56 protein-coding genes and 3 pseudogenes (1 of these 59 only partly in view) are annotated in these 54600 nt (G+C 71.2%); 19 read left to right on the top strand and 40 right to left on the bottom strand.

What is annotated here, in order from left to right; genetic code table 11:
• Window positions 1-132 carry the 5' end (the start) of a TauD/TfdA family dioxygenase gene (locus tag AB0D59_RS45060; protein WP_362577424.1) on the bottom strand. It extends 828 nt beyond the left edge of the window, so the window shows 132 of its 960 coding nt (coding positions 1-132); the start codon lies at window positions 130-132; its stop codon lies beyond the left edge, outside the window.
• Between the two features lie 274 nt (window positions 133-406).
• On the opposite strand from AB0D59_RS45060, the gene AB0D59_RS45055 reads away from it, so the two are divergent.
• Window positions 407-1693, top strand: a complete 1287-nt coding sequence (locus AB0D59_RS45055; protein ID WP_362577422.1) for a hypothetical protein — start codon at window positions 407-409, stop codon at window positions 1691-1693.
• Here AB0D59_RS45055 and AB0D59_RS45050 read toward each other — a convergent pair.
• Window positions 1677-3497: an asparagine synthase-related protein gene (locus tag AB0D59_RS45050; protein WP_362577420.1), complete on the bottom strand. Its 1821-nt coding sequence runs from the start codon at window positions 3495-3497 to the stop codon at window positions 1677-1679. The genes AB0D59_RS45055 and AB0D59_RS45050 overlap by 17 nt on opposite strands.
• 1 nt (window position 3498) lies before the next feature.
• A complete protein-coding gene (locus AB0D59_RS45045; RefSeq protein ID WP_362577418.1) occupies window positions 3499-4122 on the bottom strand; it encodes a lasso peptide biosynthesis B2 protein in 624 nt (207 codons plus the stop codon).
• Between the two features lie 309 nt (window positions 4123-4431).
• On the opposite strand from AB0D59_RS45045, the gene AB0D59_RS45040 reads away from it, so the two are divergent.
• The 3 genes from AB0D59_RS45040 to AB0D59_RS45030 all read left to right on the top strand — a co-directional run bounded on the left by AB0D59_RS45040 (window position 4432) and on the right by AB0D59_RS45030 (window position 6750).
• On the top strand, window positions 4432-5262 hold the full coding sequence (locus AB0D59_RS45040; protein WP_362577416.1) for an aldo/keto reductase: 831 nt from the start codon (window positions 4432-4434) through the stop codon (window positions 5260-5262).
• A gap of 219 nt (window positions 5263-5481) precedes the next feature.
• Entirely contained in the window at window positions 5482-6090 is a 609-nt protein-coding gene (locus AB0D59_RS45035; RefSeq protein WP_362577414.1) for a DNA polymerase ligase N-terminal domain-containing protein, read from the top strand.
• Window positions 6091-6315: 225 nt separating this feature from the next.
• On the top strand, window positions 6316-6750 hold the full coding sequence (locus AB0D59_RS45030) for a cupin domain-containing protein (RefSeq protein WP_362577412.1): 435 nt from the start codon (window positions 6316-6318) through the stop codon (window positions 6748-6750).
• A gap of 5 nt (window positions 6751-6755) precedes the next feature.
• Here AB0D59_RS45030 and AB0D59_RS45025 read toward each other — a convergent pair whose 3' ends face one another.
• From AB0D59_RS45025 to AB0D59_RS45010, 4 genes are all read right to left on the bottom strand, one after another.
• Window positions 6756-9116, bottom strand: coding sequence for a SpoIIE family protein phosphatase (locus AB0D59_RS45025; protein ID WP_362577411.1), 2361 nt, complete (start codon window positions 9114-9116; stop codon window positions 6756-6758).
• Between the two features lie 54 nt (window positions 9117-9170).
• Entirely contained in the window at window positions 9171-9638 is a 468-nt protein-coding gene (locus AB0D59_RS45020; RefSeq protein WP_362577410.1) for a peroxiredoxin, read from the bottom strand.
• Entirely contained in the window at window positions 9639-10028 is a 390-nt protein-coding gene (locus AB0D59_RS45015) for a DoxX family protein (protein ID WP_362577408.1), read from the bottom strand.
• An 83-nt stretch (window positions 10029-10111) separates the two neighbouring features.
• The gene (locus AB0D59_RS45010; protein ID WP_362577406.1) at window positions 10112-10633 is read right to left on the bottom strand and encodes a MarR family transcriptional regulator; all 522 of its coding nucleotides are present in this window, start codon (window positions 10631-10633) and stop codon (window positions 10112-10114) included.
• Between the two features lie 106 nt (window positions 10634-10739).
• Here AB0D59_RS45010 and AB0D59_RS45005 point away from each other — a divergent pair, with 106 nt between their 5' ends.
• On the top strand, window positions 10740-11699 hold the full coding sequence (locus AB0D59_RS45005) for an alpha/beta hydrolase fold domain-containing protein (protein WP_362577405.1): 960 nt from the start codon (window positions 10740-10742) through the stop codon (window positions 11697-11699).
• Between the two features lie 44 nt (window positions 11700-11743).
• Here AB0D59_RS45005 and AB0D59_RS45000 read toward each other — a convergent pair whose 3' ends face one another.
• The 5 genes from AB0D59_RS45000 to AB0D59_RS44980 all read right to left on the bottom strand — a co-directional run bounded on the left by AB0D59_RS45000 (window position 11744) and on the right by AB0D59_RS44980 (window position 18337).
• The gene (locus AB0D59_RS45000) at window positions 11744-12787 is read right to left on the bottom strand and encodes an Ldh family oxidoreductase (RefSeq protein WP_362577403.1); all 1044 of its coding nucleotides are present in this window, start codon (window positions 12785-12787) and stop codon (window positions 11744-11746) included.
• A 132-nt stretch (window positions 12788-12919) separates the two neighbouring features.
• Window positions 12920-14620 carry a thiamine pyrophosphate-dependent enzyme gene (locus tag AB0D59_RS44995; RefSeq protein WP_362577401.1) on the bottom strand — a complete coding sequence of 567 codons (1701 nt, stop codon included), beginning with the start codon at window positions 14618-14620 and terminating at the stop codon, window positions 12920-12922.
• 13 nt (window positions 14621-14633) lie between these two features.
• Window positions 14634-15494 (bottom strand): amidohydrolase family protein, encoded by an 861-nt coding sequence (locus AB0D59_RS44990; protein ID WP_351736941.1) that lies wholly within the window; start codon window positions 15492-15494, stop codon window positions 14634-14636.
• 152 nt (window positions 15495-15646) lie between these two features.
• Window positions 15647-16846, bottom strand: a complete 1200-nt coding sequence (lhgO, locus tag AB0D59_RS44985; RefSeq protein ID WP_362577399.1) for an L-2-hydroxyglutarate oxidase — start codon at window positions 16844-16846, stop codon at window positions 15647-15649.
• Between the two features lie 48 nt (window positions 16847-16894).
• Complete coding sequence (locus AB0D59_RS44980) at window positions 16895-18337, bottom strand: aldehyde dehydrogenase family protein (protein ID WP_362577397.1); 1443 nt, start codon at window positions 18335-18337, stop codon at window positions 16895-16897.
• A 181-nt stretch (window positions 18338-18518) separates the two neighbouring features.
• Between AB0D59_RS44980 and AB0D59_RS44975 the strand changes: the two genes are divergently transcribed.
• A complete protein-coding gene (locus AB0D59_RS44975; RefSeq protein ID WP_362577395.1) occupies window positions 18519-18806 on the top strand; it encodes a putative quinol monooxygenase in 288 nt (95 codons plus the stop codon).
• Between the two features lie 283 nt (window positions 18807-19089).
• Here the strand turns inward: AB0D59_RS44975 and AB0D59_RS44970 are convergent, their stop codons facing one another.
• From AB0D59_RS44970 to AB0D59_RS44930, 9 genes are all read right to left on the bottom strand, one after another.
• Window positions 19090-20094, bottom strand: coding sequence for a methionine synthase II (cobalamin-independent)-like protein (locus tag AB0D59_RS44970; RefSeq protein WP_362577393.1), 1005 nt, complete (start codon window positions 20092-20094; stop codon window positions 19090-19092).
• Window positions 20095-20098: 4 nt separating this feature from the next.
• A complete protein-coding gene (locus AB0D59_RS44965; protein ID WP_362577391.1) occupies window positions 20099-20557 on the bottom strand; it encodes a heme-binding protein in 459 nt (152 codons plus the stop codon).
• Complete coding sequence (locus AB0D59_RS44960; protein ID WP_362577389.1) at window positions 20554-21339, bottom strand: alpha/beta hydrolase; 786 nt, start codon at window positions 21337-21339, stop codon at window positions 20554-20556. The genes AB0D59_RS44965 and AB0D59_RS44960 overlap by 4 nt, the downstream gene beginning before the upstream one ends.
• 25 nt (window positions 21340-21364) lie before the next feature.
• Window positions 21365-21736: a VOC family protein gene (locus tag AB0D59_RS44955; RefSeq protein WP_362577387.1), complete on the bottom strand. Its 372-nt coding sequence runs from the start codon at window positions 21734-21736 to the stop codon at window positions 21365-21367.
• Window positions 21733-22503, bottom strand: coding sequence for a fumarylacetoacetate hydrolase family protein (locus tag AB0D59_RS44950; protein ID WP_362577385.1), 771 nt, complete (start codon window positions 22501-22503; stop codon window positions 21733-21735). The genes AB0D59_RS44955 and AB0D59_RS44950 overlap by 4 nt, the downstream gene beginning before the upstream one ends.
• Window positions 22500-23948, bottom strand: coding sequence for an NAD-dependent succinate-semialdehyde dehydrogenase (locus AB0D59_RS44945; RefSeq protein WP_362577384.1), 1449 nt, complete (start codon window positions 23946-23948; stop codon window positions 22500-22502). The genes AB0D59_RS44950 and AB0D59_RS44945 overlap by 4 nt, the downstream gene beginning before the upstream one ends.
• Before the next feature lie 20 nt (window positions 23949-23968).
• A complete protein-coding gene (locus tag AB0D59_RS44940) occupies window positions 23969-24889 on the bottom strand; it encodes a VOC family protein (protein WP_362577382.1) in 921 nt (306 codons plus the stop codon).
• A 103-nt stretch (window positions 24890-24992) separates the two neighbouring features.
• Window positions 24993-25904, bottom strand: coding sequence for a LysR family transcriptional regulator (locus AB0D59_RS44935; RefSeq protein WP_362577381.1), 912 nt, complete (start codon window positions 25902-25904; stop codon window positions 24993-24995).
• Between the two features lie 121 nt (window positions 25905-26025).
• Window positions 26026-26577 (bottom strand): carboxymuconolactone decarboxylase family protein, encoded by a 552-nt coding sequence (locus AB0D59_RS44930; RefSeq protein WP_362577379.1) that lies wholly within the window; start codon window positions 26575-26577, stop codon window positions 26026-26028.
• 213 nt (window positions 26578-26790) lie between these two features.
• Here AB0D59_RS44930 and AB0D59_RS44925 point away from each other — a divergent pair, with 213 nt between their 5' ends.
• The 3 genes from AB0D59_RS44925 (at window position 26791) to AB0D59_RS44915 (ending at window position 28700) form a co-directional block, all read left to right on the top strand.
• On the top strand, window positions 26791-27195 hold the full coding sequence (locus AB0D59_RS44925) for a cupin domain-containing protein (protein ID WP_362577377.1): 405 nt from the start codon (window positions 26791-26793) through the stop codon (window positions 27193-27195).
• A 128-nt stretch (window positions 27196-27323) separates the two neighbouring features.
• Entirely contained in the window at window positions 27324-27743 is a 420-nt protein-coding gene (locus AB0D59_RS44920) for an SH3 domain-containing protein (RefSeq protein ID WP_362577375.1), read from the top strand.
• A gap of 195 nt (window positions 27744-27938) precedes the next feature.
• Entirely contained in the window at window positions 27939-28700 is a 762-nt protein-coding gene (locus AB0D59_RS44915; RefSeq protein WP_362577373.1) for a DUF2690 domain-containing protein, read from the top strand.
• A 56-nt stretch (window positions 28701-28756) separates the two neighbouring features.
• On the opposite strand, the gene AB0D59_RS44910 is transcribed toward AB0D59_RS44915, so the two are convergent.
• From AB0D59_RS44910 to AB0D59_RS44860, 11 genes and pseudogenes are all read right to left on the bottom strand, one after another.
• Entirely contained in the window at window positions 28757-30082 is a 1326-nt protein-coding gene (locus AB0D59_RS44910) for an aromatic acid/H+ symport family MFS transporter (RefSeq protein WP_362577372.1), read from the bottom strand.
• Window positions 30083-30339: 257 nt separating this feature from the next.
• The gene (locus tag AB0D59_RS44905) at window positions 30340-31290 is read right to left on the bottom strand and encodes a catechol 2,3-dioxygenase (RefSeq protein ID WP_362577370.1); all 951 of its coding nucleotides are present in this window, start codon (window positions 31288-31290) and stop codon (window positions 30340-30342) included.
• On the bottom strand, window positions 31271-32389 hold the full coding sequence (locus AB0D59_RS44900) for a 4-oxalomesaconate tautomerase (RefSeq protein ID WP_362577369.1): 1119 nt from the start codon (window positions 32387-32389) through the stop codon (window positions 31271-31273). The genes AB0D59_RS44905 and AB0D59_RS44900 overlap by 20 nt, the downstream gene beginning before the upstream one ends.
• Window positions 32386-33090 (bottom strand): 4-carboxy-4-hydroxy-2-oxoadipate aldolase/oxaloacetate decarboxylase, encoded by a 705-nt coding sequence (locus AB0D59_RS44895; RefSeq protein ID WP_362577367.1) that lies wholly within the window; start codon window positions 33088-33090, stop codon window positions 32386-32388. Before AB0D59_RS44895 ends, AB0D59_RS44900 begins: the two co-directional genes overlap by 4 nt.
• Window positions 33087-33839 (bottom strand): PIG-L deacetylase family protein, encoded by a 753-nt coding sequence (locus AB0D59_RS44890; RefSeq protein ID WP_362577365.1) that lies wholly within the window; start codon window positions 33837-33839, stop codon window positions 33087-33089. Before AB0D59_RS44890 ends, AB0D59_RS44895 begins: the two co-directional genes overlap by 4 nt.
• Before the next feature lie 52 nt (window positions 33840-33891).
• A complete protein-coding gene (locus AB0D59_RS44885; protein WP_362577363.1) occupies window positions 33892-34542 on the bottom strand; it encodes a GntR family transcriptional regulator in 651 nt (216 codons plus the stop codon).
• 393 nt (window positions 34543-34935) lie between these two features.
• A complete protein-coding gene (locus AB0D59_RS44880; RefSeq protein ID WP_362577361.1) occupies window positions 34936-35550 on the bottom strand; it encodes a TetR/AcrR family transcriptional regulator in 615 nt (204 codons plus the stop codon).
• Window positions 35550-36050, bottom strand: a pseudogene (locus tag AB0D59_RS44875) (SDR family NAD(P)-dependent oxidoreductase); the annotation flags it as partial. The gene AB0D59_RS44880 and the pseudogene AB0D59_RS44875, both read right to left, overlap by 1 nt.
• A gap of 1 nt (window position 36051) precedes the next feature.
• Window positions 36052-36666, bottom strand: a pseudogene (locus AB0D59_RS44870) (NAD(P)/FAD-dependent oxidoreductase); the annotation flags it as partial.
• Complete coding sequence (locus AB0D59_RS44865) at window positions 36663-36860, bottom strand: ferredoxin (RefSeq protein WP_362577359.1); 198 nt, start codon at window positions 36858-36860, stop codon at window positions 36663-36665. The pseudogene AB0D59_RS44870 and the gene AB0D59_RS44865, both read right to left, overlap by 4 nt.
• A 44-nt stretch (window positions 36861-36904) precedes the next feature.
• Window positions 36905-38134, bottom strand: a complete 1230-nt coding sequence (locus AB0D59_RS44860) for a cytochrome P450 (protein ID WP_362577358.1) — start codon at window positions 38132-38134, stop codon at window positions 36905-36907.
• 354 nt (window positions 38135-38488) lie between these two features.
• Between AB0D59_RS44860 and AB0D59_RS44855 the strand changes: the two genes are divergently transcribed.
• Entirely contained in the window at window positions 38489-39529 is a 1041-nt protein-coding gene (locus AB0D59_RS44855) for a zinc-binding dehydrogenase (RefSeq protein ID WP_362577357.1), read from the top strand.
• Here AB0D59_RS44855 and AB0D59_RS44850 read toward each other — a convergent pair.
• A complete protein-coding gene (locus AB0D59_RS44850) occupies window positions 39513-40169 on the bottom strand; it encodes a TetR family transcriptional regulator (RefSeq protein WP_362577355.1) in 657 nt (218 codons plus the stop codon). The genes AB0D59_RS44855 and AB0D59_RS44850 overlap by 17 nt on opposite strands.
• A 229-nt stretch (window positions 40170-40398) precedes the next feature.
• Here AB0D59_RS44850 and AB0D59_RS44845 point away from each other — a divergent pair, with 229 nt between their 5' ends.
• From AB0D59_RS44845 to hemC, 5 genes and pseudogenes are all read left to right on the top strand, one after another.
• Complete coding sequence (locus tag AB0D59_RS44845; RefSeq protein ID WP_362577353.1) at window positions 40399-41871, top strand: MFS transporter; 1473 nt, start codon at window positions 40399-40401, stop codon at window positions 41869-41871.
• Between the two features lie 165 nt (window positions 41872-42036).
• Window positions 42037-42273: pseudogene (locus AB0D59_RS44840) on the top strand (helix-turn-helix transcriptional regulator); the annotation flags it as partial.
• Between the two features lie 108 nt (window positions 42274-42381).
• Entirely contained in the window at window positions 42382-43341 is a 960-nt protein-coding gene (locus AB0D59_RS44835) for an ATP-dependent DNA ligase (protein ID WP_362577486.1), read from the top strand.
• Between the two features lie 140 nt (window positions 43342-43481).
• On the top strand, window positions 43482-44258 hold the full coding sequence (locus AB0D59_RS44830; protein WP_362577351.1) for an NPP1 family protein: 777 nt from the start codon (window positions 43482-43484) through the stop codon (window positions 44256-44258).
• A 142-nt stretch (window positions 44259-44400) separates the two neighbouring features.
• Window positions 44401-45336 carry a hydroxymethylbilane synthase gene (gene hemC, locus AB0D59_RS44825; RefSeq protein ID WP_362577349.1) on the top strand — a complete coding sequence of 312 codons (936 nt, stop codon included), beginning with the start codon at window positions 44401-44403 and terminating at the stop codon, window positions 45334-45336.
• Window positions 45337-45472: 136 nt separating this feature from the next.
• On the opposite strand, the gene AB0D59_RS44820 is transcribed toward hemC, so the two are convergent.
• The 4 genes from AB0D59_RS44820 to AB0D59_RS44805 form a co-directional block, all read right to left on the bottom strand.
• Window positions 45473-46003 (bottom strand): hypothetical protein, encoded by a 531-nt coding sequence (locus AB0D59_RS44820; protein WP_362577347.1) that lies wholly within the window; start codon window positions 46001-46003, stop codon window positions 45473-45475.
• A gap of 195 nt (window positions 46004-46198) precedes the next feature.
• The gene (locus AB0D59_RS44815) at window positions 46199-47050 is read right to left on the bottom strand and encodes an ABC transporter permease (RefSeq protein WP_362577345.1); all 852 of its coding nucleotides are present in this window, start codon (window positions 47048-47050) and stop codon (window positions 46199-46201) included.
• On the bottom strand, window positions 47010-47837 hold the full coding sequence (locus AB0D59_RS44810) for an ATP-binding cassette domain-containing protein (RefSeq protein ID WP_362577343.1): 828 nt from the start codon (window positions 47835-47837) through the stop codon (window positions 47010-47012). Before AB0D59_RS44810 ends, AB0D59_RS44815 begins: the two co-directional genes overlap by 41 nt.
• Window positions 47834-48289 (bottom strand): MarR family transcriptional regulator, encoded by a 456-nt coding sequence (locus AB0D59_RS44805; RefSeq protein WP_362577341.1) that lies wholly within the window; start codon window positions 48287-48289, stop codon window positions 47834-47836. Before AB0D59_RS44805 ends, AB0D59_RS44810 begins: the two co-directional genes overlap by 4 nt.
• Before the next feature lie 234 nt (window positions 48290-48523).
• Between AB0D59_RS44805 and AB0D59_RS44800 the strand changes: the two genes are divergently transcribed.
• A complete protein-coding gene (locus AB0D59_RS44800) occupies window positions 48524-49327 on the top strand; it encodes a SigB/SigF/SigG family RNA polymerase sigma factor (RefSeq protein ID WP_362577339.1) in 804 nt (267 codons plus the stop codon).
• 3 nt (window positions 49328-49330) lie between these two features.
• Here AB0D59_RS44800 and AB0D59_RS44795 read toward each other — a convergent pair whose 3' ends face one another.
• On the bottom strand, window positions 49331-49645 hold the full coding sequence (locus AB0D59_RS44795) for an ANTAR domain-containing protein (RefSeq protein ID WP_362577337.1): 315 nt from the start codon (window positions 49643-49645) through the stop codon (window positions 49331-49333).
• Between the two features lie 128 nt (window positions 49646-49773).
• On the opposite strand from AB0D59_RS44795, the gene AB0D59_RS44790 reads away from it, so the two are divergent.
• A complete protein-coding gene (locus tag AB0D59_RS44790; RefSeq protein ID WP_362577335.1) occupies window positions 49774-50589 on the top strand; it encodes a VOC family protein in 816 nt (271 codons plus the stop codon).
• Window positions 50590-50629: 40 nt separating this feature from the next.
• On the opposite strand, the gene glgX is transcribed toward AB0D59_RS44790, so the two are convergent.
• Window positions 50630-52774 (bottom strand): glycogen debranching protein GlgX, encoded by a 2145-nt coding sequence (gene glgX / locus AB0D59_RS44785; RefSeq protein ID WP_362577333.1) that lies wholly within the window; start codon window positions 52772-52774, stop codon window positions 50630-50632.
• Entirely contained in the window at window positions 52771-53274 is a 504-nt protein-coding gene (locus AB0D59_RS44780; RefSeq protein ID WP_362577331.1) for a pep a2, read from the bottom strand. Before AB0D59_RS44780 ends, glgX begins: the two co-directional genes overlap by 4 nt.
• 306 nt (window positions 53275-53580) lie before the next feature.
• Between AB0D59_RS44780 and AB0D59_RS44775 the strand changes: the two genes are divergently transcribed.
• On the top strand, window positions 53581-53874 hold the full coding sequence (locus AB0D59_RS44775; RefSeq protein ID WP_360494053.1) for a DUF5133 domain-containing protein: 294 nt from the start codon (window positions 53581-53583) through the stop codon (window positions 53872-53874).
• Between the two features lie 103 nt (window positions 53875-53977).
• Window positions 53978-54600 (top strand): maltotransferase domain-containing protein (locus tag AB0D59_RS44770; protein WP_362577329.1); only part of this gene is annotated, 623 nt, incomplete at its 3' end.

Raw genomic sequence — 54600 nt, 5'->3', positions numbered from 1 at the left:
CTCCCGAATCAGCGCGACCACGGCGTCGTCGAGGTGTTCGGTGAGGTCGACCCCGGTGATCTCGGCGCCGATGTGCCCGGCGACGGGTTTCACCTCGGCCGCCTGGTTCCCCGTGCTGCTTCCCGTCGTCATGCGCGCTCCGCTGGTCGTCGGTACCGGCCTCTACAGAAGTACCCCAGCGGGAGACGCGGTGACGCATGGGGCTCCCATCCGGAGGCACGCGAATGGCGATCGAACGGATCACCGGAGACGATGATCACGAAATCCCTGGCGGCAGACCCCTCGGTCGGCTGTGGCCCGCGAAGGAGAAGCCCGTGAAAACCGTTGACGCAGGCCGACGCCGACCGGCGAGGCCGCTTGCCGTCGGCATGGGGCTGCACAGCCTGCCGCGTCAGCGGGTGGCCACGTGAGCCTTCGCAACAACTCGCGGGACTCCTCGCGTGTGCGGGCGCAACGGGCTCTGGCGCACAACAAACAGTCGCGTGTGTGCTTGGTACCGACCCTGCTGGTCCTCGTCCTGACGGCCGCGATGCTGGGCTCTTTCGGTATCAGGGATCTGGCAGGCGCCTTTACCTTTCCCGGTCGCCTCGCCGGTGCGGTGCTCGTCGCCGTCGCCTTCACCTCGTTCCTGGGCGCCACCGCGCTCGTGGACCACTGGCTGTGGCGCACTTTCCCCAGCTCCGGCCTGGTGGCCCTGCTCGGTGCGTTCGCGGCTTTCGTGGCCAACATGCTGTTCTTCTTCGAGTTGCTGAGCGATGCCGATTCGATCGGTTACAAGGCGTTGTTCGGCGCCCTCACGGTGGGTTCGGCATGGGCCTTCTTCGCCGTGTGGCGGACGTTGGCCGTGATTCCCGCTCCGAAGCGGGTGGCCACGGCGCTGCTCGCCACCACCGTCGTCGCGCTGGGAAATTTCGGGTATCAGAGTCTCTACCTGCCGTCCCAGCGGGAGGTCCGGCCCGTCATCAAGCTGACCGCGAGGGACCCGGTGATGAGTCCGGATCGAAAGGCATTCTCCGTGCCGGTCGAAATCACCCTTGAGAACCACGGCGATCTGAGTTTCGACGTGCTCGGCACCGAATTCCATGCCATGGGGCAACGGGTGCCGCTGAGCCCGAAGGACCAGCTCCGCCACAAGTGGCGAGCCGATGCCCAGCAGTGGTCCACACTCGAGCGGTCGAATCCGGTGTCGCGCAGAGAGATGCACCAGCCGGGTGATCTGGTGGACGCCCAACCATGGATGCGCTACGGAGAACCGATCAGCGCGAACGACACCGTCACCACCCAAGTCGTCGTGCAACTGCCCAAGGACACGCCGTACGACCAGGTAGTGTTCTACGCCAGCGCACACATGACGCGCAAGGACCGCGTGTCCATTGAACGGCTCCACGCCGACGGTTACAGCTGGAGCAGCAGCCAGGCACCCCCATGGCTGAAGCAGCAGAAGGAGTCCGACTCCCTCATCTACAAGAGCAGGCTTCACGAAAACAACGCGATCGACGAGAGGACGAGGGACCCCCGGTACGTCACTGTCTATTGGCAGTTCGGCCTGCACGGCGCAAACATCACGGAAATCATCAGTAAGGAAGGCGGCAAGGACGAAACCCAGAAAGCGACGGAGGACCGGTACGGCCTCCGCATTGTGGATTCGGGCCCGGTAGCACGGACCCTGTGGGACATCAAGGGTCGGCAATGACCGGCACGGCCGCACCGGGTGCCGGTGAACGCTGATCCAGCAGTCGCTCCAGCCACACCACCAAGGCCAGCGAGCCGTTCATACGGTCCCAGGAGTACGAGTCGCCCATCCCCAGCTGAGCCTCCCTCACCGCCCGGCACAGGGTGTCGACGTCGAACATCTCCGCGATCAGCGGATGCCGTGCGGAGCGGCAGAGGTCGATGAGTTCGTCGCCGTGTGCCCGTAGACCACGGACGTAGAGGTCGTTGAAGGGGATCTTGGCCGTTCGGCCGTGTATCCCGGGCGGGAGCAGATCCGCCATGGCCGCGCGCAGCACCGCCTTCGAACGGCCTCCTTGCGACGTGGTGTCGGCGGGGAGGTGCCGCATCGTCGCGATCACCTCCGGGTCGAGGAAGGGGTGCGAGAGGAAGAACCCGTGCTGCTGTGCGTAGCGCCAGGACAACGGGTCGGGAGCGGCAAGGTAGTTGGCCGCGTCGTAGAGCGACTGTTCCGGCCTGCTCCCGAACACGAAGCGGCTCTCGGCGATGCTGGCCGCGCGGTAGCCGTGAGCCCGCGCGAATCCGGGTCGCAGCCAGGGCGGGCGGGTGAAGTTGCCAAGCCCTCCGAGTACCGTTCCACGATGGACCAGCCTGGTGACCCGTTCGGCCACCAGCGGAAGCGTCGGCTGCACCACATGGGTACGGACGATCTCCCGCACCCCTCGTTCACCGGCCGCGGCACGGGCACGTGCCTGCCTCGTCAGCTCCCGGAGCCGTCCGGAGCGGGCCAGCCGGTGCAGGTGAAGCGGGTTGGTGTCCACGACCGGATCGGCTCCGCAGCCTGTCAGCAGGATGTCGCAGCCGAGCTCCGCCGCGTCGGCATGCAGCCTGCTCCAGAACGGGGCGCGGAAGGCGTGGGCATGAGGCTCGTCCGGGTCTCCCGCATGGCGCTGGAAGTCATCGAAGTCGGCCACGTCGTCGGCCTCGACGATCACCGGATGGGCCGCTGGTGCGTGCCGGCGGACCGCCTCGATCGCCTCGTCGAGGTACGGCCGCTCGCCGGCCAGTTCTCCCATGCCGAAGCGCCCGGCGAGCAGGACCAGGTCGGCGGACGTGCCCGCTGTCTCCGCGAGCAGGCGCGCCGCGAGCAATGCGACGCTGGTGGAGTCGGTGCCTCCGGAGACGTGACATGCGGTCGTCCTGCCCAGGCGGCGCCCGACGGCATGCTCCAGGGCGCGGCGCAGGTCCTGCCCGGCCACGCTGAGGCCGAGTCCGTCCGGGGCCGGAGCCGTTGGGCCGTCGACCCGACAGGCGCGAAGCGCGGCCCGGCCCCGCATCCGCCCGGCGGCCGACAGCTCCACCACCTCGCCGCCGAGAACACGGTGTACCCCCGTGAACGGGCTCAACTCCGAGTGCTGTTGGGCCAGGTTCCCGGTCAGGTAACGGCAGAAGTAACGGCGTTCCAGCTCCGCGGCGTCGCCCAGGCTGCGCGCCGAGGTGCTCGCAGCGCTCACGCGGCCATCGGACTCTCTGAAGAACAGCGGGATGCGTGCCTGCTCGTCCCGGATCAGCAACACACGGTCGCGGTACACCAGAACAGCCGCGAAGTCACCGGTCGGCAGTGGCGGTTCGGCTCCGGAGCGGTCGAAGGCGTCGAGGAGAGCGCGTGCGCCTGTCCGGCGGTCATGGACCGAGCCGGCCCACCCGACGACCGCCGCGGTGCCGGCCTGAGAGGTGGCCGTCGTCACGAGTCCCTGTCGGACCATGGCCTCGGTGGTCCAGAGCTTCGCCATGCCCCCGGACCAGTCGAGCCGGAGCGCTTCCATGTCACTCGCTTCCGCTGCCGATCGACAGAACCGGCGTGAAGGCGTGCCCTCGCGGATCGGCGGCCGGAATGCACAGTCCGCCCGCCGCCGTCCACGCGTGCAGGGCGAACGGGTGCTCACGCACACCGACATGCAGCGTGGCCTTGAAGCCGCGCCGTCGCAGAAGGACGAATGCCGTCACGGCCTCGGACTTGCAGTCGTCGTCGACGAACCAGCTTCTGCGGCCGTGTACTTGGACCGCTCGTTTCAATCGCGCGACGTCCTGCCCAGAAGGCGTGTCCGCGCGGGCGTAGCCGGGGGCGGCCAGCGGCAGCAGCCGAAGGACGCGTCCGAAACCCAGAGTACGGATCAGCAGGTGCACGCTGCGGAGCCAGAGCCCGATCTCGGCGTCCAAGTACGCTTTTCGGCGGGCCGTCGCGCATCCGGCTCGGACGAGACCGGTGACGAGTTCCGCACGTTCCTCAGACGTCGCGCCGGCGAACTTCTGGACGTCAGCCGTCGTCATTCCCAGAAAACGCGTCCGCTTCCAATCCGCGATGAGCGCCCCGCCGGACAATCTGGTGACACGGCAGTGCGGTGAAAGGATTCGCGTCATGGCCACGAGGGCATCGGTGTCCTGAGCCACCGCGCCTCCTCCCATTTCACGGGTGCAGGCGCGTCAGGACTGGTATCCGTGACCGTCGTAGTCGCCGCCGCTGAACCCTCGGATCAGACGGCCGTTCCCGAGAAGAACAAGTCCGTGCGGCATACGGCGTCGCAGGAATCGGATCAACATCGCCTACCTCCAGAGCTGGGTGGCAACGATCATGTCCAGGCTACTCCGCCCCCTACCTCACGCAACCGTGGAGCCGGCCGGCGCCCCGCCGTGCGCTTGATCACCGCGCACTCCGTCCCTGAGGGTGGAGGGACGACACAGCCGAGGGAAGGTCCCATCGTGACAAGCATTCCGGCGTACTCGCTCAACGACGGTACGACGATCCCCGCCGTCGGCCTGGGCACCTGGCCGATGGACGACACGCAGGCCGAGCAGGCCGTTCACCATGCGCTCCAGGCCGGTTACCGGCTCGTGGACACGGCCGTGAACTACGGCAACGAGACCGGGGTCGGCCGGGGTCTCGCGAGCAGCGGTGTCCCCCGCGAGGAGGTGGTGGTGACGACGAAGCTGCCGGGCCGCCACCACGGGTACGAGGAGACGCTCGCCTCCTTCGAGGAGTCCCGGCAGCGGCTGGGCGTGGAGTCAGTGGACCTGTATCTGATCCACTGGCCAAACCCCCGGGTCGGCAAGTACGTCGACTCATGGAAGGCGATGACCAAGCTGCGCGAGGAGGGTCTCGTCCGCTCGATCGGCGTCTCCAACTTCACCGAGGAGCACCTCACGCGGCTGGAGAAGGAGACCGGGGTGCTGCCGTCGGTGAACCAGGTGGAGCTGCATCCGCTGTTCCCGCAGGAGGAGCTGCGTGCCTTCCACGCCGAGAAGGGCATCGTCACCGAGAGCTGGAGCCCGCTCGGCCAGGACGGCCGGCTGCTCCGGGACCCGGCCGTCGTCGGCGTGGCGGAGGCGCTGGGGGTGACGCCCGCGCAGGTGATCCTGCGCTGGCACGTCCAGCTCGGTGCCGTGGCCATCCCGAAGTCGTCGGACACCGAGCGGCAGCGGGCGAATCTGGACGTCTTCGGCTTCCGGCTGAGTGCCGCGCAGATGGCGGCGGTCTCCCAGCGACCCCACCAGCGTCTCGGCGGCGACCCGGACAGCCACGAGGAGTTCTAGCCGCGAGCCCGTGGTCCCCCTCCAGGCTGTCCGGGTCGCCGAACGGGTCCCGCGGCCTCGGGTCGTCGGCGTCCGCTCCGGCGCGGGCCAAAGGGTGCGACAGTGAGGTCGGCCAGGAGGGCGCACGCACCGGGTGGACGGGTTCAAAGGCCACACCGCAGGCTGATCGGAGGGACGGGGCCGGGTACTCGGGGCGCACCTGTGACGAAGGGAGCCGCGGTGGGTGCCGACGAGCGACTGCGCACGTACCGGGACAGGCGTGACTTCGGGCGGACCCGGGAGCCGTCGGGGCAGGCGGGGCCGGGCGGCGGGCGCCCCCGGTTCGTGGTCCAGATCCATGACGCGCGCCGGATGCACTTCGACTTCCGGTTGCAGGTCGACGAGGTCCTGAAGTCCTGGTCGGTCCCGAAGGGCCCGTCGGCCGACCCGGGGGACAAGCGGCTGGCCGTGCCCACCGAGGACCATCCGCTGGAGTATGCGGACTTCGAGGGAGTGATCCCGAAGGGCGAGTACGGCGGAGGCACCGTGATCGTCTGGGACCACGGCTGGTACGAGCCGCTCAGCCACGACCGCAGGGGCCGGCCGGTCGGCTTCGTGGAGTCGCTGGAGCGCGGGCACGCGACCTTCCGGCTGCACGGCGCCAAGCTGCGCGGCGACTACGCCCTGACCCGCTTCCGGGGCAGCGCCGGCGAGGACGCCTGGCTGCTGGTGCGGAAGGGGACCGCGCGATCGGGCGGGCACGGTACGCCCGATCCCCGGCGGGCCCGTTCGGTGCGCTCCGGCCGTACCCTCGCCCAGGTCGCGGCGGCCGCCGGCGAGGACGGCTGACAAGCGGGGACGGATCGGCGCACCGAGCCGGGCGGCGCGTCGTCCGGTCGGCAGGTACGAAAGGGCAGGGATTCCCGGACAGGTGGTCCGGAACGGACGGTGAGTTGATCAAGGCGCGTCCTGGCGGTGCAGACTACGCGTGGGTTCGGCCGTTCCGGCCCAACTCGCCTCGCGGCAGTCTATGTTCGCGACGGCACTCGAACTTCCGCTCAGGAGGCACCTCACATGCGCACCGCGCTCCGCACCGCCCTCGCAGGGGCGGTGGCCGCCGGCACCCTGCTGACCTGTGGCACTGCCTATGCCACCCCCGCCGGGCCCGGCGTGACGGGCAAGCTGATCAGCCAGACCACCATCGGCGACACGGACTACGTCCTGCGGGAGATCACCGTCCCGCCCGGCCAGACCACCGGCTGGCACTTCCACGACGGCCCGGTGTACGGATACGTCCAGAAGGGCACGCTGAGCCACTTCCACTCCGACTGCAAGGCGGACGGCGTCTACAAGCGGGGCGGCACGGTGTACGAGTCGGGCGGGTCCAGCGACGTGCATCTGGGCGCCAACCTCGGTGACACCGACCTGGTCCTCGACGTGCTGTACGTCCTCCCGCACGGCTCGCCGTACTCCGAGTCGGTGCCGAACCCGGGCTGCGACTTCGAGTAACCCAGTCACTCCTGGTTGACCGGCAACGGCCCTTCGGGCAGCGGCTGTTCGGCCCAGATGCTCTTGCCGCTGTCGGTCTGTCGGCTGCCCCAGCGCAGGGTGAGCTGGGCGACGAGGAGCAGGCCGCGGCCGCCCTCGTCGTAGGCGTGCGCGCGACGCAGATGCGGTGAGGTCGAACTGCCGTCGGAGACCTCGCAGATGAGCGCGCGGTCGCGGATGAGGCGGAGCTGGATGGGCGGTTCGCCGTAGCGGATGGCGTTGGTGACGAGTTCGCTGACGACGAGTTCGGTGACGAAGGCGGCCTCGTCCAGGCCCCAGGCGGCCAGGCGTTCGGTGGCCGCCTGCCTGAAGTGCGCGACCTCGGCGGGGTCGGGCGGGACGTCCCAGGTGGCGACCCGGTCGGTGCCGAGGGCACGGGTGCGGACCAGCAGGAGGGCGACGTCGTCGGAGGGCTGTTCCGGCAGGACGGCCTTGAGCACGTTGTCGCTGAGGGCCTCCAGCGAGTCGGCGGGCGCGCTCAGCGCCCGGCACATCTCCTCGGTGGCGCGGTCCACGTCCCGGTCCCGGTCCTCGATCAGACCGTCCGTGTAGAGGGCGACGACGGCGCCCTCGGGCAGGTCGAGCTCCACCGCCTCGAAGGGCAGACCGCCGACCCCGAGCGGTGGTCCAGCGGTCATCGGGACCAGCTCGGCCTCGCCGCCGGGCAGCACCAAGGCGGGCGCCGGATGGCCCGCGGCGGCGAGGGCGAGATGGCGCGAGACCGGGTCGTAGACGGCGTACAGGCAGGTGGCGCCCAGTTCTGCGACCTCCTCGCCGCTGCCGTCCGCGGCCAGGTGGGTCACCAGGTCGTCGAGGTGGGTGAGGAGTTCGTCGGGGGGCAGGTCGACGTCCGCGAGGGTGCGTACGGCCGTGCGCAGCCGGCCCATGGTGGCGGAGGAGCGGATGCCGTGGCCGACGACGTCGCCGACGACCAGGCCGACCCGGCTGCCGGAGAGCGGGATCACGTCGAACCAGTCGCCGCCGATGCCGGCCAGTGATCCGCAGGGCAGATATCGGTGGGCCACCTCGACGGCGGCCTGACCGGGCAGGCCGCTGGGCAGCAGGCTGTGCTGGAGCGCGAGGGCGGTGGAGCGCTCGCGGGCGAAGCGGCGGGCGTTGTCGATGCAGACGGCGGCCCGGCTGCCGAGTTCCTCGGCGAACACGGTGTCGTCGATGGCGTAGTCGTCGGGGTGGCGCATGCGCACGCCGACGACGACGCCGAGCAGGACGCCCCGGGCCCGCAGGGGCACGGCGACCATGGAGTGGACGCCCTGACGGTACTTGCGGCCCTCGGGCGCGCGGGTGTTGCGCTCCGCGACCCAGCGGCGGAACTCCGGCTCGCCGGCCTGGCTGACCACCGCGCGCCCCTCTCGCAGGGCCCGGGCCGGCGGTGACGACGGCAGATGCACCTCCGTCTCGCCCAGCCGTACGGCCGCCTCGGGGGTGCCCTCGTTCGCCGAGCCGTGGGCGACACGCCGCAGCACGATGTCCCCCTCCGGGACGGTGGGCAGTTCCTCGGCGGAGAGGACCCAGTCGAGCAGGTCGACGCTGGCGAAGTCGGCGTAGCGCGGGACGATGAGTTCGACGACCTCCTCGGCGGTGCGCACCACGTCCAGGGTGGTGCCGATGGAGGTGGCCGCCTCGTTGAGCAGGGCGAGCCGCAGCCGGGCCAGGTACTGCTCGGTGCTGTCGAAGGCGGCGAGGGCGACGGCGGTCAGCTCGCCGCCCCGGTCGTGCAGGGGCCACATCTCGATGCTCCAGGCGTGGTCCCGGTCCAGGGCCGGGGCGGCGGTGAAGCTCTCGTAACGGGTGGGCCGGCCGGTCTCGACGACCTGGCGCAGATGGCTCAGGAAGCCCTGGCTGTGCGGGACGTCCTCGATGGTGTCCAGGAAGAAGCGGCCGCGCAGGGCCTCCTCGGAGGCGCCCATGACCTGGCAGGCCTCGTCGTTGGCGCGGAGGTAGCGCTGGCGGACGTCGAAGACCGACATGGACATGGAAGCCTGCTGGAAGGCCTGTTCGGCCAGGGTGGGCTCGGCCTGCGGAGGCGGGTGGGCGGTGAGGACGTATCCGGTGGTCTGGCCGTCGGGGCCGAGGACCGGGCAGGCGGTCAGGGCGATCTCCGTCCGGCGCCCGTCGGCGTGGCGCAGGGCGACGGTCCCGGAGCGGGCGGCGAGCGCCGCCGCGGGGACCGCCTCGGCGAGCAGGTCGGCGGCGGGCCGGCCCACGACCTGCTCCGCCGGGTGTCCGGTGAGTACCCGCGCGCCTTCGCTCCACCCCGTCACCCTGCCCAGGGCGTCAATGACCGCCGCGGCCGCGACACGCTCCATACGCCCCAGGATGGGACCTATGTCCCACCGCATCAAGCGCGGGGACGGGCCGTCTCAGCCCTGCTGGCCGCGCAGTGCGGCGAGCGCCCGGTCGGCGTGGGTGTTCATGCGCAGTTCGCTGCGGACGACCTCCAGGACGGTGCGGTCCTGGGCGATGACGAAGGTGGCCCGCTTGGTGGGGGCCAGTGCGATGCCGCGCTTGACGCCGAACCGCTCGCGGACCGTGCCGTCGGCGTCGGAGAGCAGCGGCATGCCGAGCGTGTGCTTCCCGGCGAACTCCTGCTGCCGCTCGACGCTGTCCCCGCTGATCCCGACCGGCCGGGCGCCGGCTGCGGCGAACTCGGCCGCCAGGTCCCGGAAGTGGCAGGCCTCGGTGGTGCAGCCCGGCGACAGGGCGGCCGGATAGAAGAAGAGGACGACCGGCCCGTCGGCCAGCAGTTCCGTGAGCGTCCGCGTGGTACCGGTCTCGTCCGGCAGCGCGAAGTCCTCGACCTTGCTTCCGACCGCTACGGTTCCCGCCATCTATCGGCCCTCCTTGTTGTGCGCGACGTTGTGTGCGACACCGCGCGCCCACAGCACCAGGGGAATCTGGAGCGGCAGGCGGACGAGGGCCGCGGTCCTGAGCGGCTCGGGCCGCTGCTGCCAGTCGACGGCCATCTGCACATTGGCCGGGAACACGCCGACGAAGAACGCGGCGGCCGCCCGGGCCGCCGCCCTGCGGGTGCGCGGCAGGGCGATCCCGGCCGCCAGCGCCAGCTCCACGGCCCCGCTCCCGTACGTCCAGGCCCTCGGCGAGCCCGGCAGCGCCCTGGGGATCGTGGCGTCGTACGACTTCGGCGCCACGAAGTGAGTCACTCCGGCGGCGGCCAGCAGCCCTGCCAACAGCAGGGGTGAACGTTCGGACCGGGCCACGACGCCTCCTCTGACGACCTGCCGCCGGATATTACCGGGTGGTACCGGCCCGCTCCCCGCCGGGGCGTGCGCACACCGGCGCCTCACACGGTGCCGGCCGAGGGCACCGATTCGCCGGCCTCGTCCTCGACCGCGTACGCGAGGAAGTCGTCGACCATGCGGTGGAAGAGCGTGGCCAGTTGCCGCAGTTCCTCGGGCGCCCAGTCGTCCAGGGCCAGCTGCATGCCGCGCGCTCCGGCGTCCCGGACACGGTGGACGGCGTCCCGGCCCGCGTCGGTGAGCTCGATCCGCTGGGCGCGGCGGTCGTCGGGGTCGGGGACGCGGGTGACGTACCCCGACCTCTGGAGCTGCTGGACCGTGCGCGTCACGTGCGAGGCCTCCACGCCGAGCCGCTGCGCCAGCTCCCCCGGGCGTTGCGGCTCGGAGTCGGCGACCTGGCGGAGCAGGGCCACCGCGGCCCGGTCCAGCGGGACGCCGGCGAGGGCCATCAGCCGTTCGTGCTGGCGGGCCCGGGTGCTCAGATAGGTGATGCGCGTCAGGGCGCGCTCGATCTCGACGACCTCCGGGGAGGCGAGGGGCACGGCCGGCAGCGGTTCTGTGGACATACCAGTCAGTTTACCATATCGTTGCGTAACTCAAGTAAGTTTGACGCGAGTAAGTTGCCGCACAGGTTTACGCACTCCGCTGCCCAGAGTCCACGATCGGAGCCGAATGTCCCTCCTGGCCCGCCCTTCGGTCGCCGCCCTCGGCGCGAAGACCATGCAGCGGCTCACCCTCCTGGCGAGCAGGCGTCCGAGCGGTCCCGGCTCCGACGCCGCCTCGCACGCCCGGCTTCCCGAGTTCCCGCGCACGACAAGGGAGCTGACCGTCCCGACAACCGTCGCCCCGGCCCGCGCCACGGTGTATCTGCCGCCGTCCGGGGACCCCTCGCCCCCGGTGCACGTCAACTTCCACGGCGGCGGCTACGTCATGTCGCTCACCGAACTCGACGACCCGCTGTGCCGTTTCCTCGCGGCCGAGGCCGGCGTGGCCGTGGTGAACGTGGACTACGTCGTCGCCCCGCAGCATCCCTTCCCGGCCCCGCCCCGCCAGGCCTACGAGGTGGTCCGCTGGGTCGCCGAGCACGCGGCCGAGCAGGGCTGGAACGGCTCCCGGCTGACCGTCGGCGGACAGAGCGCCGGCGGCGGACTCGCGGCGGCGGTGGCCCGCCAGGCGCTGACGGCGGGCGACCCCTCGATCGCGCTCCAGGTGCTCCACTATCCGCCACTGGACCTGGCGACGAACGCGGCGGACAAGCGCGCCTCGATCACCAAACCGATGCTGCGGCCCTGGATGGCGGAGGTCTTCGACACGTCCTACGTCCCGGACCCGAAGCGGCGCAGCGACCCGCTGGTCTCCCCCGCCCACCCGTCCGACACCGCCGACCTGACCGGGATCGCCCCGGCACTGGTGATCACCGCCGAGTACGACCTGCTCAGAGCGGAGGGCGAACGGTACGCGGAGCGATTGCGGGCGGCGGGGGCGCTGGCCGGGCACCACGAGGTGGCGGGGGCGGACCACGGGTACGACGGCAAGGACGACGCGAAGGCGCGGGAGGTCTACGCGCTCATCGCGCGCCGGGTGCGGGCTGCGACCCGGGGTGAGGACACCGCGGGGCCGCCGCCGCGCTGAGCGCCGGCACGGCCCGGCAGGTGCTCGGCGCCGGCCGAAGAGCGTCAGACGGGCAGCGCCACGCCCAGCCTCTCGGCGTGCTCCGTCAGCTCCCGCCAGACCTTGGGGACCACCGGGACACCCTGCCGTCCCCGCTCCTCAGCGACGGCCGCGCTGCGCTCCCCCGGGTAGAACACCCCCTGGGCACCGTCGGCGGTCGGCAGGCCCTTCAGGGTGCCGAGGGTGTCGTCCACCGCGCCGACGAAAGCCTCCGGGTCACCGAAGGCGGCCGGGTCCAGGGCGATGAGCAGGGCGTTCTGCCGGTGCTCGCGGTCGCCCGCGTGGAAGGACGCGAAGATCGGGGCTCCGACCAGCACGCTGGTGAGGAGTTCGAAGGCCAGGGACATCCCGGAACCCTTCGCACCGCCCAGCGGCAGCGGCATGACCGCCTGTTCCGGGTCGGTCGTAGGGGTGCCGTCCTCCGTGGCGGCCGCGCCCTCGGGCAGCGGCGTGCCGCTCGCCCTGGCCTGGCGGATCTTGCCGAGGGCGATGGTGGCGGTGGCCATGTCCAGCAGCAACGGGGCGTGTTCACGGGCCGGTACGGCGATGGCGAGGGGGCTGGTGGCGACGGCCGCGCCCTTGACACCGGTGTAGCCCATGTTGGGCATGCCGGCCACGAACCCGAGCCCGACCAGGCCCTGGTCGGCGATCCGGGAGACGTAGTAGCCGATGGCGCCGGTGTGCACCGTGCGGCGGACGCCCACCGAGGCGATACCGGTCTCGCGGGCCCGCCGTACCGCCTCGTCGGCGGCCGCCGTCAGGGCCACCGGGCCGGGGGCGCGGTCGGCGTCGAGGACGGCGGCGGCCGGCGCGGTGGACTCGACGGTGAGATGCGGGTCGGCGTTGGCGACGCCCTTGGCGAGCAGGTCCAGGTAGGCGGGGACGCGGGCGGTGCCGTGCGAGTCGACGCCGCGCTGCGCGGCCCAGACGAACACGTCGGCGGTGGTACGGGCGTGCTCGGCACTCAGACCGCCCTTCTCCAGCAGGGCGGCGGAGAAGGTACGCAGGTCCTCGGCGGGCACCAGGATCTTGGGGGGTGTGTCGGACATGGCGGCGAAAGCCTCCTGGGCTACAGCGCCCCGGCAGGGGCGCGGGACTGCATCGATCCGCGGCTACCGCCGCGCGGGCGCGACCGGCCGTGGACGGCCGGCGGATTTCGAACGGCGCTTACGGCGCAGCGCTCATCGGGTGACGAGGACGTCGACCACGGCGGTCGTCCCCTCGGCCACAGCCTTCAGCGCGCGCTCCAGCGCGGGCGTGAGCGCCTCCGTCGTGTCCACGGTCTCGGTGTGCATGCCGAACGGCTCGGCGAACGCGGCGAGCCGGGGCAGCCGGTGCAGGTCGGTGCCCAGCCACTCGCCGGTGTCGGCGGCCGCCCCTTCGGGGTAGAAGCGGCGGTGGTTGAGGTTCATCGACTTGTACACGCGGTTGTTGAACACCACGATCAGCAACGGCAGTTCGTACGCCTTCGAGGCGTCGTACGACGGGATCACCGGGTTGTAGGTGAAGGCTCCGTCTCCGACGGTGAGGACCACCGGCCTTTCCTTCGCGGCGAGTTTGACGCCGAGGGCGACGGCGATGCCCTGGCCGAGTCCGCCCTGGACGTAGAAGTAGGAGTCGGGGTCGGTGACGCGCAGGTGGCGCCTGACCACCCGGCTGTGAGTGATCGTCTCGTCCACGACGATCGCGTCCTGCCCGTGCAGCAGCCTGCGCAGGGTGGCGGCGACCAGCACCGGGTCGATGCCGTCGGCGCCCTCGGCCCTGGCCTCGGCCGCGGCGATCGCCGACTGCTCGGCGGCGTGCCGCTCCGCCTGCGCCGCCCGGCGCACCTCGACCGCCCGCTCGTCGAGATCCTTCGCCCGCTTGGCCAGCTGGCGCAGCGTGTTGGTGACGTTGCCTTCCAAGTACCTGTCGGCGAACAGCACTTGGTAGACGACGTGCGGGCGCTGCGGGACCTCGTCGATGACGACGACCTGCGCCTTGGCAGGGCGGCGGGACGGCGGGTAGAAGGGGGCCCGGCAGTTGACCAGGAGGATGAGGTCGGCCTCGTCCAGCCACGGCCCGATGTCGCTGCCGGCGTGCAGCGGATGAGTGCGCGGGAAGTTGCCGCACACCGCTGAGTCCGGCTCGACGACCGGGATGTTCCAGGCCTCCGCGAAGGCGACAAGGGCCTCGAAGCCACCCACCTCGCGCCCCGCCGTCTCCGTGACGATCACCGGGTTGACCGCCTCCCGGATCAACTGCGCGACGGGGTCGACCTCTTCGGGCGAGCTGTGGGTGGAGCCCGGCGCGGCGACGGGCTTGGCCTCGCGGCCGTCCCACTCCTCAAGGAGGATCTCCAGCGGGATGTTCAGGTACGCCGGTCCGGCCGGTGCCCGCCAGGCCAGCTCGGCCGCCCGGGTGATCATGGACGGCAGTGTGTGCACACTCGCCGCCTCGGTGGACCACTTGGTGAACGGCTGGGCGATGCCGTGCGGGCCGCCCACGATCGAGAGGTTGCGGTACCACTGGCCGCCCGGGTCGTGCCCGGGAGCGTCGCCGTAGGTCGTCGACTCCGAGGAGGCGACGACCATCGGCACGCCGGCCAGCAGCGCCCCGTGCACGGCCATCGAGCCCTGGAGCAGACCCGGTGCCGCGTGCAGCAGCACGCCCTGCGGACGGCGCCTGATCAGCCCGTAGCCGGTGGCCATGCCGGCGGCCACGGTCTCGTGCGTGAGGTCGAGGTACTCCGGCGCGGGTTCTCCGTCGCGGTGGCGGCGGGCCAGCGCCTCCCACACCGGGGCCCACTCGGACCCCGAGGAGCAGAAGAGGTAGTCGGCGCCGGCGGCGTTGAAGGCGGCGACGAGGGCGTCACCGCCGTCGGTTCCTGGAGTGTTGGTCATCGCCGGTGTTCCCTCAGCCCTCGATCGGCCAGTTCAGGACCTCGGAGATACCGCGGCCCAGGATCCATTCAAGCTCCTCGGGCGTGAAGTCCCAGTGCTTGGTGAACTGCTCGATCGTGTCGGTGTAGGTGATGCCGTGGCCGAGCAGCCGGGTGATGTCGGTGCCGTAGAAGCAGCGCTGCGGGCCCATCCTGTCGACCATCTCGCGCACGTACTTCTGGATGTTGTTGTTCGGGAAGGGCTGGGTGGAGTAGCCCGGCAGCGCCGACACCTTGACGTAGATGTTCGGGTGGACGTGCAGGTCGGCGGTCTCCTGGACCCAGTAGCCGATCGCGTCGTCGACGCAGCGGGCCATGATGCCCATATGGTCGATGATGATCTTCAGCTCGGGGTGCTTGGCGGCGATCTCGCCCAGCTCCCGCTTCCAGATCGGCGCGTGCACCATGGTCGGGATGCGCAGTTCCTCGGCGACCGGCCAGTACCAGTCGTTGGTGCCGTCGATCATCCAGTTGCGGTCCTGCGGCCGGTGGAAGGTCAGCCGGGTGCCCTTGACGTGCGGGTTCTGGGCGAAGTCCTTGAGCATCGCCTTGCCCTCTTCGGGCTTGTTCTGCGGGATGCGGGCCATGATGCCGAACCGGTCCGGGTGTGCCTCGCAGGCCTCCAGGGCGTAGTCGATGCGGTCGCCCTCCCAGGACGGCGGCAGGATCAGCGCCCGGTTCACCCCGGCCTCGTCCATCAGCTCCAGGGCCTCCTCGTAGGAGAAGGGGTCCTCGCGGTGGCCGTTGAGCCGGATCCGCTCGCGGGCGCCGGGCACCCAGGGACGGTCCGGGGTCTCTTCCTTCCAGATGTGGATCTGCGTGTCGACGACGAACATGGCGCGAACTCTTTCTCTAGGAGGGTGGCTCGGGGTGCTGTGGAAGGAACGCTAGGCGGCCCGTGAGCTCTTGCGGAGATCCCGGAGCGCAAGCTGTTGTTGCGCGGAAGTGTGCTGTTCGCGGCGCATTCTCAGGTGCCGGAACAGGTCGTTCAGGAGTCACCGAAGACGGCCGCGGTGATGTGTTCGGCGATCGCCATGGAGGCCGTGGCGGCCGGCGAGGGGGCGTTGCGTACGGCCGTGATCCGGCCGACCCGATGGATCCGGAAGTCGTCGACGAGCGTGCCGTCGCGGTCCAGGGCCTGGGCGCGCACGCCCGCCCCGCCGCGCACCACGTCCCGGACGCCGACTCCGGGGACGTACAGCCTGGCGTCCTTCATGAAGGCGGCGGCGGAGAAGGAACCGCGGTACTCCTTGACGCCGGTACGCCAGTGCTGGGCGGCCATCTTCCAGGCCCCCGGGTAGGCGGCGAGCCCGAGCAGGTCCCGGGGCGAGACCCGGCTGCGCCGGTAGCCCTCCCTGGCGAGGGCGAGGACGGCGTTGGGGCCGACCTCGACGGAACCGTCGACACGCGGGGTGAAGTGCACGCCGAGGAAGGGGTAACGGGGGTCGGGCACCGGGTAGATGAGGCCGCGCACCAGATCCGTCCGGTCCGGCTTCAGCAGCATGTACTCGCCGCGGAACGGGATGATCCGGGGCTCCTGACTGTCCTGCGCCAGCCGGGCGACGGAGTCGGACTGGAGGCCGGCGCAGAGGATCAGCCGGTCCACGCGGACGCGGTCCTGCCCGGAGGCCACCTCGATGCCGCCGGGCACGGTGGTGATCGAGGTGACCGGGAAGCCCAGCCGTACCTCGCCGCCGGAGTCGGTGATGTCCTCGGCGAAGGCCCGGGCGACGGCCGGGTAGTCGGTGATCGCGGTGCGCGGCGAGTGCAGGGCCGCGATACCGCCGGCGTGCGGCTCCAGCTCCTTGATCTCCTCGCGGGAGATCTTCCGCAGCTCCGGCACGTGGTTGTTCCTGGCCCGCTGGTACAGGTTCTCCATCCGGCCCAGCTCGTCCTCGCGGACGGCCACCACCAGCTTGCCGATCTCCTGGTACGGCAGTCGCCGGTCCTGGCAGTACGCGCGCAGCAGCGCCACGCCCCGCACGCACAGGTCGGCCTTGAGGCTGCCCGGTGTGTAGTAGATGCCCGCGTGCACCACACCGGAGTTGTGGCCGGTCTGGTGCCGGGAGACCTCCTGTTCCTTCTCGAACACCACGACCCGGGTACCGGGGCGGCTCAGGGCGATCTCACGGGCCGTGGCGAGGCCCACGATTCCGGCGCCGACCACGCCGATCGTCTCGTCAGCCATCGGCGTCCTCCTCTCTCTCGTACGGTGGTCACGTCTCTCCTACGGTGCTCACGCGCCGAAGTGGACGGCCACCGTCTTGACGCGGGTGGAGAACCTCAGGACTTCCTCCCCCTGCTCCTTGTAGCCCGTGCCGGAGTCGTGGAATCCGCCGAACGGCAGGTGAACGTCCCAGCCGGTGGTCGTCGTGTTGACGGCGACCTGCCCGCACTCGGCCTCGTCGGCGAAGCGGTACGCCGAGGCGAGGTCGCGGGTGAACACGGCGGCGGCGAGGCCGAAGGCGGAGTCGTTGACCGCGTCGACGGCCGCGTCGAAGTCCTCGACCACACGGACGGCGAGGACCGGCCCGAAGACCTCCTCGCGCCAGACGGCCATCTCGGGGGTGACACCGGCGAGGACGGTGGGCTGCACGTAGCAGCCGTGGGGCCGCTCGGTGTCCGCCCGGCCGCCGGTGAGGACGGTCGCGCCCTGTTCGACCGCCCGGCTCAGGTCGGCGAGGACACTGTCACGCTGCTTCGGGCTCGACAGCGGGCACAGGGTGGTCGCCGGGTCGCTGCCGGGGCCGACCGTCAGCGTCGCCACCTCCGCGACCAGCAGCGCGACGAACTCGTCGTACACCGGCCGCTCGACGACCACCCGGCTGGTGGCGGTGCAGCGCTGCCCGGCCTGGCCGAAGGAGGCGGCCACAACAGCCTTGGCGGCGTTGGGAAGATCGGCGTCGCGCAGCACCACCGAGGCGTTCTTGCCGCCGAGTTCGCCCTGGAAGCGGACGTTGCGGTCGGCCAGGCGGCGCCGGATGCGGTTGCCGACGGCGTTGGAACCGGTGAAGGTGATGCCGGCGATCCGGGGGTCGTCGAGGAGCGCCTCCTCGATCTCGGCGGTCCGGCCCGTGACGACGTTGAGCACCCCGGCGGGCAGGCCCGCGTCGTGCAGGGCGCGGGCGAAGTGCAGGCCCGCCAACGGTGTCTCGGTGGCCGGCTTGAACACGGCCGCGTTGCCGGCGGCGAGCAGCGGGGCGAGCTTGCGGGCCGGGGTGATCAGCGGGTCGTTCCAGGGACTGATCACCAGGATCACGCCGATCGGCTCGCGCTGGGTGTGCGTACGGTGGTGCGGGCGTACGTCGTGCAGCAGGGTGCCGTAGCCCTGGCGGGCCAGCCCGGCGTAGTACTCCAGGAAATCGGCGGCCTTCAGGGTCTCACCGGTCGCCTCGGCCAGGGTCTTGCCGTTCTCGGCGGTGACGTCGGCGGCGATCTCCTCGACCCGCTCCCGGATCAGCCGGGCCGCCCCGGTGAGGACGCGGGCCCGTTCGAAGGGGCTGGTGCGCTTCCACGCGGCGAAGCCGCGCTCGGCGTGGTCGTACGCGCGGGTGACGTCCTTGGCGGACAGGGCCGGGACCCGGGCGAGCGGGGTACGGACGTCGGCGGGGTCGTGGACGTCGATCCATTCGCCGGTCCTCGTCCACTCTCCGCCAAAGAGGGTATCCAGGGTGCGCATGGAGATCACTTCCTTCGTCGTCCGCGGCGCCGCCCGTGCGGGCCGGATGCGACAACACACCATGTGGGAGAGGGTCCACCAGCCCCGTGGGGGCAGGCATTGATTGCGCCGTGCGCGGGCCGTCGGGCGCATGATCCATGCTGGAATCGGGCGGGCCGGACACGTCCTGAGGAGGAAACGGATGGCATACACAGTCGTCGCCCACTACCGCTGCGCGCCCGCCGACGAGGCCGCGGTGCGCGCCGCGCTGCTGAAGGCGCGGGAGGCCACGCGGACCGAGCCCGCGAACCTGCTGTACGAGGTGCACGTGGTGGAGGGGGAGCGGGGCGGGTTTCTGTTGTACGAGCGGTATGTCGACCGGGAGGGGTTCGAGGCGCACAAGGCGGCCGAGCACTTCAAGGAGGTTGTCGTGGGGGTGGTGTGGCCGTTGCTCACCGAGCGCACGGTGACTTTTGCCGAGGTGATTTAGCGGCGTCTGCCGGGCTGATGTGGGTGGAGAAGGCGCGGGTGGTCTGTGGCTGCTCGCGCCGTTCCCCGCGCCCCTGCGGGGCGCTGTCGATGAGAGCGTCCCTGGAAGGGGCGAGGGGAACTGCGCGACCGGCCACGACGGTGCCGCACATGGCAGACGGCAGACGGCGGACGGCGGACGGCAGACGGCAGACGGCAGACGGCAGACGGCAGACGGCAGACGGCAGACGGCAGACGGCAGACGGCAGACGGCAGATCGTGGCACTTCCAGCGGAGCGGAGCGCTTAGAACTCGTTGCCCCAGCAGTACCGGGCGATGGTCTCGACCAGCACCAGTTTGCGGCGCTGGTCCTCTGCGGTCAGCAGTGGCCTCGACGCCACGTTCGCGAAGCCGCGCGACGGCGAAACCGCCCCGTCCTCCAGGTCCTTGACCTCGCCGACCGCGTCGATACGGGACATCACGGTGTCGACGTCCTCCAGCTCCGGTACGGTCGCGTCGACCACGCCCAGGCAGAAGTCGCGGTCGTCCGGCAGCGCCTTCACCAGTTCGAGCTCGGCCGGCGTGCCCTGGTCGAACGGGAGGATCCAGCGGTCGGCGCCGATTTCGGCGTACAGCCGCTCGGCGCGGGCCCGGTCCACCTCGGCCGGGGCCGCCCAGCCGGGCGCCACACCGATCCGTACGCCCTCGGGGCGCTCTTCCAGTCGTACCGCGAGCGCGTCGACGGCGAGCGCGTCCTCGAAGGAGAGGGCGCCGGGGTCGCCCGGATCGGTGCTCAACTGGTCGAGGAGGAGCGGGTTGTCGAGCTGGATCAGGCGGACGCCCCGCGCCACCAGCAGCCCGATCTCCGCCCGGACGATCTCCGCGAAGGCCTCGCCCAGGTCACGCGCCGAGGAGACACCGTGCCCCGGCTGGTAGGTGGTGGCCGCGAGATACGCCGGGGAGGGCAGCGCGGCCTTGGGGGCGATCACCGTCAGTTCGGCGAGCCGGGCGGCCGAGTCGGCGAGTAGCGGGCCGTCGGCCTTGGGCAGCGACTCGGCGACCCAGCGCACGAGCCCGTCCGGGCCCGCCTCGTCGCTGCGGCGCAGGCCCGACACGCCGTCGAGGACCGCGCTGCGGAAGTCCTCGCGGGGGAAGTCGCCGTCGGTGACGACGGTGGAGCGCAGCCCGCGCTGGTAGGCGACCGCGTCCCGGACCGCCGCGGCCACGGCCTCCGGGTCGGCGGTCGACAGGCCCGCGGGCCGGACCAGGCTGCCGTGGTGGTCGATGCGGTAGTTGAACGTGTCCGCCATGGTGTCAGTCCTTTCCGCCGGTGACGCCCCACGCGGCGAACTCCAGCTCGTAGCCGAGGTCTTCGAGGACCTCCTCGGCGATCCGCTGGTCCTCCTCCGCGGTGCCGCCGGCGATGCCGAGCCCGCCGATGATCTCGCCGTCCTTCTTGACGGTGACGCTGCCTTCGGCTGCCATGATCGGCAGCGCGGCGCCGGGGAGCTGGGAGAGCTGGGCGAAGAAGACGGGCTGGCTCTCCTGCCACTTCTTCAGCATGGGGCCGGGGCGCTGCATGACGGCCGCCGTGTAGGCCTTGGCGCGGGCGATGTCGGGGGTGAGCGGGCGGGCGCCGTCGGGGCGGCGGATGGCGATCGGGAAGCCGCCGGCGTCGACGACGGCGACGCTCACCGCCTTGCCGATCTCCCGGGCGCGCCGGTGGGCGGCGTCGATGATCTCCTCGGCGGCGGCCAGGGTGAGGCTGCTCATGCTGCTTCCTTCGGTGCGGTGAGGGTACGGCGGAGCCGGGCGACGGCCGCGTTGTACGGCTGCGGCGTCTCCCAGTACATGGAGTGCGGGGCGTCCGGGACGATCTCCAGGTGCGAGCCGGGCAGCAGCTCATGGGCGCGGGTGACGGTCTTGACGCTGAGGACGGCGTCCTTCTCGCCCGCGAGGAAGGCGACCTCGACGCCGGAGGCCCGGATCTCCTCAAGGGACGGGCCGTCGGTGTCGAGGTTGCGCAGGTCCTGCATCCTGGCGACGTTGAACGTGCCCATCTGCTGGAACAGGAAGGTGAGATCGGCCCGCTCGCGCTGGAACGTCTTGGTGAGCAGCCGGTCGATCACCGGCAGCTTCACGGCCTCGGCCCGGTCGGCGGCGGCCAGTTCCCTCAGCTCGGCGTGGCTGATGCCGCCGAGGGAGTGGCCGAGGACGACCGAGGAGACCCGGTCGGGGCGCAGCAGACCGGCGCGCAGCGCGGCGACGGACCCGATGGACTGGCCGACCAGCATGGCGTCGGTGATGTCCTCCTGGTCGAGGACGGCGACCACGTCTGCGGGGAAGTCCTGGCCGTCGAACTCCCCCATGGCGGAATCGGACTTGCCGAAGCCGCGCAGGTCCACGGTGACGACCGTGAACTCCTCGCGCAGCGCGGCCACTTGCTGCCACCAGGCGGCGTGGTGACCGCCGCTGCCGTGCACGAACAGGATCGCCGGGCCGCTGCCGTGGCGCTCGTAGTAGATGGCGGTGCCGTCGGAGTCGGCGAAGGGCATGGGGTGAACTCCCGTACTGGCGCGTCTAGTTGGGGCGGCGGCCGTGGTGGACCAGTTCGATCATGGTGTGGTCGGGGTCGTGGATGTAGCAGAACTTGGACTGGTTCTCGGGGCGTTCGATCGGCCGGGTGTGCCGGATGCCCAGTTCCTCGAGGTGAGCGAGGAAGTCGTCCCAGTCGTCGACCTCGACGGCGAAGTGGTAGGGCGCCATGCGCTCCATCTCTTCGACGGGCGTGAAGTGCAGGTCGAAGTTGCCGCGGGTCATCAGCACCACGCGGGTGTTGGACTTGGGCATGATGCGCTTCATCCCGAAGACCTTGGTGTACCAGGCGGCGGTCCGGTCGGGGTCGGTGGTGGGGAAGTTGACGTGGTGGATGTAACGGGGTTCCGCACTCATGAGTGGTTCCCTTCCAGGTGTACGGGGTTGGACAGCACGCCGATGCCGCTGATCTCGATGTCCACGGTGTCGCCGGGCTCGATCTGGCAGGTGGACTCGGCGCCCATCCACAGCACGTCACCGGGGTGGAGGGTGATGTGCTTGGTGATCTCGACGATGTGGTCGAAGGGATCGAAGACCATGTCTCCGGTCGGGAACGCGGCGCGGACCTCGCCGTTGACGCGCAGTGTGGTGGTCTGGGCGAGGGCGTCTACGTCGGTCTCGATCCAGGGGCCCATCGGCTTGAACGTGTCGCTGTTCTTGCTGCGCCAGAAGGTGCGGTCCTGGTGCTGCCAGGTGCGGGCGCTGACGTCGTTGCCGATGCTCCAGCCGAAGACCGACTTGCGGGCGTCGTCGTAGGTCGCGTACCGGACCGTACGGCCGATGACGGCGACCAGTTCCGGCTCGGCCTCGAACCGTCCGGTCACCTGGGCCGGCTTGACGATCGGCGAACGGTGGCCGGTGAGGGCGTTGTTGGCCCGGTAGCCGACCTCGGGGCGCTCGGGTGTCGAGGCGCCGGCGTGCTCGATGTGCCGTGGGTAGTTGTAGCCGACGGCGTAGAACACGCCGGGTACGACGGGCGGCAGCCAGCCGGCCTCGGCGACCGGAACGGTGCCGAGGACGTCGGGGTCGGCCGCCAGCGGCGAGCCGGAGAGGAGTTCGACGTCGGTCTCCCCCACCCGGCCCCACACCGCCCGGCCGTCGACGGACACGCGTGCGTACCTCATGGCGTCAGCAGGTGGGAGACGCGCTTGGTGATCAGGTAGGCGTCCAGCGCCTCCGGCCCGCCCTCCCGGCCGTACCCGCTGTCCTTGACCCCGCCGGAGGGTGCCTCGTGCACCGAGCCGCCGCAGTGGTTGATCGAGAGGATGCCGGCCTCGAACCCGTCCGACAGCTTCTCGGCGGTCGCGGCCGACCTGGTGAAGCCGTAGGCGGCCAGGCCGTAGGGCAGGGCGTTGGCGACGGCCAGGGCGTCGTCCAGGTCGCCGAAGGGCACGATCGGCGCGACGGGCCCGAACGGCTCCTCGGACATCAGGTCGGCGTCCGGCGGTACGTCGGTGAGCACGGTCGGCGCGAAGAAGTACCCGGGGCGGTCCAGGCGTTCGCCGCCGGTGAGTACCTTCGCCCCCTTGTGCACGGCGTCCGCGGTCAGCCGCTCGATCGACCGCAGCCGGCGCTCGTTGGCGAGCGGGCCCATGGTGGTGCCCTGGGCCAGGCCGTCGCCGACGACGACCGACTCGGCGGCCTTCACGAACTCGGCGGTGAAGTCCTCCACCAGGGACTCGTGGACGAGGAAGCGGCTGGGCGAGGTGCACACCTGGCCCGCGTTGAAGAACTTGGCCTGGGCGGCGCGGCGGGCGGCCTGACCGGGGTCGGCGTCGGCGCAGACGATCACCGGGGCGTGGCCGCCGAGTTCCATCAGGGTGGGCTTCATGACCTTGCCGGTCTCGGCGGCGAGGAGTTTGCCGACGGGCACCGAACCGGTGAAGGCGATCATCCGGGTGACCGGGGAGGCGATGAGGTGCGCCGAGACCTCGGCGGGCTCGCCGAAGACGAGGCCCAGCACTCCGGCGGGCAGGCCCGCGTCCGCGTAGCACGCCACCAGGGCGGCAGCCGTAGCCGGGGTCTCCTCGGAGGCCTTGATGACGATCGAGCAGCCCGCCGAGAGGGCCGAGGAGATCTTGCGGTTGGGGCCGCCGACCGGGAAGTTCCAGGGGACGAAGGCGGCGACGGGGCCGATCGGTTCGCGGCGGACGGTGAGAACCGTGCCGGGCGCGGACGGGATGATACGGCCGTATGCGCGCCGGGCGTCCTCGGTGTGCCAGCGCAGGGTGTCGGCGGTGCGCCTGGCCTCGCCGGTGGACTCGGCGAGGGTCTTGCCCTGCTCCAGCGTCATCACCCGGCCGATCTCGGCGGCGCGTTCGGCGATGAGGTCGGCGGCCCGGTCGAGGATCGCGGAGCGCCTGGCTACGGAGGTCGCGCGCCACACCCTGAAGCCCTCGGCGGCGGCTTCGAGTGCCCGGTCGAGGTCGGCGGCGGTCGCGAGGGGGACCTCGCCGATCGGCTCCTCGGTGGCGGGGTTGACGACGGGGGCGGTCCGTCCGGTGCCGCCCTGGCACCACTCGCCCGCTATGTACATGCGGACGGCGGGATAGCCGTGGTCGGTGGTCATGAAGGGGTGCCCTCTCAGGGTCAGGACGCGGTGGGGGCTTCCTGGTCGCGGTTGGTGCGCAGGGCCCAGATGTGGTGCGGCGGGGTCGTCTCGTGGACCCGGGTGCCGTAGGTCCCGTCGGCCCGGTCCATGTCGGCGGCGTACTCGACGCGGCCGCCGCAGGGGGCGTGCAGGAAACGGAAGACGTTGGAGCCGATGGTGTGCCGGCCGAGTCTGCGGGCCTCCCGCCAGCCGTGCTCGATCATGTGGTTGCCGCCTTCGATCACGTCGTCGAAGCCGGGCACCTCGTAGGCGATGTGGTTGATCCCCGCCTCGTCGGGCCGGTGGCACAGCAGCATGGTGTGCTGGTCGTCGTCGCCGGGGGCCTGCATGAACACCCCCATGGGTTCGACCACGTCGGTCGGGCGGAAGCCGAGCCGGTCGACGTAGAAGCCGACGGCCTGCTCACGGCCCTGCTTCGGGATGTTCAGGGCGACATGGCACATGCGCAGCGGGCGGACCCGGGTGATCGGCTCCAGGGCGGTGTTCCAGCGGTTGACGGTGCCGAGCGTGTTGGCAGCGCGCGGCGTGACCGGGGCCGGCTTGGGGCGGGCCAGGGTCAGGCCGACGCCGAAGCCGGTCTCGTCGACGGTGTGGTGGACCCCGTCGGCGCTCTCCCGGACCTCGCGGTCCCGGCCCGCCGCCGCCACCAGCCGCTCCACTTCCGCGGGCGAGTCGACGCCCCAGACGACCTCGCGCAGGGTGGGTCCGTCCTCGACCGGGGCGGGCAGCAGCGGTCCGGGCAGGGTGTCGAGACGCAGGGTCTGTCCGGTGCGCGTCTCGAACACGGCGTGCTCGTCGGTCCGTTCCACCGGGAACAACCCGAAGTCGTCGAAGAACCGAACGCAGGTGTCGAGTTCGTCGATACCGTACGTGACCGATTCGATTCTCTGGATTCCCATGGATTCCTCGTTTCCAGGTCGCCTCGCGAGCGTAGATATCGGCCGGCGAGGGCCTCAATGGCCTGAGCTCTACGGAATGCGCAAGCGTTTCTTGCGGCCCCGGCTACGACCGGATCGTGGGAATCGGGTTCTGCGAGAACCACTCGGCGAGGAAGTCCAGGAACACACTGATCTTGCGCGGGGTGTCCTGCCCGGGACCGTAGATCGCGTACAGCGGGCGGTCGGGTACGGCGAGGTCGGGCAGCAGCACCTGGAGGGCGCCGGAGACCAGGTCGTCGTAGGCCGGGCGCTGGGGCAGCAGGGCGATGCCGCGGCCGTGCACCGCCGCCTTCTGCAGGGCGATGTAGGAGTTGGACGAGAACGCGATGTTGCGGATCTTGTGCAGGGTGCTGGCGTGCCCGTGGCCGATCCGCCAGACCGGGTCGTTGAGGTGCACCAGGCAGTCGTGGGCGGCGAGGTCGTTCGGGTGGGCGAGCGTGCCGCACCGCTCGACGTACTCCTCGGCGGCGCACAGCACGAACGGCAGCGAGGCGATCTTCTTCAGCCGGACGCTGGAGTCCCGCAGGTCCCGGGTGTGGAAGGCGACGTCGAATCCGCTGTCCAGGAAATCGTAGGTGCGGTCGGACATCCCGCCGAGTTCGAACCGCACCTGGATCTTCGGATGGGCGGCCGAGAACGCGGCGATGGCGTCCCCGAGGTCGAGGCTGCCTATCCACTTGGGACAGATGACGCTGAGGGTGCCCTCGGGCCGGTCGTGGAGCTGGGCGATGCCGGCGTCCTCGGCCTCGATCTCGTCGAGAATGCGCGCGGCGAACTCGGCGTACCGCTGGCCCGGCTCGGTCAGGCTCACGGAGCGGGCGGTGCGGTTGACCAGACGAACGCCGATCTGCCGCTCCAGTTCCGCCACATGCCGGGAGACCAGGGAGCCGGAGGAGCCGAGTTTCTTGGCTGCTCCGCTGAAACTGCCGACCTGGGCGACGGTGACGAAGCTGTGCATCAGGAGCAGGCGATCCATTTTTTTCCTCCGAACGCGCGTGCGGCTCGCGCCGGTCACCCACACAAATCGATTGTCGGCAATCCTGTCAACGGCTCTTCGCTTAAAAGATCGGCCGCGTTTCTCATGGTCAGACCCTGGATCAGGCCCCGTCCGGGGTGATCCGGCGGTAGCCCCGGACATCCGGGAACGGCGGCTCCCTGTCGGCCTGGAGATCCACCTGGAAGGTGTTGAGGCACATGCCGAGCATGGTGAAGTTGCCGAGCGCGCCGATCGTGTCGACCAGTCCCTTGGGGCCGAAGTGGGCCAGCGCGCGGGCGAAGGTCTCGTCGGTGACGAAATGCTCCTCCAGGACCTCCCGGCAGAACTGGTAGAAGGCCTGGTCGGCCTCGTCGTCGAAGTCCGCCGGGCGCTTCTCCGCGATGGCCTTGACGGCGGGCTCCGGGATGCCGGCCTCGATGGCCTGGTGGACATGGGCGTTCCAGGAGTACTGGGCGTCCCAATTGCGGGCGGCCATCAGCAGGGTCAGTTCGCGCAGGTGTTTGGGCAGGCTGCAGTCGAACCGGGCGAAGGCGCCCAGCGATTCGGCGCGTTCGCACATCTCGGGGCTGTGCAGCCAGACCCGGAACGGGCCGCGGACGGCGCCGCGGCGGCCCGCGATCCGGGCGGCCAGCTCCTGCTGACGCGGGTCCATGTCTTCTTCACTGAGTACGGGGAGCCTCATGGGGGCCGGTACCTGCTTTCTCTCTCCGGCGGCCGTGGGATGCCAGGTGACGCTACAGCCGGATCCGGGCCGCTCACCCCTCCCGGAGCGCAAGGTAAAACTGCACGCCAGGGGGCACCCGTTCGTGCGGACGCGGCCTAACGTCGGTCGGCGTAGCGCATCGCAGTGGAGAGGAATCCCCGGATGACCACGATCATCAAGGCCGCGTCCGTGCCCCTGCTCGACCGGGGCGGCGCGGTCGTGTCGACACCGCTGATCACCACGCCGTCGGCGGGCGGGGAGAACCTGATCACGAGTGGGATGAGTGTCTATCCGGTGGGGTGCGGGGCGCCGTTGCACTCGCACAACTGCGACGAGCACGTGACCGTCCTGGAGGGCGAGGCGGAAGTCTGGGTGGACGGTGAGGTGACCCGGCTGGAGCGGTTCGACACCACCTACGTCCCGTCCCCCGTCCCGCACCTGTTCCGCAACGTCGGCGACACCCCGCTGCGGATCCTGTGGGTGTATTCGTCGGGGTATGTCACCCGGACCTTCACGGAGACGGGAAAGACGGTCGAGCATCTCTGCGCCGACGACCAGATGGGCTGAGCCTCGTCCCCGGGGACGTCCCAGGCGTCCCGGGGCACGCGGGGACGACATGACAGCCCTCGGCCATGGCAATCCTCCGAATCGTGATCACGCTTCGTGGTCACGAGCTCGACAGCACGGAGGTTTCCATGTCCCGTCGGATCCTGAAGAGCGGCCTGCTGGCCACGGTCGCGGTGTTCGCGTTCCTGCCCACGGCCGGGGCCACCACCGCGAGCGCCGCCACTCCGATCCCCGCACCGCAGGGAATCGTCCAGTACTACGACTACACCACCCTGCCCGCCCCGGCGGTCGGCCGCCACCACCGGCACTACAGCTACCGCACCGTCGGCCGGGTGACCACGCGCCACGTCCGGCTCAACGTCCGCTCCGGCCCGAGCACCCGCTACCGCGTGGTCGGCCACCGTCACAGCAACCGGCTGGTCCCGGTGGCCTGCAAGACGTACGGCGGTTCGGTGCGCGGCAACCACACCTGGTACCGGCTCCCGCACCGCAAGGGGTACGTCTCCGGCCACTACGTCCGGATCGGCCACGCCGTTCCGTGGTGCTGACGGGTCCGTCCCGCCGCACTCCCTGACCGCCGAAGGCCTGTTCGGGAACCTCGTTCCCGAACAGGCCTTCGACATGCACCCCCTGATTCACCGTCTTCACACCCGTTCGCCGATTGCGGCCCCGGTACCCATGGGAAGCCATCCCGACAACAGGGGCGAAAACGCCCATAGCGTAGTGAAGTCGAGGCACGCGACATGCGGCACTCCGAAGGAGCGACCACCACCCCACCCGACGAGTCGCCGGCGGCGAGCCTGCGCGAGCTGAAGGAGCGTACGGGGCTGAGCCTGGCGGCGCTGGCCGCCCGCACCCCGTACAGCAAGTCCGCCTGGCACCGCTATCTCACCGGCGCCAAACGGCCGCCGCGCCCGGCCGTGGAGGCCCTGGCCCGGCTCGCGGGCGTCGATCCGGCGGCCGTACTGGCGCTGTGCGAGGCCGCCGAGGAGCAGCCGGCCACGGCTCCGGCACCGGAGCGGGCGCGGCGGCGGTGGCGGCTGCCGCTGACCGCGCTGGCGCTGCTCGCCGTGGCCGGGGTGACCGCGGCCGCCGTGACGGTGTCCGACCGGCGCGCCGCCCAGGGTACGCAGCCGGTGTCGGGGGCGCCGCGCTGCCACGGGCGGTCCTGCCAGGGCGAGTTGCCGGACGCCTCGGCGTGCGCCCGGGACGCCCAGACCAAGAGCAGGGTCACCGGCGCCGCGTACGACGTCCGGCTGCGCTACTCCCCCACCTGCGGCACAGCCTGGTCCGAGGTGCGGCTGCACGCCCCGCACGCCCGGGAGGTCTCGGTCCGGACCGGGCAGAACGTGCTCTCCGCGAGCTATCCCGCCGAGGACTCCGTCGGCTACACCAGCCCGATGATCGCGGTGCCGACACCCCGGGGGGTGGAGGCGTGTGCGGAGGTCGCGGGGAAGCTGGCGTGCACCGGGCTGGAGGCCGAACCCGACGGCCTGGAGGAGTGAAGAACGGCGCCGCGCCCGTGGAAGGAGCGCGGCGCCGGACCGGTCGGAGACACCGGTCAGTGGGCGGCGACCAGTTCCTCCTGGTCGTTGCTGCGCTGCGGCTGCCGGGCCGAGCGCAGAGCGGCGATGCCGATGAACACCATCGAGGAGACACCGGCCAGCGCGAAGGCGGTGAAGCCCCAGTCGCCGTTGCCCGCCGCGAGCAGCTGGCCGCCGAGCCAGGGGCCGAAGACGGCGCCGAAGCGGCCCATGCCCGAGGTCCAGCCGACGGCGGTGGCCCGGTTGTCCGGGGTGGAGCGGATGGACACGGTCGCGTAGATCATCGTCTGGGCGCTGTTGAGGAAGACGCCGGTGAGGAAGACGACCACCATGGTCACGCCGGTGGCCATGTGGATGCTGAGCAGGTAGACGCCGACGGCGGTCAGGGCGAACCAGACGGCGGAGATGCGCGGGGCGCCGAACCGGTCGGCGGCGCGGCCGGCGACCAACATGCCCACGATGCCGCCGAGGTTGAAGACGACGACGAAGGTCAGGGCGCTGCCGAGCTCGTAGCCCTCGCCGCGCATCAGGGTGGGCAGCCAGGTGGCGACGCCGTAGACCAGCAGCAGACCGCCGAAGGAGGCCAGCCAGTACAGCAGGGTCTGGATCCACTCGCCGCCGCGGAACAGGCCGAGCAGCGCGTCCCAGCGGTCGGCGGCGGTCTTCTTGCCGGTGGCGGCGGGCAGTTCGGTCTCGTAGCGGTCGGCCAGCGTGCGGGCCTCCTCGGTACGGCCCTTGGCGACCAGGAAGCTCAGCGACTCCGGCAGGAACTTCAGCAGCACGGGCACGAAGAGCAGCGGGAGCACGCAGACCCAGAAGGCGGCGCGCCAGCCGACCGGTTCGACCAGCCACTTGGCGACGTAGGCGGAGAGGATGCCGCCCGCGTGGTGGGCGGTCATCAGCATGCCGATGGTGATCGCCACCCGGCCGCCCCTGGCGTAGTCCGAGACCATGCTGATCGCGGTCGGCAGCAGACCGCCGAGGCCCACGCCGGCCAGGGTGCGGCCGAGTCCGAAGACGGCGACGCTGCCCGACATCGCACAGATGCCGGAGGCGAGCGAGAACAGCGTGACGCAGCCGATCATCAGCTGCTTGCGGCCGATCCGGTCCGCGATCGTGCCCGCGGTCAGGGCGCCCACCAGCATGCCGAAGGTGGCGTAGGAGCCGAGGTCGCCGGCCTGGTCCGCGGTGAGGCCGAAGGTCTTGGTCTCCAGCAGGTGGGGCAGCACCGAGCCGTAGATGAACATGTCGAGGCCGTCGAAGAGCACGGCCAGCCAGCACAGACCGACGACCAAGAGGGCCAGTTTGCCGCCGCGGGCGGACAGGGCGGGGGAGGAGGACATCTTTGTTTTCCTCTCGTCCAGGAGGCGTTCCCTGGAGGGGAAGCGGTGAGGGGGTCGACGCGGCTCGTGCGGCTGACCCGTGGTGCGTAGACGCTAAGGATCCGGAACCAGCAGTGTCAACGTTTTTGTCAACAATCTCAGCAACAATCCGGACACCGACCGTGCTACCCCGCGGACGGAGTAAACCCGCAGGTGGCAAAGGGGGGCGGGCAACGCACAGCAGCGCGTCGCCCACCCCCCTGATGGCCGGAAACGGGTCAGTCGACCGGCGGTGTCCCATGGGTGTGGAAGGACTCGATCGTCTTGAGACCCCAGGCCTGCCCCTTGGCCCGTTCGGCCTCGGTCCAGGTGATCAGCGGCCAGTCGGGCGCCAGCACCAGCCTGGTGAGCGGGTTGCACAGCTCGATGCGGTTGCCGCCCGGCTCGTAGACGTACAGGAAGAACGTCTGCTGGATGGCGTGCTTGTGCGGGCCGGTCTCGATGAACACGCCGGTGTCGATGGCGAGATCGGCCGCGCGCAGCACGTCCTCGCGGGTGTCGGTGGCGAAGGCGATGTGGTGCAGCCGCCCGGTCGAGCCCGTCCAGTCCGAGGTGTACACGACGTCGTACGACTTGTCGGTGAAGGTCAGCCAGCGGGCCGCGATCTTCCCGGTGTCGAGGCGGATCTGCTCGGTCGGCCGGGCACCCAGCACCTGTTCCTGGAACTCGGCGTTGGCGAGCACGTCGGCGGCCAGGAAGTTGATGTGGTCCAGGCGGCGCACGCCGACGCCCCGGTTGGGCTTGGCCTGCGGCTGGTTCTTCAGCGCGGGCCTGAGCCCGTCGGGGGCCCGGTAGTGCTCGCTCTCCCAGTAGAGGGCGTGCTCGTGGCCGTCCGGGTCGGTGGTGACGTACAGCTTGCCGAGGCCGGGTTCGTCCTCGACCCAGTGGCCGGTGCCACCCGCCTCCTCGACCGCCCTGACACGGCGGTTGAGGGCCTCCTCGCTGGAGGTGCGCAAGGCGATCCGGCCGAGGCCGGGCCGGTCGCGGGCGGTGAGGACCAGGCTGTGGTGCTCGTAGTCGTCGAAGGTGCGCAGATAGACCGTGTCGCCGTCCCGGCCGTTGACGGTCAGGCCGAGGTAGTCGGTGAAGAAGGCGACGCTGGCGTCCAGGTCCGGGGTGAACAGCTGGGCGTGGCCGATATGGGCGATGTCACCGAGGGGCGGAGCCATCGTTGCCTCCTTGGGGCTGTGCGGGGATGGTGGCGGCGCGGGGGAAGACCGTGCCGTCGAAGATCTTGCGGGCGGTGCGGACGACCGCGGTGCGGCGGGCGGCCGGCGGGGAGCCGTCGGATCCGGGGTCGACGCTGGTGTCGATCTCCAGGAATCCGGTGGGGTGTTCGATGCGGATCCGGTCACCGTGTGCCGGGAGCCGGGCGATCCCCTCCCCCACGCTGCCGGGCAGCCTGAGGCCGGCGGCCACGCTCGCGGCGCCGAGGACGCCGATCGAGGTGTGGCAGCGGACCGGGATGAAGGTCCGGGTGGTGACCGCGCCGCCGTCGCGGGGCGGGGCGAGCAGGCTGAGCTTGGGCACGGTGGCGGTCTCGACGTCACCGAGGCCCATCAGCTTCCCCGCGGCCAGCCGGATCTCGTGCAGCCGGTCGGCGAGGGCCAGGTCCTCCTCCAGGTCCTTGGGCGTCTCGTACCCGGTGACCTTGAGGTCGCGCGCGGCGACGAGCACGGTCGGCATGCCGTTGTCGACACAGGTGACCGTCGTACCGGCGACGGTGTCGCGGACGTTCCCGGTGGGCAGCAGCGGGCTCTGGCCGGCCGGGAACTCGATCACCACCGGGGCGGCCGTGCCGGGCACGCCGGAGATCTCGGCGTCCCCGGTGTAGTCGACGCGCCCGCCCGGGGTGGGGAAGGTGGCGATGGCCGACTCCCCCGTGTTGAGCATGCGGATCCGTACCGAGGTCTCGCCGTCACCGGGGGCCACGAGCCCCCGTTCCACGGCGAACGGGCCGACTCCGGCGAGGATGTTGCCGCAATTCTGACGGTCCGTCACTTCCGGCCGGTCGACGGCGACTTGAAGGAAGAGGTAGTCGACGTCCGCCTCGGGGCCGGCGGACGGCGCGATCACGGCGACCTTGCTGGTGAGGGGGTGCGCCCCGCCCAGCCCGTCGATCTGGCGCGGGTCGGGGCTGCCCATGACCCGCAGCAGCAGGTCGTCACGGGCGGCGGGGTCGGCGGGCAGGTCCTCGGCCAGGAAGTAGGCGCCCTTGGAGGTGCCGCCGCGCATCAGCATGCAGCGCACCTCCGCGGGCCCGGTCACGGGGCGGACTCCTCGTACTCCTGGTACGTCCTGTACTCGACGCCGAGCCGTTTCAGGGTGTCCCGCAGTCCGTAGCGGTCCAGGCCGAGCTGGCCCTCGACGAACGCGGCGCGGGTCGCGGCCTCCTTGGCCTCGCGCGCCTCGGACTTCTCGGCCGTCTCGCGGACGCGCTCCCGGGGTACGACCACGACACCGTCGTCGTCCGCGAGGATCACGTCACCCGGGTTGATCACCTGGCCGTCGATGGCGATCGGCACGTTGACCGAGCCGCCGGTGGCCTTGACGGTGCCCTGTGAGGAGACCGCCCGGGACCAGGCGGCGAAGCCCATCTCCCGCAGCTCCTGGGTGTCACGGACCCCCGTGTTGAGGACGACCCCGCGCACCCCGCGCTGCCGCAGCGCGGTCGCGAACAGCTCGCCGAACAGACCGTCCGTGCACGGCGAGGTGGTGGTGACCACCAGGATGTCGCCCTCGCCGCACTGCTCGACGGCCGCGTGGATCATGAGGTTGTCGCCGGGCCAGCTGAGCACGGTGACGGCCGTACCCGCGACCCGCACACCCTGCTGGACGGGCCGGATCCCCGGACCCAGCAGGCCGGTCCGGCCCATCGCCTCGCTGACGGTGGCCACCCCGAAGCCGGCCAGCGCATCGACGTCCTCGATGCTCGCCTTCGGCGGATTGGTGACGATCACGCCGCTCACGCCAGTTCCTTCGCGATCTGCGGGAACGGCCGCATGAACGCCTCGGCCATGGTGTTGTGCGCCAGGCCCAGGTTGGGACCGGCGTTCCGCTTGAGCTGGACGCCCCGGCGGACGGCGAGGTCGGTGTAGTAGGCCCACAGGTGCTGCTGGGCACCCAGGCACTCCATCGCCTTGCGCTTGGTGTCCCAGACCTCGGTGATGTCGAGGAGGACCTCAGGCCTGAAGCCGCTCATCTCGGGCTGGTGCGGCTCGAAGTAGAAGACCGGCGGGGCGCCGATGATGTCGCCCTCGCCCGGGTAGCCGATGGCCTGGGCGAGGATCCGCGCCTCCAGGGCCATCCGGTTGGCGGCCGGGTGGTCGCCGTTGTAGGGATCCTCGACGGGGTGGGTGAGCACGACGTCGGGCTGGGTCTCGCGGTAGACGGCGACCAGTTGGTCGGTCAGCTCGGCGGAGGCGACCAGCGGGTAGTCGCCGGCGTCGAAGAAGCGGACCTCGGCGCCGAGAGCGGCGGCTGCCTTCTCCGCCTCCTCCCGGCGTATCGCCTTGATCTCTTCGAGGTTCTTGCCCTCGCGCCACGCCTTGGCGGACTCACCGCGCTCGCCGAAGGTCAGACACGCGATGGTGACCTTCTCGCCCCGGGACACGGCCAGGGCGATGGCTCCGCCCGCCCGCCACACGAAGTCCCCGGCGTGCGCGGTGACGACCAGGGTGGATCGTGGTGGGGTGGCGGGCGCGTTGGCGTGCGTCATTGCAGAAATCTCCTTGGTGGACAGGTGTGCGCCCACCCAGCCCCGGGCGTGCTCAGTCGCTCAGTGCGTCGATCACGCTCGTGAGGTGGGCGCGGACGGCCGCCTCGGCCGCCTGCGGATCCCTGGCCCTGATCGCCTCGATCATCGCCAGATGCTCGTTCAGGGATTGCTGCGGACGCCCCGGACGCAGCGCCAACTGGAAGCGGTGCCGCACCAGTTGGGCGTTGAGCCGCTCCAGCAGCTGCACGGCGGTCTGCTGGCCGGAGATCTCCCGGATCTTGTCGTGCAGTCCGTGGTTGAGCTCGGAGTAGGTGACCGGTTCGCCGTCCGCGACGGCCTTGGTCATGGCCGCCCCGAGGTCCGCGAGTTCGGTGAGGTGCTCGTCGCTGGCCGCGACGGCCGCCTTCGCCGCGCACAGCCCTTCCAGGACCATGCGGCACTCCGTGATCGCGACCGCCTCCTCCACGGTCACCACCCGCACCCGCGAGCCGCGGTTACGGATCCGCTCGACCAGTCCCTGGGCCTCCAGATCGATCAGTGCCGCACGGATGCTGGCCCGCGTCACACCGAACTCCTCGGCGAGTTCGTTCTCCACCAGCCGCTGGGCCGGGGCCATCTCGCCGTGCAGGATCGCCTGCCGCAACAGCGCGAGCGCATGCTGCTTGGCCTGCTCTCCGGTGCTCGGACGGGCTTCTTTCGGCATCGTTTGCCCTCCCTGAGTGAGTGCCTGTCGAACGTAAATCTAGCCAAACAAGATTGTCAACAATTTTGTCTGCCGTATTGCCGGGCCGACCCCGCCCGACCCCGCGCCCGTGCGTTCAGCCCGCGCGGTACAGCTCGCCGAGCAGTTCGACGCCGCCCGCACCACAAGACCAGAGACCCGCCCCGTGCGGCGAGAACAGAACTCACCACGTCGCCCAAGCCCTCCGGACCTCCGGGGCCGACCCAACACTCGGGAGTTGTGGACACCAGCTCCCGTCGATCGGGCTGGGAGAGGATGGTGTGCCTCGCGGGATTTCTGCCCGGCGGAGTGCCTGGAGGTGGGCCTCGGAGTCCCGGGGTTCGGTTTCGCGCCTCACCGTCCACACCAGATGCATCAGGTGGCCAGGCCGGCGCTGATCAGCCAGATGCGTTCGCAGGTCGAAGCTGCCTTTTGCAACTCCTCGCGGGACTCCTGCGAGGCGTGGTAGAAAGTTCGCTCGATCATCCAGCACAGGGCGCGTGCCATCGCCGGCGCCTGCTCTGGTCCGGTGCCGGCCTCGGCACCGGCTCGTTCCAGGACGGCTGCGATGGCCGTGATGAACAAGTCAGCCGTGTGGCTCCACAGCTCGCCGATCTCCGGCACGGTCAACGACAGGTCGATCGCCGTGCGCATGACCAGACCGTGCTCGTTCCACAGCTCGACCGTGCGCCGCATGGCTGCTGCGATGGCCGGGCGTGGCTCGTCGGTCTGCGCGGTGGCCCGGGACCGCTCCCACAGGTGCTCGACGGTCCGGGCCACGAGCGCCGTGACCACTTCCTGCTTGGAACCGAAGTAGAAGTACAGGGCGCCGCGTGTGATGCCGGCGCCCTGCGCGATGTCGCCAACGGTCATGGCGTCATAGCCCTGTTGCGCCAGCAGAGCTTCGCAGGTGTCGAGGATGGCCCGCTCCCGGACGTCACCCTTGCGTTCGGTGGTGCGTCGGCTCCGCGCGGGTTGATGGGCGGGCATCAGAGCTGAGCGCCGTCGGTGAAGTCGGTGGTACGGGAGAGCGTCTCCCACGCGCGGATGTCCTCGTCCACGGCCGTGCGCGCGGCGGTGACGAGTCGTAGCGCGTCCGAGCCCAGGACGAGGTGGGCCGGCGGCTGGTCGACCGACGCGATGTGCACGACGGCGTCCCCGGCCTTGGCCGGATTGCCCAGCTGGTTCCCGCTGGCCTTCTGCCGCGCTTCACGGATGGGGGTGAACAGCTCGTCGTAGTCGTCGATGGACCGCGCGGCGCGTGTCATGGACCGTCCGGCCCAGTCGGTGCGGAAGGACCCGGGCTCGATCGCCGTCACGTGGATCCCGAACTGCGCGACCTCCTTGCCCAGTGCCTCGAAGATGCCTTCCAGGGCGAACTTGCTGCCGCAGTAGGCGGACATGCCGGGCAGGGCCATCAGCCCGCCCATGGAGGTGACGGCCATCAGGTGTCCGCGGCGGCGCCGGCGCATGTGGGACAGGGCCGCCCGCCTCGGTGACGGCGGCCCCGGCCCGCAGGTCCACCCCGCGCCGCAGATGGGCCCGGGTCAGCACCCGCCCCACCTCCTCACCGACCGCGTGCGCGAGCGGGACCGGCGCCGGTTCCAGAAGGGTGACCTGCGCACCGAGCCTCCACGCGACGGCGGCGGCCTCGGCGCCGAGGAACCCGGCGCCGACCACCACCAGCCGCTGCCCCGGCCCGATCCGTTCCCGCAGGGTCAGCGCGTCGTCGAGGGTGCGCAGCACATGCGCGCCCTCCCCGGGCAGCCGGCGCGGCCGTACACCGGTGGCCACGATCAGCCCGTCGTACGGCAGCAGGGACCCGTCGGCCAGACGTACCGTACGGTCCGCCACGTCCAGCCCGGTCGCTGTCGCCCTGAGCCGCAACTCCAGCTCCAGGGAGTCCAGTTCGGCCGACGCCCGCAGCACCACCCGGTCCGGCGCCCATTCGGCCGAAAGCACCTGCTTGGACAGCGGCGGCCGGTCGTACGGCGGATGGAGTTCGTCGCCGACGAGGGTGAGCGTGCCGTCGTAGCCCTCGCGGCGGAGCGTCTCGACCGCCGCGAGGCCCGCGGCCGAGGCACCGACGACCACGATCCGGTTCATCGCGCGACCAGTCGGATCGCGGCGGCGGGGCAGACCGCCACGGCCTCGCGGACGTCGTCGAGTATCTCCTCGGCGGGTTTCTCGTCCAGCACGAAGGCGATACCGTCCTCGTCCCGCTGGTCGAAGACCTCGGGGGCGACGAGCACGCACTGCCCGGATGCGACGCACTTCGGTTCGTCCAGCTCGACATGCATGGCGTTCTCCTTGCTCTTCTTGCTTCTTGTGGGGGGTTGGTGGGTCACCAGGCGACCGGGAGTTCGTGGACGCCGTACACGCCGCCGCTGTGTTTGAAGGGCAGGTCAGCGAGGTCGGCGGCGAGCCTGAGGGTGGGGACGCGCCGGTAGAGCGTGCCGTAGACCACCTGGAGCTCCATCCGGGCCAGCGGCTGGCCCAGGCACTGGTGGACGCCGAAGCCGAAGGCGACATGGCGGCGGGCGTCGCGGCTCAGGTCGAGGCGGTCCGGGTCGGGGAAGGCCTCAGGATCGCGGTTGGCGATGTCACTGGCCATGATCACGCCTTCGCCGGCCCTGATCACCTGTCCGGCGACCTCGATGTCCGCCAGGACCGCACGGCGCCGGCCGCTGTGCACGATGCTCAGATAGCGCAGCAGCTCCTCGACCGCGCCGGCGATCTGCCTGGGGTCGTCACTGGCGCGCAACAGGGCGAGCTGCTCGGGGTGTTCGAGCAGGGCGAGGGTGCCGAGCGTGATCATGTTGGCGGTGGTCTCGTGCCCCGCGAGCAGCAGCAGGACGCCCATCTGCGCGGCGTCCAGCCGGGTCAGCTCACCGGCTTCGACCCGGGCCACCAGGCCGGAGAACAGGTCCTCGGCGGGGTTCTCCATCTTCTCGCCCATCAGCCGGTCGAGATACCCGACCAGCCTGCCGTGCGCCGCCATCCGGTCCTCGACGGAGGTGTCACGGCTGATGAGGAGCTTGCTGTTCTCCTGGAAGAAGTCGTGGTCCTCGTAGGGCACTCCGAGCAGGGCGCAGATGACCAGCGAGGGCACCGGGAGCGCGAAGACCTCGACCAGGTCGACAGGGTTGGGACCGGCCAGCATGTCGTCGATCAGGTCGTCGACGATCTTCTGCACGGCGGGCCGCATGGCCTCGACGCGCTTGACCGCGAACGGCGCGGTGACCATACGGCGCAGCCGGGCGTGCTCGGGGTCGTCCATCATGATGAAGCTGATGTTGTTCTTGCCGTTGCTGGGTGCCTGGAGCGGGTATCCGGGACGGTCGGGTTCGGCACTGACCCGCGGGTCGAGCAGCACGGCACGCTGGTCGGCGTACCGGGTGACCAGCCAGTAGTCCTTGCCGTCCCAGAGCCGGACCTTGGCGAGGGGGCCCGCCTCCTGGGCGGCCTTGAGCGCCGGGGGCGGGTCGAAGGGGCAGCGCATGGAGCGGGGCATCGGGAAGTCGGGGGTCCCCGCGGCGGCGCCGGGTGCGGTGTCGGTCAGGGTGTCGGCCATCTCTGTCTCCTCGGGGTGGGGGGCCTCCGCTCGGTGCGGAGCGCCGGGACGATGGGTACGAGGCCTCGATCAGCACGTGCAAACCGGGCGGGCTGTCGGCTCGGTCAATTCGCTTGCTTGACTCAAGTAAGCCACATGTGCTTGCCTAACTCAAGTAACTGGGGTGCCACTGAGCGGAGGCCGCCCCGAGGGTCTGCCCCGGCGGACAGGCCCTGGCGCCGGCCCCGTGGGGACGGGGACCGGCGCAGCCCTCGGGCCGGTACCCGGCCCGAGGGCACCTCCCCGGTCCGCAGCACCGCCGGGCGAGAGCGACATTCGCCCGTGTCAGCACCTCCAGAAAGCGAGAGTCACCCCATGGCCACGATGAAGTCCGTACAGACCGGCGGCGTCGGCAGGATCGAGGTCGTGGACCTCGCACGTCCCGTGCCCGGCCCCAAGGAGGTGCTGCTGAAGATCCGCGCGGGTGGCATCTGCGGCACCGACGTCACCTTCCTGCACATGGGCGGCATGCCCTCCCGTGCCCATCTGGGCGGCGACCTGGTCCCGATCGCCCTGGGCCATGAGCCGGCCGGCGAGATCGTCGAGGCCGGCGCCGAGGTCACCGGGCTGAAGGTGGGCGACCGGGTGGTCGTGAACCCGCAGGACGCGCCGACCGGGATCATCGGCTGCGGCGGCCGGTACGGCGCGCTGAGCGAGTATCTGCTGATCGAGAACGCCGAGGCCGGCCGGAGCGTCGCGGCGTTCCCGGACAGCGTGCCCTTCGAGGTCGCCGCCCTCAACGAGCCGATGGCCGTCTCCCGGCACGCGGTCAACCGCTCCGCCGCCGGACCCGACGACAAGGTGGTCGTGTTCGGCGCCGGTCCGATCGGGCTGGGCGCGGCGATCTGGCTGAAGCTGCGCGGGGTCGGGCACGTCGTCGTCGCGGACGTGATCCCGGCCCGGCTGGAGAAGGCTCTGGCCGTGGGCGCGGACGCGGTCGTCAACTCGGCCGAGGAGGATGTCGCCGCGCGGCTGACGGAGCTGCACGGGCAGAGCGCCAACGCGCTGGGCCAGCCCCGCCCGGGCACCGATGTCTTCATCGACGCGGCCGGCGCCCCCGCCGTCTTCAACACCGTGGTGGCCAACGCCAAGTGGCACGCCAGGCTGGTCATGGTCGCCGTGCAGAAGAAGGGCGAGATCGATCTCGGCGGCATGCTGCGCAGCGAGCTGACCCTCGTCGCCTCGCAGGGCTACCCGACCGAGATCTTCGAGGTCACCCCCGAACTGGTCGAGCACCACGAGCGGTTCGCGAAGCTGATCAGCCACCGCGTCTCGTTCACCGAGGTCCGGCACGCCTTCGAGCTGGCGCTCACGCCGGGCGCCGCGGAGAAGGTCGTCGTCACCTTCGATGCGTAGCGGTGACCGGCGCCAGCCACAGCCCGAGGAGCGCGTCGGTGAGCCCGGTGGCCGCGTCGCTCCAGGTGGCGCGGGGGGTGTCGGTGCCCTCGGCGAGGGCGCGCTCGCGCTCGGCGCAGGTGTGCAGGATCAGCGTCCGGGCCATCTGGCCGCGTTCGGCGCGGACTTCGGGGGGCAGTTCCGGCAGCCGCCGGTTGAGCCCGGCGACGGCCTCGCGGAGCGAGGGCGAGGCGAGGGACTCCTCGACCACGATGTCGTAGAGGGCCGGGTCGGTCGCCACCTGGGCGCAGAAGCGGGCGTACCAGGTGGGGCTGCCCAGGCTCGCGAGGTGTTCGGTGACCGGCCGGACCAGGCAGTCCACCCGGTCGCGGACGTCGTCGGAGTCGCCGACCGCCGCCAGCAGGCGGACCCGGATCTGCTCGATTGGGTCGAAGTGCCGGGCGGCGATCGCGCGGACCAGATCGGCCTTGGTGCCGAAGTGGTAGCCGACGGCGGCGTTGTTGCCCTGGCCGGCGGCCTCGCTGACCTGGCGGTTGGACACGGCGTACACGCCCTGATCCGCGAAGAGCCGTTCCGCCGTGGTCAGGATGGCCTCCCGCGTCGCGCCGGCCTGCTCCGCCCGCGCCGTCCTGCCCGCCATGCCCACCACCGCTCCGGGACCGCGCATCGCCCGGTACGGCCGGTCCCGCGAGCCGTACCGGGGCCTCGCCCGGGGCGGCGAGGTCCAGCCGGGAAAGCGTACGCGGCGGCGGCGCGCGGTGCCTTCCGCCCCTGCCAGTAAAGTAAGTCAAGCGACTGACTTAACGCATGTCGTGTCGCTCCGTGTCGCCCTGCACAGCTCCCTGTTCTGCCTACGGAGGCCCTCTCCCATGTCCGAAGCCCCCATCCAGCCCGCCGGGTCCCCGAGACCGGCACACCCCAGTCCGAACGCGGTGGTGGCGGTGCTGGCCCTGGCCGGTATCACCGTCTCGCTGATGCAGACCCTGGTGATCCCGATCGTCCCGGAGCTGCCGAAGTACCTCGACGCCTCCGCGTCCAACGCGGCCTGGGCGGTGACGGCGACCCTGCTGGCCGCCGCCGTGGCCACCCCGGTGGCCGGCCGTATCGGTGACATGTTCGGCAAGCGGCTGATGCTGCTGATCAGCCTGGTGCTGCTGGTCTCGGGCTCGGTGGTGTGCGCGCTGAGCGACGAGCTGGTCCCGATGATCGTCGGCCGTGCCCTCCAGGGTCTGGCGGCCGCCGTGGTCCCGCTGGGCATCAGCATCATGCGCGACGAGCTGCCGCCGGAGCGTCTCGCGGGCTCGACGGCGCTGATGAGCGCCTCGCTGGGCGTCGGCGGCGCGCTGGGGCTGCCGGCCGCCGCCTTCATCGCGGACCACTTCGACTGGCATGTGCTGTTCTGGACCTCGGCCGCCCTCGGTGTCGTCGCCTTCGCACTGGTCGTGTTCCTGGTGCCGGAGTCCAAGGTGCGTTCGGGCGGCCGCTTCGACGCGGTCGGCGCCGTGGGCCTGGCGGTCGGTCTGGTCTCGCTGCTGCTCGGCGTCTCCAAGGGCGCGGACTGGGGCTGGGCGAGCGGCACCACGCTCGGCCTGTTCGCGCTCGCGGTCGTGGTCCTCGTCGCCTGGGGCTTCTTCGAGCTGCGCACCGCCCGGCCGCTGGTCGACCTGCGCACCACGGTCCGGCGCCAGGTGCTGTTCACCAACCTCGCCTCGATCGCGTTCGGCTTCTCGATGTTCGCGATGTCCCTGGTGCTGCCGCAACTGCTCCAGCTGCCGACCCAGACCGGCTACGGCCTCGGCAGGTCGATGATGACCGTCGGTCTGGTGATGGCCCCGCAGGGTCTGGTCATGATGGCCTTCGCCCCGGTCTCGGCCGCCATCACCAAGGCCCGGGGGCCGAAGATCACGCTGATGACCGGCGCGGTGATCGTCGCCGCCGGCTATGGCCTGAACATCGTCCTGATGTCCGAGGTCTGGCACCTGATCCTGGTCTCCTGTGTCATCGGCGCCGGTGTCGGCTTCGCCTACGGCGCGATGCCCGCGCTGATCATGGGCGCCGTGCCGGCGTCGGAGACGGCCGCCGCCAACAGCCTCAACACGCTGATGCGGTCGATCGGTACGTCGGTGGCCAGCGCCGTCGCCGGGGTGATCCTGGCCCAGATGACCATCAGCCTCGGCGGCGCCACGCTGCCCTCCGAGAACGCGTTCAAGGTCGTCATGGCGATCGGTGCGGGCGCGGCCGTGCTGGCCTTCGTCCTCGCCTCCTTCCTGCCCGGCCGCCGCCCGGCGGACGCGGAGCCCGCACCGGCCCCGGTCGAGCCCGCGGCGGAGTCGGTGCACTGAGCGACCCGTGGGGAGCGGGCCGTGCCTTCGGTGGGCGGCCCGCTCCACGGCCACCGGCCGGCGTACCGCGCCGCACCGTCGACACGCCGGCGCCGGCCCTGCTGTTCCCCTCGGTCCTGTTCGGCAGCGGGACACATCACCGGGTTCCCGGCCACGCTCGCGACCGGGGCCCGGCTCGCCGCCCCCGAACAGCTGCGCGTGCTCACCGCGCGCGAGCGCGAGGTCATGGCGCCGGCGGCACCGGGCCGCTCCGACGAGGAGATCGCCGGGAAGCTGTTCGTCTCCCCGCTGACCGTACGCACCCACGTCCACCGGGCGACGGCCAGGCCGGACGCCCACGGCCGGGCCCAACTCGTGCTGACGGCCTCCCAGTCGGGGCTGGTGCGGCCCCGCCGTAGGTGAGCGGCTGCTGAAGGCCGTTCGGGGGAACCGGCGCCGCCGGACGCGTGCCACGGCCGCAGGCGGTTCACATCTTCTGCAGTGACCACCGCCCTGCCGCTGATCCCGCCCATGCTCGCCACGCCCGGCAGGCTGCCGCCCGCGGCACAGGACGCCCGGTGGGCGTACGAGACCAAGCAGGACGGCCAGCGCGCGGTCGTCTATCTGCCCGGTGACGGCGGTCTGCTGCTGCGCGCGCGGTCCGGCGAGGAGATCACCGCCGCGTATCCCGAGCTGCGCCCGCTGGGCGGGATGCTGGGCCGGGTCCCGGCGGTGCTGGACGGCGAGGTGCTGGCCCTCGACGAGCGCGGACGCGCCGACTTCCAGCTGCTGCAGAGCCGGATGGGGCTGGCCCACGCCCCGGCGCGGGCGGCGCGAATGGCGGCCCGGGTCCCGGTCCACCTGGTGCTGTTCGACGTGCTGCACCTGGAGGGCGGCCCGCTGCTGAGGGTGCCCTACGCGCAGCGGCGGACCCGGCTGGAGTCGCTGGGCCTCGACGGCCCCTACTGGTCGACGCCCGGGGCCGTCGTGGGACACGGCGCCGAGGCGCTGCGGGCCACCCGGGAGCACGGCCTCGAGGGCCTGGTCTGCAAGCGGCTGGACTCCGTGTACGAGCCGGGGGTGCGCTCCCGCGCCTGGATCAAGATCCGGAACATGCGCGCCGAGGACGTGATCGTCGGCGGCTGGCTGCCGGGCAAGGGACGGCTGACCGGGCTGCCGGGCGCGGTGCTGGTCGGCCAGCGGTCCGCCGACGGGCGGCTGCGGTACGTGGGCGGGGTGGGCACCGGCTGGAGCGAGGCGGAACGGACCGAACTGGCCGCGCTGCTCGGGGCCGCCGCGACCGGCACCTGCCCCTTCGACCCGGTCCCGCCGGTCCCGGGCGCCCGCTGGGTGCTGCCCCGGCTGGTCGGCGAGGTCAACTACAGCACCCGGACCCGGGCCGGGCTGCTGCGCCAGCCGTCCTGGCTGCGGCTGCGCCCGGACCTCACGCCGGAGGAGTCGGCGGCGGACCTGCCGGCCGGCACCGACTGACCGTCGCCGGCTCCGATCCGGCGCACACCGACCGACTGTTGGGCGGGGCTTCACCGGCGGGACGCCCAGGCCGTCTTGGCAAAGTCTTGACCGAAGGGGAAGCTGAACGTCCGTTCCCCCCACAGCAGTTGGAGGTCCCCGTGTCCTCACGGACGTTCCGCATCGGTCGCCGCAGATGGCTGACCGGACTCGCCGGTGCCGCCGCCCTGGTCGTCGCCTTTCCCGCCGCCGCCTTCGCCGCCCCGCCGCAGGCGCTGCCCGCCAACGCCGAGACGGCCGAGCAGACCTACCAGCCGGCCTTCGACTACGACACCGACGGCTGCTATTCGACGCCGGCGATCGGCCCCGACGGCACGGTCAACGGCGGCCTCAACCCGACCGGCGCGCTCAACGGCTCGTGCCGGGACGCCTCCGACCTCGACAACACCAACAGCTACTCGCGCTACAAGTGCAACAACGGCTGGTGCGCCTACCTGTACGGCCTGTACTTCGAGAAGGACCAGGCGATCGCGGGCAGCAGCATCGGCGGGCACCGGCACGACTGGGAGCACGTCGTGGTGTGGGTGCAGAGCGGTCAGATCAAGTACGTGTCGACGTCCAACCACGGCTCGTTCACCGTGCACGCCGCGTCCGAGGTCCGCTTCGACGGCACCCACGCGAAGATCGTCTACCACAAGGACGGCGTCAGCACGCACTGCTTCCGGCTGGCCAACTCCAACGACGAGCCGCCGGAGAACCACAAGGGCACCTGGCAGTACCCACCGCTGGTCGGCTGGAACGGCTACCCGGCCGGCCTGCGCGACAAGCTGAGCGCCTACGACTTCGGCAGCGCCAACTTCGGTCTCAAGGACGCCAGTTTCGCCTCCCACCTCACCTCGGCCAAGCCGTCGGGAATCACCTTCGACCCGGCCGCCTGACCCCGGCGCCCGGCCGAGCGCCGTGACCTGCGGCGTACCCGTCGCCCGCTGCGCACCGCGCCCGGCCCGGCCGCGGCGGCCGTGCGCGGCGGCCGACAGGATGTCGGAATCCATGGTCGGCACGAAGGTCTATCGTGTCCCCATGTCCGTGCCAGAGTTGATCCGTATCGTCTCCCGCGACTCTCCGATGGCGCTCGCTCAGGTGGCCCGGGTCCGGGCCGAGTTGGCAGCCCTGTATCCACAGGTGCGCACCGAGGTCGTACCGGTCAAGACGACCGGCGACAAGTGGCTGGGGGACCTCTCCCAGGTGGAGGGCAAGGGCGCGTTCACCAAGGAGGTGGACGCCGCGCTGCTGGCCGGCGAGGCGGATCTCGCCGTGCACTGTGTGAAGGACGTACCGGCCGACCGGCCGTTGCCCGCAGGCACGGTGTTCGCGGCGTTCCTGAAGCGGGACGACATCCGTGACGCCCTCGTCCACCCCGGTGGGCTGACCCTGGACCAGCTGCCGCCGGGCACCCGGATCGGCACCTCCTCGGTCCGCCGGGTCGCCCAACTCGCCGCCACCCACCCGCATCTGGAGTGCGTGCCGTTCCGGGGCAACGCCAACCGGCGCCTGGAGAAGCTCGCCGCCGGGGACGCCGACGCGCTGCTGCTCGCGGCGGCGGGCCTGGAACGGATCGACCGCACGGACGTGATCACCGAGGTGCTGGACCCGGAGACGATGATGCCGCCGATCGGTGCCGGCATCCTCGCGCTGCAGTGCCGGGAGGGCGACACCGAGCTGATCGACGTGGTGAGCGGGCTCGGTGACCCGGACACCTACCGGGAGGCGACCGCCGAGCGGATGTTCCTGCACGTGCTCCAGGGGCACTGCAACAGCCCCATCGCCGGGTACGCGCGGGTCGACGGCGGCGGTGAACTGTCGCTGCGCGCCTGTGTGTTCACGCCGGACGGCAAGACCCGGCTGAACGCCCACGAGTGGGCGGGCCGCCTCGACCCGGCCACGCTGGGCACCTCGGTCGCCGTGGCGCTGCTGCGGCAGGGCGCCCGCGAGATCATCGACGGCATCCCGCACTGAGCGCTCCGCAGGAAGTGCCACGACAGGCCGTCTGCCGACTGCGGCACCGTCGTGGCTGGTCGCGCCCACGCGGCGGAGCCGCATATCGGCACAGCCCCGCGCCCCTTCGGGGCGGCGCTGCCGAACCGCAGCCTGCTCAGGGAGTGGTGGGGCCCGGTTCCGTCTGGTCCTTGAGGAAGGTAGTCACCTGGTGGGCCAGGCTGCCCGGTCCGGCGCCCTGGCAGGCCGTGGCGGTGGTCGACTCCAGGACGCCGATGCCGCCCGCCCACAGCCGCCGGTCGGTCCAGTCCTCGTCGACACGCAGCTGGATCTGGATGTCCACCTGGGTGAGGGCGGCCTCCGGGCCGGCGGCGTAGAGAACGGCGGTGGCGCGGCGCAGCGGGTAGACGTCGAAGCCCTCGATGAACTGGGAGCTGCGCCAGTCGATGACCGCGCCCTCCCCGTCGGGGCCCACCCGCACATCGATCTGGCCGTCCTCCAGTTGGACGCTGAAGTGACGGGACCCGCGGTTCTCGACGGTCACCCGGACACTGAAGTACGTCAGCCCGGCCGCGGCGTCGTCCCGGCCGCGCGGCGGCTCGGCCTCCTCCAGGCGGTGGACGCGGACCCGCAGACCGGCATGCTCGTCGTACTCGTGCCAGTCCCCGACCACGTTCGGCTCGTACACAGTGCCCCTCTCGACCCCCGCTGTTTATCTGTGCCCTCAGCGCACTGTCAAATGAGCGGAATGCGCTGTGGCCAGGGGGTTCGCCCGCTTTGATCGCTGATCAAAGCCTTGCGCAGCGGTTATCCCGCCCCGGGACTCCGGAGCGGGACACAGGCGCGTGCCGCACATCACGTCGGTGACTCACCCGCGGCAAGATCAGCGGGCCAGGCGGCCGAGCAGCGAGGAGGCGGCGGCGATACCGAGCGCGGCGGCGACCGCCAGCACGGCGAAGTCGAGACCGAGATGCGAGGGCGTGCCGAGCAGCAGCCCGCGCAGGGCGTCGACCTGGTAGCTCAACGGGTTGATCTTGCTGACCACCTGGAGCCAGCCCGGCATGATCGCCACCGGGTAGAGGGCGTTGGAGCCGAAGAACAGCGGCATGGTGATCGCCTGTCCGATACCCATCAGCCGGTCGCGGCTGAGGACGATGCCCGCGATGCTCATGGACAGGCAGGAGAAGAAGGCGGAGGCGAGGACGACGGCCAGCCCGACCCCGAGCAGCTTCAGCGGGTTCCAGGTGAGCGAGACCCCGAGGATCGCGGCGATGACGATCACCACGACGGCCTGGATCAGGGACTTCACCCCGGCCGCGAAGGCCTTGCCGGTGATGAGGGCCGAGCGTGGAGTGGGGGTGACGAGGAGCTTGTTGAGGATGCCGGCGTCGCGTTCCCAGATGATCTGGATGCCGTAGAAGATCGCGATGAACATCGCGGACTGGGCGATGATGCCGGGCGCGAGGTAGTCGATGTAGGGGATGCCGCCGGTGGGTATCGCCTTGATCCTGGTGAAGGTCTGGCCGAAGATCAGCAGCCACAGGGCCGGCTGTATCGCCCGGGTGTAGAGCTCGGTGCGGTCGTGGCGGAGCTTCTGCAGCTCGACGGCGCACATGGCGACGACCCGGGCCGGCAGCAGCCGCCACCCGGAGCGCGGCTGGGGCGGCGTCAGCAGCAGGGATGCCGCCGTGCGCTCAGCCGACGCGGTTCGCGGTGCGGCGGGTGCTTCGGACATCGCGGAAACCTCCTGACTGGTCGTCGAGGCCGCTGCCGGCCACGTCGCGGAAGACGTCTTCGAGGGTGGGCAGGGAGTCGGTGCCCCGGCGTTCGGCCAGGCCGCGCCTGAGCTCGTCGGGGGTGCCGAGGGCCCGGATGCGGCCGCGGTGCATCAGGCCGACCCGGCCGCAGTGCTGGTCGGCCTCGTCCATATAGTGGGTGGTGACCAGCACGGTCATGCCGGTGGCCTCGCGTACTGCGTTGATCTGGTCCCACACTCCGGTGCGGGCGATCGGGTCGAGGCCGATGGTCGGCTCGTCCAGGATCAGCAGCCGGGGCGCGCTGACCAGCGCCTGGGCCAGTTCAAGGCGGCGGACCATCCCACCGGAGTAGGTGCCGGCGAGCCGGTCGGCGGCGTCGGCGAGGTCGACGGCCTCCAGCGCCTGCGCGACCCGCTCGGCACGCTCGCGCCGGGAGACGTCGAAGACCCGGGCGAACAGGGCGACGTTCTCGCGTCCGGTGAGCCCGCTGTCGGCGGACAGCTGCTGCGGGACGTAGCCGAGCAGTCTGCGGACGGCCATCCGCTCCCGGCCGGTGTCGTGGCCGAAGACGCGGACCATCCCGGCGGGGACGGGAAGGAGGGTGGTGATGCAGCGGATGGCGGTGGTCTTCCCGGCGCCGTTGGGGCCGAGCAGCCCGAAGACCTCGCCCTCGCCGACGGTCAGGTCGAGCCCGTCCACGGCCCTGGTCTCCCCGAAGGTGTAGGAAAGCCCCGTGCAGGCGACTGCGGTGGTGTCCGGCGTCATGATTCCTCGGCCTCCTCGTGCAGGGTGACGGCCAGCCTGCGCAGCGCCGGAAGCGCCGCTTTCAGCGCCGCCTGGTCCGCCTCGTCGAGCCGGGACACATGGCTCACGACGAGGTCCGCGCGGCGCCGCTGCCAGTCGGCGAGCCGCTTCTCGGCGGCCTCGGTCAGCAGCAGCCGGGCTGCCCGGCGATCGGCGGGGTCGGTCTCGCGGAGCAGGTAGCCGTCCCTGACCAGCTGGTTGACCAGGGTCGACACCGAGTTGCCCGCCAGGTACAGCTCCTTGGCCGCGTCCGAGATGCCGATCCCGGGCCGCGACTCGACCAGCCGCAGCAGCTCCACCTCGGCACCGCGCAGCCGGGGCAGCGCGAGCCCGCGGCGCAGCCGGCGACGGATCAGCCGCTGGATCCCGACGAGCGCGTCGGCCAGCTCTTCCGGAAAGGTCTCCGATCTCACACCCGGAAGGTTACCTCTGCTACAGAGGTAATCCCACCCATGGAACAGTCAAGAGAAGGGGGGTGAATTGTTTGGTTATGCCCCATTCGGGGCATCCGCTCTTCAGTGCTTCGGACCGGAGGCACGGGCGTGGGAGCCGCCTTCTGCCGGTGCCCCCCGTGTTCTCCCCGGGGTCCGAGTGCGTTCCTCCCACGGTGTCCGTCCACACAGCACCCGCTGAGGGAGGTGCGCCTCATGCGTGCCACCACCGCCACCCTTGCCGCCACCAAGCCCCATCCACACGACGACGCACCCGACACGGCAGCTGACTTCGTGCGGCTGGCCGGGCTGCCCGAGGGCCCCGAGCGCCGGGCCCTGCGGGACGAGCTGGTCGAACTCTGGCTGCCCATGGCCGAGCGGATCGCCGTGCGGTTCCGCGGCCGCGGGGAGGCCCTGGAAGACCTCTGCCAGGTCGCCGCGCTGGGGCTGGTGAAGGCCGTCGACCACTACGACCCGGCGCGCGGCAGGGCCTTCGAGGCGTACGCCGTGCCGACGATCACCGGCGAGATCAAGCGCCACTTCCGCGACCACATGTGGACCCTGCACGTGCCACGCCGGGTCCAGGAGCTGCGCAACCGGGTCCGGGTCGCCCTCAAGGAGCTGGACCAGACCTCTCCCGGCGGCGCGCCGACCATGGCCGAGATCGCCGAGCGGGCCCAGCTCACCGAGAGCGAGGTGCGCACCGGGATGGAGGCCCTGGACTGCTTCTCCGCGCTGTCGCTGGACGCCGAGGTGACCGGAGCCGACGGCTACGCGCTGGGCGATACCCTGGGCGGCCCCGACCCCGGCTACGACCTGGTCGTCGACCGCACCGCGGCCGAGCCCTGCCTCCAGGGCCTCCCCGAGCGCGACCGGCTCATCCTCTACCTGCGGTTCTTCCGCGGCATGACGCAGAGCCGGATCGCCGAGCAGCTGGGCGTCTCGCAGATGCACGTGTCCCGCCTGCTCAGCGCCTGCTTCGAGCGGCTGCGCGAGGAGCTGCTGGCCGAGGCGGGCTGAGTGTCACCCGGACGGTGCACCGGGGATCTGCGTCGGCCCGTACCGGTCGAGGGTGTCCTCCAGTTCGGCACGGATCTCGGCGGGCATGTCCCCGGTGCGCCCCCAGACGAGGATCAGCTCCGCGACGTTGCGGAGCTTGATGTTGGTGTGCTGGGAGACCTCCTTGAGCACCTCCCACCCCTCGTCGGGGGTGACCCGGCCGAGCGCGACCACCATCCCGATCGCCTGGTCCACCACGGCATGGGAGGCGATGGCCTCCTTGAGCTGTTCGATCTCCTCCTGGAGGTGGAGGACCGAATCCGCCTCGCTCTCGCTCACTCCCCCATCGTCGTCACTCGTCTGGCGGAGTGCCACCGGGGTACTCGGCAGGCACCCCGGCCGTTTCCGGTTGGAGACTGGTGTCAGGCCGGTTCCCCCGCCGGCCCCGACCCCAGGACGCGAGTGCCATGAACAACGACACGCCTGCCCCCGGCCCCGTGAAGAAGCAGCGAGAGGTCATCTCCACACACTCGGTCTTCGGCGCCCCGTGCTGGGTGAGCCTGACCAGCCGCGACGTACAGGCGACGGAGGGCTTCTACAGCGCCGTGCTGGGGTGGCGATGGCGCAGTGTCCGGCTCGGCGACCACTTCCGGATCGCCCTGGCGGACGGGGTGCCGGTCGCGGGCATCGCCGCGGTCGCCGCGATGTGGCAGATGGCGGTGGCCTGGACGCCTTACTTCGCCGTCCAGAACGCGGACGAGGCGGTCGCCCGGGCCCGCGAGCGCGGCGGCACCCCGGCGGTGGGGCCGCTGTCCTTCCCGCCCGGCCGCGCCGCGCTGCTCGCCGACCGGGACGGGGCGATCTTCGGCATCTGGGAGGGCGACCTGGTCTCCAACTGGGAGACCTGGCGGCAGGCCGCACCCACCTTCATCCGCCTGCACACCCGAAACGCCTTCGACTCGGCGATCTTCTACGGCGAGGTCCTCGGCTGGGCCTCCGACAAACCGGGCTGCTGCGAGGTGGAGTACGAGGGCGGCGAGGTGGTGCTGCGCAGCCGGGGCGATGTCGTGGCCCGGATCGACTCCGGGGCGGTGGAGGCGGCCCCCGATCCCTCGGTACGGCCGCACTGGCAGATCCACTTCGCGGTCAACGACGTCGGCGAGTGCGCACGGGCGGCCGAGAAGCACGGCGGCAGTGTCCTCCAGGAGAAGGACACCGAGGCCATCCTGCGCGACCCGGACGGGGCACAGTTCACCGTGACCGCACGCCCCCTGCTCCCCTGATTCCTCCGGCCCCTCTGGCCCCTCCGGTTCCTCCGGTTTCTCAGTCCTTGCCGCGGGAAGGCCGGGACAGCAGGACCAGGCTGCGGGCTTCGGCGCGCAGCCTGGTGCCCGCCTTGCGTTCGCGTTCGTCGGGGATGCCGTCGGGCTCGGCGGTGTCGATGAGGGCCGTCCAGCGCTCGCCGAAGGACTCGTCGGGCAGCCGGAAGTCGACCGGTTCCCAGAAGCTGTTGAGGAGCAGCAGGAACGAGTCGTCGACCAGGCGCCGGCCGTAGGGGTCGCGTTCGGCGATGGCGTCGCCGTTGAGGAAGACACCGACCGAGTGCGCGTCGGGGCGCTGCCAGTCCCGGTCGGTCATCTCGCGGGCGTCGGGCAGCAGCCAGACCAGGTCGGGCAGCGGCTGTCCGGGGTGCATGGCGGTCTCGCCGCGGAAGAAGCGGCGCCGGCGCAGCACGGGGTGGGCGGCGCGCAGTCCGATGACGTACCGGGTGAAGTCGCTGAGCGTCCGCTGTTCCTCGGTGAGTTCCCAGTCGGTCCAGGAGACCTCGTTGTCCTGGCAGTAGGCGTTGTTGTTGCCGCGCTGGGTGCGGCCGAGTTCGTCGCCGTGGCTGAGCATCGGGATGCCCTGGGACAGCAGCAGGGTGGCAAGGAAGTTGCGCTGCTGGCGGGCCCGGAGTTCGAGGACGGCCGGGTCCAAGGTGTCGCCCTCGGCGCCGCAGTTCCAGGACCGGTTGTGGCTCTCGCCGTCCCGGTTGCCCTCGCCGTTGGCCTGGTTGTGCTTGTCGTTGTACGACACCAGGTCGCGCAGGGTGAAACCGTCGTGCGCGGTGACGAAGTTGACGCTCGCGCGCGGCCGCCGTCCCCGTTGCTGGTACAGGTCGGAGGAGCCGGTGAGCCGGGAGGCGAACTCGCCGAGCGAACCCGGCTCGGCCCGCCAGAAGTCCCGTACGGCGTCCCGGTACTTGCCGTTCCACTCCGACCACAGCGGCGGGAAGTTGCCGACCTGGTATCCGCCCTCCCCCACGTCCCAGGGCTCGGCGATCAGCTTCACCCGGCTGATCACCGGGTCCTGCTGGATCAGGTCGAAGAACGCCGAAAGGCGGTCCACCTCGTGGAACTGCCGCGCCAGGGTGGCCGCGAGGTCGAAGCGGAAGCCGTCGACGTGCATCTCGGTCACCCAGTACCGCAGCGAGTCCATGATCAGCTGGAGGACGTAGGGGTGACGCATCAGCAGGCTGTTACCGGTGCCGGTGGTGTCGTAGTAGTGCGCCCAGTCGCCGTCGACCAGCCGGTAGTAGGAGGCGTTGTCGATGCCCCGGAAGGACAGCGTGGGGCCCATCTCGTTGCCCTCGGCGGTGTGGTTGTAGACCACGTCGAGGATCACTTCGAGGCCGGCCGCGTGCAGCGCCCTGACCATCGCCTTGAACTCGTTGACCTGCTGGCCGCGGCTGCCGAAGGCGGCGTAGGCGTGGTGCGGTGCGAAGAAGCCGATGGTGTTGTAGCCCCAGTAGTTGGACAGCCCCCGGTCCTGCAACACCCCGTCCTGCACGAACTGGTGGACCGGCATCAGCTCGACCGCCGTGACGCCGAGCGAGGTCAGGTGCTCGATGACCGCGGGGTGCGCGAGACCGGCGTAACTGCCCTTGAGCCGTTCGGGTACCTCCGGATGGGTGCGGGTGAGGCCACGGACGTGGGCCTCGTAGATCACCGAGTCGGAGTAGGCCCGCCGGGGCGGACGGTCGTCGCCCCAGTCGAAGTGGGGGTCGGTGACCACACCGAGCATGGAGTGCCCGGCGCTGTCCGCCGGGGACGGTCCGCCGGGCGTGCGCTCGTACAACGAGGCGTGGTTGTCGATCTGGCCGTCGACCGCCCGGGCGTACGGGTCCAGGAGCAGCTTCGCCGGATTGCACCGGTGGCCGACCTCCGGATCCCAGGGGCCGGTCACCCGGTAGCCGTAGCGCTGCCCCGGCCCGACGCCGGGCAGATAGGCGTGCCAGACGAAGCCGTCGACCTCGGTCATCGGCACCGGCCGCCGGGTGCCGGCGTCGTTCACCAGGACCAGCTCGACCCGCTCGGCGACCTCGCTGAACAGGGCGAAGTTGGTGCCCTGTCCGTCGAAGGAGGCACCCAAAGGGTAGGGGTGCCCGCTCCACACGGGCACCCCTTTCCGGGACTTCCGAGCCGTCACCGGGCGCCCTCCAGAACGCCCTCGGCCGATGCGGCCAACTGGGCGACGGGGACGGCGCGGGGCACCCGGAGCGTCCGGCGCAGGCTGGGCGCCGGCGCGGTCTTGACCAGCGGGACGCGCTCACCGGACCGGGCACGCTGCGAGAACCAGATGATCTTGCTGCCGGTCTCCGGGGCACAGCACCCCCAGCCGTCGCTGGTGGCGGCGAGGTGCGCCAGGCAGGACCGCAGGTCCTGGTCGGGACGCAGGTCGCGGTCGTCGTCACCGATGGCGGTGATGAGGTGCTGCCCGTTCCACCACATCTCGATGGACGTGTGCTTGTCCGTCGCGTGCTGGTCGATGGCGGTCAGCAGCAGTTCGACACCGCGGCAGACGGGGTCCACGAGGTTGTCGAGGTCCCAGTAGCGGAGATGGGCGGCCAGGATGCGGCTGACCTGTCCCACCCGTTCCGGGCTGACCTCCACGTCGAGGTGGTAGTAGCAGGGCACTGCGGTCTTCATTGTCGCTGGCTCCTCACCCGGCGCGGCTCCCGCTCCCCTCACCCGTCCGGAAATCCGTTCCGGACGCGCAGCGTGAGCACTCATCGCTTCTGAGTCACTTCCCACAGTGCGGGCGCTACGCCATTCGTGCAACCTGAGAGACGCATGAGGTCGTTGAAGATCCAACAAGACGCTCCGTCGTCGTCCGTGCACCATGAGTGAAAGCCTCGATTCGCCGTAACGGCTCCGTGCCCTTCCGTGCCCGGACGCTCCCCGATCGTCGGGGACACGTGCCCATTCGAGAGCGTCGGAAGGAAAGACACGGCCATGCTGCTACCCGCGAAGGCCGAGGTGGCCCGGCAGCTGCGGCGCTACCGGGCTTGGGAGCGCGTCATGCTCGCCTCGCCGCAGGACCGCGAGGTGCGGTCCACCTTCGAGGACTCGGGCTACACGCTGTGTGTGCTGATGGGCAAGCGCTGCGCCCGGGAGGCGGTGGACGCGGCCGAGCGCTATCTGCGCACCAGCCTCGTCACCTATCTGCGGGAACAGGGCGGGCGGGCCCAGCTGAGCGGGAAGGTCCGACGGGGTCCGCCCTCGGACCGGAGCTCCGCGCGGCAGTGATCCGCAGGGGGACCCCGCGGGAGGACGCCTCGTCCTCCCGCGCACTACGGACTTGCGGAGCCGGACCCGGGGCCCGGCTCCGCGCACGGCGGAGGTGAGACCCATGAAGGCGACAGAGGCCATCGGCCGTGTTCCGGTACGTGACGTGCAACCGGCCGTGGACGGCGGCGGGCGTCCGGCGAAGGCGGTCCCCGGCGAGACCTTCCAGGTCACCGCGACCGTCTTCCGCGAGGGTCATGACGCCGTCGGCGCCAATGTGGTGCTGTGCGACCCCGAGGGCCGGCCCGGTCCCTGGACGCCGATGCGGGAGCTGGTCCCCGGTACCGACCGCTGGGGCGCCGAGGTCACCCCGGACGCGACCGGCCGCTGGACGTATCACGTGGAGGCCTGGAGCGCCCCGCTCGCCACCTGGCGGCGGCACGCGCGGGTCAAGATCCCGGCGGGCATCGACACCGGTCTGGTCCTGGAGGAGGGCGCCGAGCTGTACGCGCGCGCGGCCGCCCGGATGCCCGCGGGACCGGAGCGCGAGCGGGTGGCGGCGGCGGCCCGCGCCCTGGGCGACGAAACCCTGCCCCTGCACACCCGGCTGGCGAACGCGCTGGCTACCGAGGTGGACGAGATCCTCCGCCGGTATCCGCTCAGGGAGTTGGTCACCTGCTCCGAGCCGTTGCCGCTGCTCGTCGAGCGGGAGCGGGCTCTGTACGGCTCCTGGTACGAGTTCTTCCC

The sequence above is a fragment of the Streptomyces sp. NPDC048417 genome (genome assembly GCF_040651615.1).
Classification (GTDB): Bacteria; Actinomycetota; Actinomycetes; order Streptomycetales; family Streptomycetaceae; genus Streptomyces.
This window is presented reverse-complemented; position numbering and strand designations above follow the sequence as displayed.

Bases quoted from the DNA above. Each gene is read 5' to 3' on its own strand.
- AB0D59_RS45050 (WP_362577420.1), bottom strand. From the start codon at position 3,497: ATGGAAGCGCTCCGGCTCGACTGGTCCGGGGGCATGGCGAAGCTCTGG.
- AB0D59_RS45030 (WP_362577412.1), top strand. From the start codon at position 6,316: ATGCGCACCGCGCTCCGCACCGCCCTCGCAGGGGCGGTGGCCGCCGGC.
- AB0D59_RS45025 (WP_362577411.1), bottom strand. From the start codon at position 9,116: ATGGAGCGTGTCGCGGCCGCGGCGGTCATTGACGCCCTGGGCAGGGTG.
- AB0D59_RS45020 (WP_362577410.1), bottom strand. From the start codon at position 9,638: ATGGCGGGAACCGTAGCGGTCGGAAGCAAGGTCGAGGACTTCGCGCTG.
- AB0D59_RS45010 (WP_362577406.1), bottom strand. From the start codon at position 10,633: ATGTCCACAGAACCGCTGCCGGCCGTGCCCCTCGCCTCCCCGGAGGTC.
- AB0D59_RS45005 (WP_362577405.1), top strand. From the start codon at position 10,740: ATGTCCCTCCTGGCCCGCCCTTCGGTCGCCGCCCTCGGCGCGAAGACC.
- AB0D59_RS45000 (WP_362577403.1), bottom strand. From the start codon at position 12,787: ATGTCCGACACACCCCCCAAGATCCTGGTGCCCGCCGAGGACCTGCGT.
- AB0D59_RS44995 (WP_362577401.1), bottom strand. From the start codon at position 14,620: ATGACCAACACTCCAGGAACCGACGGCGGTGACGCCCTCGTCGCCGCC.
- AB0D59_RS44990 (WP_351736941.1), bottom strand. From the start codon at position 15,494: ATGTTCGTCGTCGACACGCAGATCCACATCTGGAAGGAAGAGACCCCG.
- lhgO (WP_362577399.1), bottom strand. From the start codon at position 16,846: ATGGCTGACGAGACGATCGGCGTGGTCGGCGCCGGAATCGTGGGCCTC.
- AB0D59_RS44980 (WP_362577397.1), bottom strand. From the start codon at position 18,337: ATGCGCACCCTGGATACCCTCTTTGGCGGAGAGTGGACGAGGACCGGC.
- AB0D59_RS44975 (WP_362577395.1), top strand. From the start codon at position 18,519: ATGGCATACACAGTCGTCGCCCACTACCGCTGCGCGCCCGCCGACGAG.
- AB0D59_RS44970 (WP_362577393.1), bottom strand. From the start codon at position 20,094: ATGGCGGACACGTTCAACTACCGCATCGACCACCACGGCAGCCTGGTC.
- AB0D59_RS44965 (WP_362577391.1), bottom strand. From the start codon at position 20,557: ATGAGCAGCCTCACCCTGGCCGCCGCCGAGGAGATCATCGACGCCGCC.
- AB0D59_RS44960 (WP_362577389.1), bottom strand. From the start codon at position 21,339: ATGCCCTTCGCCGACTCCGACGGCACCGCCATCTACTACGAGCGCCAC.
- AB0D59_RS44955 (WP_362577387.1), bottom strand. From the start codon at position 21,736: ATGAGTGCGGAACCCCGTTACATCCACCACGTCAACTTCCCCACCACC.
- AB0D59_RS44950 (WP_362577385.1), bottom strand. From the start codon at position 22,503: ATGAGGTACGCACGCGTGTCCGTCGACGGCCGGGCGGTGTGGGGCCGG.
- AB0D59_RS44945 (WP_362577384.1), bottom strand. From the start codon at position 23,948: ATGACCACCGACCACGGCTATCCCGCCGTCCGCATGTACATAGCGGGC.
- AB0D59_RS44940 (WP_362577382.1), bottom strand. From the start codon at position 24,889: ATGGGAATCCAGAGAATCGAATCGGTCACGTACGGTATCGACGAACTC.
- AB0D59_RS44935 (WP_362577381.1), bottom strand. From the start codon at position 25,904: ATGGATCGCCTGCTCCTGATGCACAGCTTCGTCACCGTCGCCCAGGTC.
- AB0D59_RS44930 (WP_362577379.1), bottom strand. From the start codon at position 26,577: ATGGACCCGCGTCAGCAGGAGCTGGCCGCCCGGATCGCGGGCCGCCGC.
- AB0D59_RS44925 (WP_362577377.1), top strand. From the start codon at position 26,791: ATGACCACGATCATCAAGGCCGCGTCCGTGCCCCTGCTCGACCGGGGC.
- AB0D59_RS44920 (WP_362577375.1), top strand. From the start codon at position 27,324: ATGTCCCGTCGGATCCTGAAGAGCGGCCTGCTGGCCACGGTCGCGGTG.
- AB0D59_RS44915 (WP_362577373.1), top strand. From the start codon at position 27,939: ATGCGGCACTCCGAAGGAGCGACCACCACCCCACCCGACGAGTCGCCG.
- AB0D59_RS44910 (WP_362577372.1), bottom strand. From the start codon at position 30,082: ATGTCCTCCTCCCCCGCCCTGTCCGCCCGCGGCGGCAAACTGGCCCTC.
- AB0D59_RS44905 (WP_362577370.1), bottom strand. From the start codon at position 31,290: ATGGCTCCGCCCCTCGGTGACATCGCCCATATCGGCCACGCCCAGCTG.
- AB0D59_RS44890 (WP_362577365.1), bottom strand. From the start codon at position 33,839: ATGACGCACGCCAACGCGCCCGCCACCCCACCACGATCCACCCTGGTC.
- AB0D59_RS44885 (WP_362577363.1), bottom strand. From the start codon at position 34,542: ATGCCGAAAGAAGCCCGTCCGAGCACCGGAGAGCAGGCCAAGCAGCAT.
- AB0D59_RS44880 (WP_362577361.1), bottom strand. From the start codon at position 35,550: ATGCCCGCCCATCAACCCGCGCGGAGCCGACGCACCACCGAACGCAAG.
- AB0D59_RS44865 (WP_362577359.1), bottom strand. From the start codon at position 36,860: ATGCATGTCGAGCTGGACGAACCGAAGTGCGTCGCATCCGGGCAGTGC.
- AB0D59_RS44860 (WP_362577358.1), bottom strand. From the start codon at position 38,134: ATGGCCGACACCCTGACCGACACCGCACCCGGCGCCGCCGCGGGGACC.
- AB0D59_RS44855 (WP_362577357.1), top strand. From the start codon at position 38,489: ATGGCCACGATGAAGTCCGTACAGACCGGCGGCGTCGGCAGGATCGAG.
- AB0D59_RS44850 (WP_362577355.1), bottom strand. From the start codon at position 40,169: ATGGCGGGCAGGACGGCGCGGGCGGAGCAGGCCGGCGCGACGCGGGAG.
- AB0D59_RS44845 (WP_362577353.1), top strand. From the start codon at position 40,399: ATGTCCGAAGCCCCCATCCAGCCCGCCGGGTCCCCGAGACCGGCACAC.
- AB0D59_RS44835 (WP_362577486.1), top strand. From the start codon at position 42,382: ATGCTCGCCACGCCCGGCAGGCTGCCGCCCGCGGCACAGGACGCCCGG.
- hemC (WP_362577349.1), top strand. From the start codon at position 44,401: ATGTCCGTGCCAGAGTTGATCCGTATCGTCTCCCGCGACTCTCCGATG.
- AB0D59_RS44815 (WP_362577345.1), bottom strand. From the start codon at position 47,050: ATGTCCGAAGCACCCGCCGCACCGCGAACCGCGTCGGCTGAGCGCACG.
- AB0D59_RS44810 (WP_362577343.1), bottom strand. From the start codon at position 47,837: ATGACGCCGGACACCACCGCAGTCGCCTGCACGGGGCTTTCCTACACC.
- AB0D59_RS44800 (WP_362577339.1), top strand. From the start codon at position 48,524: ATGCGTGCCACCACCGCCACCCTTGCCGCCACCAAGCCCCATCCACAC.
- AB0D59_RS44790 (WP_362577335.1), top strand. From the start codon at position 49,774: ATGAACAACGACACGCCTGCCCCCGGCCCCGTGAAGAAGCAGCGAGAG.
- AB0D59_RS44780 (WP_362577331.1), bottom strand. From the start codon at position 53,274: ATGAAGACCGCAGTGCCCTGCTACTACCACCTCGACGTGGAGGTCAGC.
- AB0D59_RS44775 (WP_360494053.1), top strand. From the start codon at position 53,581: ATGCTGCTACCCGCGAAGGCCGAGGTGGCCCGGCAGCTGCGGCGCTAC.